At 60.5% G+C, this 57,671-nt stretch carries 47 protein-coding genes and 2 pseudogenes (1 of these 49 cut by a window edge); 30 read left to right on the top strand and 19 right to left on the bottom strand.

All coding sequences use genetic code 11. The features are described 5' to 3' along the window. The coding region annotated (locus tag C8N42_RS22180; protein ID WP_425430528.1) for a sugar phosphate nucleotidyltransferase crosses the window boundary (this coding region is incomplete at its 3' end): on the bottom strand, window positions 1–8 show 8 of its 183 nt. The annotated region extends 175 nt beyond the left edge of the window. Window positions 9–222: 214 nt separating this feature from the next. On the opposite strand from C8N42_RS22180, the gene C8N42_RS14875 reads away from it, so the two are divergent. The 8 genes from C8N42_RS14875 (at window position 223) to C8N42_RS14840 (ending at window position 14,195) form a co-directional block, all read left to right on the top strand. Further along, a complete protein-coding gene (locus tag C8N42_RS14875) occupies window positions 223–888 on the top strand; it encodes an NnrU family protein (RefSeq protein ID WP_107817365.1) in 666 nt (221 codons plus the stop codon). A 266-nt stretch (window positions 889–1,154) separates the two neighbouring features. Then, window positions 1,155–3,545 (top strand): glycogen/starch/alpha-glucan phosphorylase, encoded by a 2,391-nt coding sequence (locus tag C8N42_RS14870; protein WP_107817364.1) that lies wholly within the window; start codon window positions 1,155–1,157, stop codon window positions 3,543–3,545. Between the two features lie 63 nt (window positions 3,546–3,608). Beyond that, window positions 3,609–5,801: a 1,4-alpha-glucan branching protein GlgB gene (gene glgB / locus C8N42_RS14865; protein ID WP_107817363.1), complete on the top strand. Its 2,193-nt coding sequence runs from the start codon at window positions 3,609–3,611 to the stop codon at window positions 5,799–5,801. Window positions 5,802–5,860: 59 nt separating this feature from the next. Further along, the gene (gene glgC / locus C8N42_RS14860) at window positions 5,861–7,123 is read left to right on the top strand and encodes a glucose-1-phosphate adenylyltransferase (RefSeq protein ID WP_107817362.1); all 1,263 of its coding nucleotides are present in this window, start codon (window positions 5,861–5,863) and stop codon (window positions 7,121–7,123) included. Next, a complete protein-coding gene (gene glgA, locus C8N42_RS14855; RefSeq protein ID WP_107817361.1) occupies window positions 7,120–8,604 on the top strand; it encodes a glycogen synthase GlgA in 1,485 nt (494 codons plus the stop codon). Before glgC ends, glgA begins: the two co-directional genes overlap by 4 nt. Beyond that, on the top strand, window positions 8,601–10,691 hold the full coding sequence (gene glgX, locus C8N42_RS14850) for a glycogen debranching protein GlgX (RefSeq protein WP_107817360.1): 2,091 nt from the start codon (window positions 8,601–8,603) through the stop codon (window positions 10,689–10,691). The genes glgA and glgX overlap by 4 nt, the downstream gene beginning before the upstream one ends. Then, window positions 10,684–12,549, top strand: coding sequence for a 4-alpha-glucanotransferase (gene malQ / locus C8N42_RS14845; RefSeq protein WP_107817359.1), 1,866 nt, complete (start codon window positions 10,684–10,686; stop codon window positions 12,547–12,549). Before glgX ends, malQ begins: the two co-directional genes overlap by 8 nt. 14 nt (window positions 12,550–12,563) lie before the next feature. After that, on the top strand, window positions 12,564–14,195 hold the full coding sequence (locus C8N42_RS14840) for an alpha-D-glucose phosphate-specific phosphoglucomutase (RefSeq protein WP_107817372.1): 1,632 nt from the start codon (window positions 12,564–12,566) through the stop codon (window positions 14,193–14,195). A gap of 52 nt (window positions 14,196–14,247) precedes the next feature. Here C8N42_RS14840 and C8N42_RS14835 read toward each other — a convergent pair whose 3' ends face one another. Then, complete coding sequence (locus tag C8N42_RS14835; RefSeq protein WP_107817358.1) at window positions 14,248–15,537, bottom strand: Nramp family divalent metal transporter; 1,290 nt, start codon at window positions 15,535–15,537, stop codon at window positions 14,248–14,250. Between the two features lie 106 nt (window positions 15,538–15,643). Here C8N42_RS14835 and mntR point away from each other — a divergent pair, with 106 nt between their 5' ends. After that, entirely contained in the window at window positions 15,644–16,129 is a 486-nt protein-coding gene (mntR, locus tag C8N42_RS14830; RefSeq protein WP_425430530.1) for a manganese-binding transcriptional regulator MntR, read from the top strand. Between the two features lie 81 nt (window positions 16,130–16,210). Here mntR and C8N42_RS14825 read toward each other — a convergent pair whose 3' ends face one another. Continuing rightward, the gene (locus C8N42_RS14825) at window positions 16,211–19,318 is read right to left on the bottom strand and encodes an efflux RND transporter permease subunit (protein WP_107817356.1); all 3,108 of its coding nucleotides are present in this window, start codon (window positions 19,316–19,318) and stop codon (window positions 16,211–16,213) included. A 20-nt stretch (window positions 19,319–19,338) separates the two neighbouring features. Beyond that, window positions 19,339–20,514: an efflux RND transporter periplasmic adaptor subunit gene (locus tag C8N42_RS14820; RefSeq protein WP_107817355.1), complete on the bottom strand. Its 1,176-nt coding sequence runs from the start codon at window positions 20,512–20,514 to the stop codon at window positions 19,339–19,341. A gap of 215 nt (window positions 20,515–20,729) precedes the next feature. On the opposite strand from C8N42_RS14820, the gene C8N42_RS14815 reads away from it, so the two are divergent. From C8N42_RS14815 to eutC, 3 genes are all read left to right on the top strand, one after another. Then, window positions 20,730–21,404, top strand: a complete 675-nt coding sequence (locus tag C8N42_RS14815; RefSeq protein ID WP_170109319.1) for a TetR/AcrR family transcriptional regulator — start codon at window positions 20,730–20,732, stop codon at window positions 21,402–21,404. Window positions 21,405–21,509: 105 nt separating this feature from the next. Then, a complete protein-coding gene (locus C8N42_RS14810; RefSeq protein ID WP_107817353.1) occupies window positions 21,510–22,892 on the top strand; it encodes an ethanolamine ammonia-lyase subunit EutB in 1,383 nt (460 codons plus the stop codon). Beyond that, window positions 22,889–23,620: an ethanolamine ammonia-lyase subunit EutC gene (gene eutC, locus C8N42_RS14805; protein ID WP_107817352.1), complete on the top strand. Its 732-nt coding sequence runs from the start codon at window positions 22,889–22,891 to the stop codon at window positions 23,618–23,620. Before C8N42_RS14810 ends, eutC begins: the two co-directional genes overlap by 4 nt. A gap of 61 nt (window positions 23,621–23,681) precedes the next feature. Here eutC and C8N42_RS14800 read toward each other — a convergent pair whose 3' ends face one another. Then, window positions 23,682–25,055 carry an aminotransferase family protein gene (locus C8N42_RS14800; RefSeq protein ID WP_107817351.1) on the bottom strand — a complete coding sequence of 458 codons (1,374 nt, stop codon included), beginning with the start codon at window positions 25,053–25,055 and terminating at the stop codon, window positions 23,682–23,684. 193 nt (window positions 25,056–25,248) lie between these two features. Here C8N42_RS14800 and C8N42_RS14795 point away from each other — a divergent pair, with 193 nt between their 5' ends. From C8N42_RS14795 to C8N42_RS14750, 10 genes and pseudogenes are all read left to right on the top strand, one after another. After that, window positions 25,249–26,739 (top strand): aldehyde dehydrogenase family protein, encoded by a 1,491-nt coding sequence (locus C8N42_RS14795; protein WP_107817350.1) that lies wholly within the window; start codon window positions 25,249–25,251, stop codon window positions 26,737–26,739. Between the two features lie 790 nt (window positions 26,740–27,529). Next, window positions 27,530–28,049 (top strand): annotated as a pseudogene (locus C8N42_RS14790) (IS5 family transposase); the annotation flags it as partial. An 88-nt stretch (window positions 28,050–28,137) separates the two neighbouring features. Then, window positions 28,138–29,166, top strand: a complete 1,029-nt coding sequence (locus tag C8N42_RS14785) for an IS110 family RNA-guided transposase (RefSeq protein WP_107817349.1) — start codon at window positions 28,138–28,140, stop codon at window positions 29,164–29,166. A 271-nt stretch (window positions 29,167–29,437) separates the two neighbouring features. Beyond that, a pseudogene (locus C8N42_RS14780) lies at window positions 29,438–29,752 on the top strand (transposase); the annotation flags it as partial. Next, complete coding sequence (locus C8N42_RS14775) at window positions 29,692–30,126, top strand: hypothetical protein (RefSeq protein WP_170109311.1); 435 nt, start codon at window positions 29,692–29,694, stop codon at window positions 30,124–30,126. The pseudogene C8N42_RS14780 and the gene C8N42_RS14775, both read left to right, overlap by 61 nt. Window positions 30,127–30,221: 95 nt before the next feature. Continuing rightward, on the top strand, window positions 30,222–31,673 hold the full coding sequence (gene stsB / locus C8N42_RS14770) for a StsB family radical SAM/SPASM domain sactipeptide maturase (protein WP_107817347.1): 1,452 nt from the start codon (window positions 30,222–30,224) through the stop codon (window positions 31,671–31,673). 1 nt (window position 31,674) lies between these two features. Continuing rightward, complete coding sequence (locus C8N42_RS14765) at window positions 31,675–31,953, top strand: PqqD family protein (RefSeq protein WP_107817346.1); 279 nt, start codon at window positions 31,675–31,677, stop codon at window positions 31,951–31,953. Beyond that, window positions 31,950–33,338, top strand: a complete 1,389-nt coding sequence (locus tag C8N42_RS14760) for an NAD(P)/FAD-dependent oxidoreductase (RefSeq protein ID WP_170109318.1) — start codon at window positions 31,950–31,952, stop codon at window positions 33,336–33,338. The genes C8N42_RS14765 and C8N42_RS14760 overlap by 4 nt, the downstream gene beginning before the upstream one ends. A 41-nt stretch (window positions 33,339–33,379) precedes the next feature. Further along, complete coding sequence (locus C8N42_RS14755) at window positions 33,380–34,549, top strand: YcaO-like family protein (protein WP_107817344.1); 1,170 nt, start codon at window positions 33,380–33,382, stop codon at window positions 34,547–34,549. Then, window positions 34,549–35,862 (top strand): TfuA-like protein, encoded by a 1,314-nt coding sequence (locus C8N42_RS14750; protein ID WP_107817343.1) that lies wholly within the window; start codon window positions 34,549–34,551, stop codon window positions 35,860–35,862. The genes C8N42_RS14755 and C8N42_RS14750 overlap by 1 nt, the downstream gene beginning before the upstream one ends. Window positions 35,863–36,310: 448 nt before the next feature. Here the strand turns inward: C8N42_RS14750 and C8N42_RS14745 are convergent, their stop codons facing one another. Beyond that, on the bottom strand, window positions 36,311–37,795 hold the full coding sequence (locus tag C8N42_RS14745) for an aminotransferase-like domain-containing protein (protein WP_107817342.1): 1,485 nt from the start codon (window positions 37,793–37,795) through the stop codon (window positions 36,311–36,313). A gap of 262 nt (window positions 37,796–38,057) precedes the next feature. Here C8N42_RS14745 and C8N42_RS14740 point away from each other — a divergent pair, with 262 nt between their 5' ends. The 4 genes from C8N42_RS14740 to C8N42_RS14725 all read left to right on the top strand — a co-directional run bounded on the left by C8N42_RS14740 (window position 38,058) and on the right by C8N42_RS14725 (window position 42,474). Beyond that, window positions 38,058–39,203, top strand: a complete 1,146-nt coding sequence (locus C8N42_RS14740) for an extracellular solute-binding protein (RefSeq protein ID WP_245890163.1) — start codon at window positions 38,058–38,060, stop codon at window positions 39,201–39,203. A gap of 63 nt (window positions 39,204–39,266) precedes the next feature. Next, a complete protein-coding gene (locus tag C8N42_RS14735) occupies window positions 39,267–40,370 on the top strand; it encodes an ABC transporter ATP-binding protein (RefSeq protein ID WP_107817341.1) in 1,104 nt (367 codons plus the stop codon). Further along, a complete protein-coding gene (locus tag C8N42_RS14730; protein ID WP_245890161.1) occupies window positions 40,367–41,290 on the top strand; it encodes an ABC transporter permease in 924 nt (307 codons plus the stop codon). The genes C8N42_RS14735 and C8N42_RS14730 overlap by 4 nt, the downstream gene beginning before the upstream one ends. After that, on the top strand, window positions 41,287–42,474 hold the full coding sequence (locus C8N42_RS14725; RefSeq protein WP_107817340.1) for an ABC transporter permease: 1,188 nt from the start codon (window positions 41,287–41,289) through the stop codon (window positions 42,472–42,474). Before C8N42_RS14730 ends, C8N42_RS14725 begins: the two co-directional genes overlap by 4 nt. A 55-nt stretch (window positions 42,475–42,529) precedes the next feature. Here the strand turns inward: C8N42_RS14725 and C8N42_RS14720 are convergent, their stop codons facing one another. The 9 genes from C8N42_RS14720 to C8N42_RS14680 all read right to left on the bottom strand — a co-directional run bounded on the left by C8N42_RS14720 (window position 42,530) and on the right by C8N42_RS14680 (window position 50,906). Continuing rightward, entirely contained in the window at window positions 42,530–43,318 is a 789-nt protein-coding gene (locus C8N42_RS14720) for a creatininase family protein (RefSeq protein WP_107817339.1), read from the bottom strand. Continuing rightward, on the bottom strand, window positions 43,315–44,241 hold the full coding sequence (locus tag C8N42_RS14715) for an isopenicillin N synthase family dioxygenase (protein WP_107817338.1): 927 nt from the start codon (window positions 44,239–44,241) through the stop codon (window positions 43,315–43,317). The genes C8N42_RS14720 and C8N42_RS14715 overlap by 4 nt, the downstream gene beginning before the upstream one ends. After that, window positions 44,242–44,862, bottom strand: coding sequence for an NAD(P)H-dependent oxidoreductase (locus tag C8N42_RS14710; RefSeq protein WP_107817337.1), 621 nt, complete (start codon window positions 44,860–44,862; stop codon window positions 44,242–44,244). 28 nt (window positions 44,863–44,890) lie between these two features. Continuing rightward, window positions 44,891–45,478: an NAD(P)H-dependent oxidoreductase gene (locus tag C8N42_RS14705; protein ID WP_107817336.1), complete on the bottom strand. Its 588-nt coding sequence runs from the start codon at window positions 45,476–45,478 to the stop codon at window positions 44,891–44,893. Next, window positions 45,475–46,881, bottom strand: a complete 1,407-nt coding sequence (locus tag C8N42_RS14700; RefSeq protein ID WP_107817335.1) for an FAD-binding oxidoreductase — start codon at window positions 46,879–46,881, stop codon at window positions 45,475–45,477. The genes C8N42_RS14705 and C8N42_RS14700 overlap by 4 nt, the downstream gene beginning before the upstream one ends. Beyond that, window positions 46,878–48,176, bottom strand: a complete 1,299-nt coding sequence (locus C8N42_RS14695; RefSeq protein ID WP_107817334.1) for a cytosine deaminase — start codon at window positions 48,174–48,176, stop codon at window positions 46,878–46,880. The genes C8N42_RS14700 and C8N42_RS14695 overlap by 4 nt, the downstream gene beginning before the upstream one ends. A gap of 8 nt (window positions 48,177–48,184) precedes the next feature. Continuing rightward, the gene (locus C8N42_RS14690) at window positions 48,185–49,039 is read right to left on the bottom strand and encodes an ABC transporter permease (protein WP_107817333.1); all 855 of its coding nucleotides are present in this window, start codon (window positions 49,037–49,039) and stop codon (window positions 48,185–48,187) included. Next, a complete protein-coding gene (locus tag C8N42_RS14685; RefSeq protein ID WP_170109317.1) occupies window positions 49,036–49,842 on the bottom strand; it encodes an ABC transporter ATP-binding protein in 807 nt (268 codons plus the stop codon). The genes C8N42_RS14690 and C8N42_RS14685 overlap by 4 nt, the downstream gene beginning before the upstream one ends. Window positions 49,843–49,910: 68 nt before the next feature. After that, window positions 49,911–50,906 (bottom strand): ABC transporter substrate-binding protein, encoded by a 996-nt coding sequence (locus C8N42_RS14680; RefSeq protein WP_107817331.1) that lies wholly within the window; start codon window positions 50,904–50,906, stop codon window positions 49,911–49,913. A 255-nt stretch (window positions 50,907–51,161) separates the two neighbouring features. On the opposite strand from C8N42_RS14680, the gene C8N42_RS14675 reads away from it, so the two are divergent. After that, on the top strand, window positions 51,162–51,557 hold the full coding sequence (locus tag C8N42_RS14675) for a RidA family protein (RefSeq protein ID WP_107817330.1): 396 nt from the start codon (window positions 51,162–51,164) through the stop codon (window positions 51,555–51,557). A gap of 42 nt (window positions 51,558–51,599) precedes the next feature. Here the strand turns inward: C8N42_RS14675 and C8N42_RS14670 are convergent, their stop codons facing one another. The 4 genes from C8N42_RS14670 to C8N42_RS14660 all read right to left on the bottom strand — a co-directional run bounded on the left by C8N42_RS14670 (window position 51,600) and on the right by C8N42_RS14660 (window position 54,191). Beyond that, the gene (locus C8N42_RS14670) at window positions 51,600–52,535 is read right to left on the bottom strand and encodes a PHP domain-containing protein (RefSeq protein ID WP_107817329.1); all 936 of its coding nucleotides are present in this window, start codon (window positions 52,533–52,535) and stop codon (window positions 51,600–51,602) included. 125 nt (window positions 52,536–52,660) lie between these two features. Next, window positions 52,661–53,290 (bottom strand): ParA family protein, encoded by a 630-nt coding sequence (locus C8N42_RS14665; protein ID WP_107817328.1) that lies wholly within the window; start codon window positions 53,288–53,290, stop codon window positions 52,661–52,663. 3 nt (window positions 53,291–53,293) lie between these two features. Next, entirely contained in the window at window positions 53,294–53,458 is a 165-nt protein-coding gene (locus C8N42_RS21645; protein ID WP_170109316.1) for a hypothetical protein, read from the bottom strand. Window positions 53,459–53,561: 103 nt separating this feature from the next. Then, window positions 53,562–54,191 carry a TetR/AcrR family transcriptional regulator gene (locus C8N42_RS14660; RefSeq protein WP_170109315.1) on the bottom strand — a complete coding sequence of 210 codons (630 nt, stop codon included), beginning with the start codon at window positions 54,189–54,191 and terminating at the stop codon, window positions 53,562–53,564. Between the two features lie 551 nt (window positions 54,192–54,742). Between C8N42_RS14660 and C8N42_RS14655 the strand changes: the two genes are divergently transcribed. From C8N42_RS14655 to C8N42_RS14645, 3 genes are read left to right on the top strand one after another with little or no spacing between them, the layout of a single operon-like run. Next, a complete protein-coding gene (locus C8N42_RS14655) occupies window positions 54,743–55,465 on the top strand; it encodes an ABC transporter ATP-binding protein (RefSeq protein ID WP_107817369.1) in 723 nt (240 codons plus the stop codon). A gap of 38 nt (window positions 55,466–55,503) precedes the next feature. Next, on the top strand, window positions 55,504–56,802 hold the full coding sequence (locus C8N42_RS14650; RefSeq protein WP_107817326.1) for an ABC transporter substrate-binding protein: 1,299 nt from the start codon (window positions 55,504–55,506) through the stop codon (window positions 56,800–56,802). After that, window positions 56,799–57,620 (top strand): ABC transporter permease, encoded by an 822-nt coding sequence (locus tag C8N42_RS14645; RefSeq protein ID WP_107817325.1) that lies wholly within the window; start codon window positions 56,799–56,801, stop codon window positions 57,618–57,620. The genes C8N42_RS14650 and C8N42_RS14645 overlap by 4 nt, the downstream gene beginning before the upstream one ends. Window positions 57,621–57,671: the final 51 nt, after the last annotated feature.

Below are 57,671 nucleotides of genomic sequence, written 5' to 3'. Positions count from 1 at the left end.
GGCCTCATCGGAGTGACGTTATTGTCGCTGATCTGCCCGTCGTGGTCCGTGGCGACTAGGATTTGCGCGCTGCTTTGTTAAAAAGGGCGGACAGGCAAGGGACGCGGGCTGATTTCCGATCCGGTTCAGGTCCGGGCTTTTCTCCCCCGGTCGCGGATGAAGGGGGCTTGTGGGCGGCGAGATGCGGTAATGGTGCACATCGCGTGGAAGGGGCTTTGAACGATGCATGGTTGGGGCGGTTTCATCATTGCATGTTTTGTCTTCTTCCTGTCGCACGCGCTGCCGGTGCGCCCGCCAGTGAAGCCTTGGTTGGTGGCCCGGTTCGGGGCGCGCGGGTTTGCATGGGGCTACTCGGCGCTCTCGGTGGCGGTGCTCGCATGGTTGATCGTGGCCGCCGGACGTGCGCCTGTCGTGCTGCTCTGGAGCGGACCCGATTGGCTGCGCCATGTCACGCTCACGGTGATGTTTGCGGTCTGTGTGATCCTTGCCTTTACGCTGGGGCGGCCCAATCCGTTTTCCTTCGGCGGTACGCACAATGAGCGTTTCGACCCGTCGCAACCGGGGATCGTGCGGCTGACACGCCATCCTGTGTTGCTGGCGCTGACGCTTTGGGCGGGGGCGCATCTGCTGGTTAATGGCGATCTGGCGCATGCGATCCTGTTCGGCGCTTTCGCGGGGTTTGCGCTTTTGGGCGGGGGGATGATCACCCGGCGCAAACGGCGCGAAATGGGGGCGGACTATGAGCGTCTTTGGGGCGCAACGCGGGCCGTGCCGCTGCGGCTGTCACCCACGGTTGGGACCGGGCTGCGTCTCGGGGTGGCGGTCATCCTTTACGGCGTGCTGATTGCACTGCACGGGCCGGTGATCGGGATCAGCCCTTTGCCCTGAAGGAGGGCAGGCGGGAAACCGCTTGGCTCCACAAAACTGTCATGCTTGGGTTTTAGGAAGGGCTGAGTGTGCGGCCATCACACTCATGAGAGGGAATTGCGTAAAACTCTGGCATGTTTGGCGCGTTTCGCGATACGAATGCTGCGGTGCAGCCACAAAACGGGGGCTGTGCCTTGTCACAGGAATTAATAGAGTTTTAGCTGAATATAAACGATTGGTCCTGTGTCTGACGTTCGAAACCCTCTTCTCTTTGCATAAGGTGAAACATGCCGCGAAAAGCCCGCACATCCTCCGAGTTCCGCGATGCCCTCCTCAAGCATCTCACCTATACAATGGGGAAAGACCCGGAGCATGCGCAGTTTTTCGACTGGCGTATGGCGCTGTCCCACGCGATCCGCGACCGGATGGTGGATCATTGGGTGGCCTCTACGCGCAAGACCTATGAACAGGACGGCAAGCGTGTCTATTACCTGTCGATGGAATTCCTGATCGGACGCCTGCTCGAAGACGGTATCTTCAATCTCGATATGGTCGAAGAGGTGAAGGAAGCGCTCGACCATTTCGGCATGGACATGCGCACCATTCTGAACGATGAACCGGATGCGGCACTGGGCAATGGCGGGCTTGGGCGTCTCGCGGCCTGTTTCCTCGACAGTCTCTCGACCATCGGTTGTCCGGCCATGGGCTACGGTATCCGTTACGAGAACGGGCTGTTCAAACAGAGCTTCGTCGACGGTCGCCAGGTGGAAAGCCCGGAGACCTGGTTGCAGGAGCCGCACCCTTGGGAATTCGAGCGCCCGGAAGTGCGCTTTACCCTCGGCTTCGGCGGCGATGTGATCTATGAGAACGGCAAGACGCTCTGGCGTCCGGCGGAGCTTATTCAGGCGGAGGCGTTCGACACGCCGATCATCGGTTGGCAGGGCAAATGGGCCAACACGCTCAGGCTCTGGGCGGGGCGTGCGGTGGACCCGTTCGATCTCGGCCTGTTCAATGCCGGTGATTTCGCCGCCGCCGCCGAGCATGAGGCGCTGGCGCGCACCATTTCTCGCGTGCTCTATCCGGAGGACAGTAACGAGGCTGGCAAGGAGCTGCGCCTCAAGCAGGAGTTCTTCTTCTCCGCCGCCTCGATCCGCGACATCCTGCGCCGCTTCGACAGCCAGCATGACGACATTCGCATGCTGCCGAAAAAGGTTGCCATTCAGCTCAACGACACCCACCCGGCGATTGCGGGCCCGGAGATGTTGCGTATTCTGCATGACGAGCGCGGTCTGTCCTTTGAGGACGCGCTGGAGATCGTGCATGGTTGTATGAACTACACCAACCACACGCTTCTGCCCGAAGCGCTGGAGCGTTGGGACGAACGTCTGTTCGGACGTCTGCTGCCGCGGCATCTCCAGATCATCGACCGGATTGATGACGCGCATTACAAGGCGCACCCGCACCGCACGCTTTCGGCCCGCTCCGACGGGCAGGTGAAAATGGGCGAGCTGTCGTTCATCGTTGCCAACCGGGTGAACGGTGTCTCTGCGCTGCACACGGATCTGATGAAGAAGACCGTATTCAGGGAATTGCATGAGCTGCACCCGGATCGCATCGTCAACGAGACAAACGGGGTGACGCCGCGCCGCTGGCTGCACAGTTGCAACCCGGGGTTGTCGCGCCTGATCACCGACACCATTGGCGAGGGCTGGGTGGACGATCTCGAACAACTCGAAAGGCTGGAGCCCTTGATCGGGGACAAGGCTTGGATCGAACGGTTCGAAACGGTCAAATCGGACAACAAGCAGGCGCTTGCGAGCTATGTGGCCCAGACCCATGGGGTGAAGCTCAACACCGAGGCGATGTTCGATGTGCAGATCAAGCGCATGCACGAATACAAGCGTCAGCACCTCAACATCCTCGAAGCCATCGCGCACTGGCAGGAGATCAAGGACAACCCGAACGGTGACTGGACGCCACGGGTCAAGATTTTCGCGGGCAAGGCGGCGCAGGGTTATCATTTCGCGAAAGACATCATCCGGCTGATCAATGATGTTGCCAAACTGGTGAACGCGGATGCGGCGACGCGCGATTATCTTCAGGTCATTTTCCTGCCGAACTACAACGTCACGCTCGCTGAGCGGCTGATCCCGGCGGCGGACCTGTCGGAGCAGATATCGACGGCGGGCAAGGAGGCCTCCGGCACCGGCAACATGAAATTCGCCCTCAACGGTGCGCTCACCGTCGGCACGCTCGACGGGGCCAATGTGGAAATTCGCGAACGCGTGGGCCCGGAGAACTTCTTCCTTTTCGGCATGCTTGCCGACGAGGTGATGCAGCGCCGGATGATTCACGATCACGCGCAACAGGCGATCAACGCCGATCCGCGCCTCGCACGGGCTCTGAACGCCCTGCGCGACGGCACGTTCAGCCCCGAAGATCCGGGTCGCTATACGCATATCGCTGACAATTTGACCTGGTCTGATTATTTCCTGGTCTGTTCGGATTTCTCCGACTACTGGCGCGCCCAACGCGAGGTGGACGAGGCCTATCGGAACCCGGAGAAATGGGCCGAGATGGCGGCTTTGAACGTGGCGCGGTCGGGGTGGTTCTCCTCTGATCGCACAATTCGCGGTTACATGTGCGATATTTGGGGAGCTGAGAGTCTTCTTGCCTAAAAATCAAAGAGTTGATCAGGCCTGAGAATCTCCTAAGCTCGCCCTAACCAAAGGAAATCGCATATGTCCCCGCTGATTGAGAACGACTTCGCAGACCCCAAGGTGCTGACCCAGATCTGCGAGGGGCGCTATGACGATCCTTTCGCCATTCTGGGGCCGCACAAGATCGGTCGGGTGCGTCATGTCACCGTGTTCGATCCCGGTGCGGAGACGATGACGGCGCTCTCCGGCGGCAAGCGCTATCCGCTCGGTCGGGTCGAAGGCTTCAAGGGGCTGTTCCACGGCAAGGTCGCGGGAACTAAACCCTATCTGCTCGAAGGCAAGCAGGGCCAAGAGGTCTGGAAGGTCGATGACGCTTATCGGTTCGGGCCGGTGCTGGGCGAGATCGACGAATACCTCTTGGGTGAGGGCACGCATCACCACATCTGGAAAGCGCTCGGTGCGCATGTGATGGAGCACGAGGGCACCCAGGGCACGCATTTCGCGGTCTGGGCCCCGAACGCGCGGCGCGTGTCTCTGGTGGGCGATTTCAATGCTTGGGACGGGCGGCGTCATGTCATGCGCCGTCGTGGCGCGACAGGCGTCTGGGAAATTTTCATGCCGCAGCTCGGCGAGGGCACGGCCTATAAATTCGAGGTGATGGGTGCCTATGGCGACATCCGGCTCAAGGCCGACCCGGTCGGCTTTGGCTCTCAACACCCGCCGGAAACCGCCTCCGTGGTGCGCGACATTTCGGGCTATGGCTGGTCCGACAAGGCGTGGATCGAGACCCGCCAGAAATTGCAGGGCCGCGATCAGCCGATCTCGATCTACGAGGTGCAACTCGGCTCTTGGCGCCATAAGGAAGGCGGGCGTCCCATCTCCTACAAGGAAGCTGCCGTCGAACTGGTGGATTACGTCAAGCAGATGGGCTTTACCCATATCGAACTGATGCCGATTTCGGAATATCCGTTCGACGGCTCCTGGGGCTATCAGCCGGTCGGTCTCTTCGCGCCGACCATCCGTTTCGGGCCGCCGCATGAGTTCCGCGATCTGGTGAATGCGGCGCACAAGGCGGGGCTTGGCGTACTGGTCGACTGGGTGCCGGGGCATTTCCCGACCGACAGTCATGGGCTTGCGCATTTCGACGGTACGGCGCTTTACGAACATGCCGACCCGCGCGAAGGCTTCCATCAGGACTGGAACACGCTGATCTACAATTACGGTCGCACCGAGGTCGCCAATTTCCTGACTTCCAACGCGCTCTACTGGCTTGAGGAATATCACGTCGACGGGCTGCGCGTGGATGCGGTGGCCTCCATGATCTATCGCGATTATTCGCGCGAGGAAGGTCAGTGGATTCCGAACGTCATGGGCGGGCGCGAAAATCTCGAAGCGATTTCGATGCTTCAGGCCATGAACACGCTGGCCTATGGCGAGGTGCCGGGCGTGATGACCGTGGCCGAGGAAAGCACGGCCTATGCCGGGGTTTCCGCACCGGTCGACGCGGGCGGGCTCGGTTTCGGTTTCAAGTGGAACATGGGCTGGATGAACGACACGCTGGACTACATGTCCCGCGAGCCGATCCACCGCAAATACCACCATCACCAGATGACTTTCGGCATCCACTACGCCTTCTCGGAAAATTTCATCCTGCCGATCAGCCATGACGAAGTGGTGCACGGCAAACGCTCGATGTTGTCGAAAATGCCGGGCAACGAATGGGAGAAATTTGCCAATCTGCGGGCCTATTACGGTTTCATGTGGGGGCACCCCGGCAAGAAACTGCTGTTCATGGGGCAGGAATTCGCTCAATGGCAGGAATGGAACCATGAAAAGGAGATCGACTGGTCCTGTCTCGTGTATCACATGCATGAAGGCGTTCAGCACCTCGTGCGCGATCTCAACATGCTCTATCGCGAGACCCCGGCGCTTTACGCCAAGGATTGCGAGGGCGACGGGTTCCAGTGGATCGAGGCCAACGATGCCGAGGATTCGGTCTATGCCTGGGTACGCCGCGGCCAGCCGGGCGACCCGGAGGTGGTTGTAGTCTGCAACTTCACCCCGGTGGAGCGCATGAGCTACAAACTTGGTTTCCCCTCGGAAGGCCGGTGGATCGAAGCGTTGAACAGTGATGCGGAATGTTATGGTGGCGGTGGCCGCGGCAACATGGGCAGCGCTCTCGCCAAGGCGGATGCCTGGCAGGGGCAACCCGCGGCAGCCGTGATCACCCTGCCGCCGCTTTCGACCATGATTTTTATTAAAGACGACGCGTGATCGGAGGAACGGCTTGTCGCATAGCAGGGCCGTCAGGAAACGCAGGAGAGAGGATAGACATGCCACATACGAGGAACAGGCTGGCACCGCGCACTATGGCCTTCGTTCTGGCTGGCGGGCGCGGCTCGCGGCTCAAGGAATTGACCAATGATCGGGTGAAACCGGCCGTCTATTTCGGTGGCAAGAACCGGATCGTCGATTTCGCCCTCTCGAACGCGCTGAACTCCGGCATCCGCAAGATGGCGATCGCGACGCAGTACAAGGCGCACTCCCTGATCCGCCATATTCAGCGTGGCTGGACCTTCTTTCGGGCCGAGCGCAACGAGTTTCTCGATATCCTTCCTGCGTCTCAGCGCTATGAGGAAAGCACCTGGTATCGCGGTACCGCCGACGCCGTGGCGCAGAACATCGACATCATCGACAGCTACGACGTGGATTACATTCTGATCCTTGCGGGCGATCACATCTACAAGATGGATTACGAGGTGATGATCCGCCAGCATGTCGACACCCATGCGGATGTCACCATCGGCTGTCTGACCGTGGACCGCAAGGAGGCGACGGCCTTTGGCGTGATGGGGGTCGATGCGACCGACCGCATCACCTCTTTCCTCGAAAAGCCCTCAGATCCGCCCGCCATCCCCGGCGAGCCGACCAAATCGCTGGCCTCCATGGGTATTTATGTCTTCAACTGGAAGTTCCTGCGCGAGCGCCTGCTCGAAGATATGGAAGACCCGAACTCGTCTCACGATTTCGGCAACGATCTGATCCCGGAGCTTGTGAAACTGGGCAAGGCCCAGGCGCATCGTTTCACCGACAGTTGCGTGCGCCACCCAGACGCCGAGGCCTATTGGCGCGATGTGGGCACCATTGACGCGTATTGGAAGGCCAATATCGACCTGACGGATTTCACACCGGAGCTTGATCTCTGGGACCGCGAGTGGCCGATCTGGACCTATTCGGAACTGACGCCGCCCGCGAAATTCATTCACGATAGACCCGACCGGCGCGGCTCCGCAGTGAGTTCCATGGTGTCGGGCGGCTGCATCATTTCGGGGACGGAAATTCGTGAGAGCCTGCTGTTCACCCATGTGATGACCAATTCCTATTCCTCGCTCGAACGCGCGGTGGTACTGCCAAAGGCCAATATCGCCCGGCACTGCCGGTTGAAAAATGTGGTGATCGACCGCGGCGTGCAGGTGCCCGAGGGGCTTGTCGTCGGCGAGGACCCGGAGGTCGATGCCAAATGGTTCCGTGTCTCTGCGGGCGGTGTGACGCTGATCACCCAGGAAATGCTCGACCGGAGGGCGCAGGGATTATGAGTGCTGCGGCTGTGAAGGCCGAGGCGCCGATCAAGGTTCTGTCGGTCACCTCGGAATGTGTGCCTTTGATCAAGACCGGGGGGCTTGCCGATGTGGCAGGCTCTCTTCCGTCCGCTCTGATCCCGCACGGGGTCGAGATGCGCACCCTTCTGCCCGGCTACCGTCAGGTGCTCGCGGCGCAACCCGAGGCCGAAACCGTGTTCGAGGTCTGGGACCTGTTCGGGGGTTTCGCCCGCATCCGGCGCGGGACGCTGGGCGAGGGCAAACAGGCGACACCGCTCTATATCCTCGACGCGCCGCATCTTTTCGACCGTGATGGCAAGCCCTATAACGGTCCCGACGGGCATGACTGGTGGGACAACCCGCAGCGCTTTGCGGCGCTGTCTCTGGCCGCTGCGATGATCGCCGCGCATGGCATCGAACAGTGGTTCCCCGACGCGCTGCACCTGCATGACTGGCAGGCGGGGCTGACGCCCGTGTACCTGCGCGAACTGGGGGCGGCGGAGCGGGTCAAGACCCTGATGACCATCCACAATATCGCGTTTCAGGGCTGTTACGGTCCCGATATGGTGCAGACCCTCGGCCTGCCGCCGCAGGGCTTTACACAGAGCGGGTTCGAATACTGGGGGCAGGTCTCGACGCTCAAGGCGGGGATCATGGCCTCGACCAAGGTCTCGACCGTCTCTCCCACCTATGCGCGCGAACTGATGGACGGGGCGTTCGGCATGGGGATGGAGGGCGTTCTTGCCGCGCGTGGTGCGGATTTTACCGGCATCCTCAACGGCATCGACCTCGATCTCTGGAAACCGTCGTACAAATCGCCCAAGGGCAAAGAGAAATTCAAGGCGGCACTGCGCGAGGAACTGCACCTGCCGGACAGTGACGGGCCTTTGTGTGTCGTGATTTCGCGTCTGACCGGGCAGAAGGGCTTCGATCTGCTGCTCGAAGCGCTGCCGACGCTGATCCGACGCGGCGGGCAACTGGCGCTTTTAGGCTCGGGGGAGGGCTATTTCGAGAGTGCCTTCCGCGATGCCGCGCTGAAATACGCAGATGTTGCCGTGCGGATCGGTTACGACGAGGCCTTTGCCCGCCGTCTGATCGAAGGCGGCGATGCGATCCTTGTGCCTTCGCGCTTCGAGCCCTGCGGTCTGACCCAGCTTTACGGGCTGCGCTTCGGCACGATCCCGCTGGTGTCGCTCACAGGCGGTCTTGCCGATACGGTGATCCAGGCCAATCCGGCGGCGCTCTCTGCTGGAGTGGCGACGGGGTTGCAGTTTACTCCGATCACCACGGCGGCGCTGGAAGTTGCGATCCATCGGATGTGCGATCTCTATGCCAAGCCGAAGATCTGGCATCAGATGATGAAGAACGCCATGGCGCAGCCGGTGGGCTGGGACACGTCTGCGGCGGCTTATGCCGATCTGTTCAAGGAGATGGTCGGCGCAAAACCCGGGCAGAGTGAGACGGACGCGCAAGCATGAGTTCCATGACGATCCTTGGCGGTCACGCCGCGCCCCTCGGGGCCACGTTTGATGGCGAAGGCGTCAATTTCGCGGTGTTTTCCGAACATGCCCGCCGGATCACGCTCTGTCTCTTTTCTCCGGACGGGCGCACGGAGACGCATCGCATCGACCTGCCGGAGCGCGACGGCGATGTCTGGCACGGTTATGTGCCGGGATTGCGGCCCGGTCAGATGTACGGTCTGCGCGCCGATGGTCCCTATGCGCCGCATGAGGGGCATCGGTTCAATTACAACAAGCTTCTGCTCGACCCCTATGCCAAGCGCCTGACGCGCCATCCGGAATGGCACGATGCGCTGATGGGCTACCGGGTCGGTCATGCGGATGTGGACCTGTCTTTCGACCGGCGCGACTCTGCGCGCTACATGCCGCGCTGTGTGGTCGAGGATGTGCTTTTCGCCTGGGGCCGGGACAAGCCGCCGCGCCGTCCGACCTCGCAGACGGTGATCTATGAGGCCCATGTGAAGGGTATGACCCAACTGCACCCCGATGTGCAGCACAAGGGAAAATTCCTCGGCCTCGCCTCCGACGCGATCCTCGATCACCTCGTGAAACTCGGCATCACCGCGATCGAACTTCTGCCCGTGCAAGCCTTTCTCAATGACCGGTTTCTGGTCGAGAAGGGGCTGGTGAACTATTGGGGGTATCAGACGCTCGGGTTCTTCGCGCCCGATCCGCGTTACCTCGCCCATGATCAGATCGCCGAGTTCCAGCATATGGTCGCGCGTCTGCATTCCGCCGGGATCGAGGTCATCATGGATGTGGTCTACAACCACTCCTGCGAGGGCAACGAACTTGGCCCGACCTTGTCGTTCCGGGGGCTCGATAACCGCAGTTATTACCGTCTGGCGGAAGACCCGCGCTATTACATCAACGACACCGGCACTGGCAACACGCTCAACATCGACCATCCGATGGTGCTGCGCATGGTGCTCGACAGTTTGCGGTACTGGGTCGAGGAGATGCATGTCGACGGCTTCCGCTTTGACCTTTGCACCACTTTGGGGCGTACACCCACGGGGTTCGACCGGGGTGCAAGTTTCTTTGACGCGATCCGTCAGGACCCGGTGCTGACCCGCGTGAAACTCATCGCCGAGCCTTGGGACATCGGCCCCGGTGGCTACCGCGTCGGAGGCTTCCCGCCGCCCTTCCTTGAGTGGAACGACAAGTTCCGGGACGGCATCCGGCGCTTCTGGCGTGGCGATGCGGGACACGTCGCGGTGCTTGCCGACCGGATCACCGGCTCGGCACTGCAATTCGACCATTCCGGGCGTCCGGCGACGACCTCGGTCAATTTCGTCACGGCCCATGATGGCTTCACCCTTATGGATGTTGTGAGCTACACCCAGAAACACAACGAGGCCAATGGCGAGGGCAACCGCGATGGCCATAATGACAACGCCTCCGACAACATGGGGGTCGAAGGGCCGACCGAGGATCCGAAAATCCTTGCCGCGCGCACGAAACGTCGGCGCAACCTTCTGGCTACGGTGTTGTTTTCGCAGGGCACGCCGATGCTTTTGGCCGGGGACGAGATCGGCAACACGCAATGGGGCAATAACAACGCCTATTGTCAGGACAATGAAATCGGTTGGCTCGACTGGTCGGACTATGACGAGGATTTCCTCGATTTCGTACGCCGCCTGATCGCCTTCCGGCGCGAGCACCCGATCCTGCGGCAGAAACGCTTTTTGCATGCCCGTGAACGCATCGTCGACGGGCTTGAGGACCTGTTCTGGTGGCGCGCCGACGGGCGGCCGATGCGGGACGAGGACTGGGGCGCGCCGGATCTCAAGACGCTTTGCGTCGAGATGCGGATCGCCTCCGGCACGCCGGTCTATGCGCAGCGTGAGGAGGCATTGTTCCTGATTTTCAACCGGGGGCATGATGTGGAGGTCAAGCTGCCGGAATGCGCCGAAGGGCGGCGCTGGCGGCTCTGGATCGACACCGGGCGGCCGGAGATCGACGGCAAGGTGATCACCTTGCCGACCGTTTTCGCCGGATGTGAGACGACGCTGATGCTGGAGCTGGAGGCCTATAATGACTGACCTGAGGCTCGAACTGGCCTATGCGCGCGGCATCTACGCCGAATATTACGACCAGATGGGTGTGCATCATGCGACCTCGGTCGAAACCGCCGTGGCGCTTCTGGCCGCGATGGGGATCGAAGCGGCGACCGAAGAGGCCGCGCGTTTGCATCTCGAAGAGGGCGACGGCGTGTTGCCTTGGGATGTGGTCTGCGAGGCCGGAAAGGCACCGTTCGTCGATATTGGCGAGGCGCGCTGGGAGCTGATCCTTGAGGACGGGGAAGAGACCCGCGGGCAGGGTGTCTCCGATCTGCCGGAGCTGCCCCTGGGCATTCACAGCCTGATCGCGGAATTGCCGGGCGGACCGCAGCGCATCACGCTTCTGGCCGCGCCTGCGACGATCCCGTTGCCGGAGCGGGGCTGGGGCATGACCGTGCCGCTCTATGCGCTCTCGGAAAAGGGCATCGGGTCCTATGACGACCTTCTGCCTTTGGTGCAAAGCCTTGGGGCGAAGGGCGCGGGGTTTGTCGGGATGAATCCGGTCCATGCCGGCTTTCCCACCGATCCGGGGCTGTTCTCGCCCTACACGCCTTCGCACCGTCGCCGCCTCAACGCGCTCTATCTTGCGACTGACACAGGGCGCGGCGGCAAGCTCATTGATTACGTCAAGGCCGGACCGACCCGGCTCAAACATCTGCGCAAGAGCTTCGATAGAACGACTCCGTCGCCAGCCTTCCTTGCCTATGTCGCCTCTGAGGGCCCGGCGCTCGAAACCTTCGCGCTGCATCAGGCACTTTCCGAAGTTCACGGCCCCTTCTGGTGCCATTGGCCGACCGAATATCAGGACCCTGAAAGCGAAGCCTGCGTTGCCGCGCGTTCGGAGCTGAAGGAAGAAATCCTGTTCTGGTCCTGGCTGCAATGGAAGGCCGAGGTGGCGTTGAGCGAGCTTCAGGACGAGGCGAAAGCCTCCGGTATGGCGCATGGCATCTATCTCGATCTCGCGGTAGGCACCCATCCGCACGGGGCCGAAACCTGGGAAGATCGCGAGGTCTTCGCCTTTGGCGCTTCACTCGGTGCGCCGCCCGATGCCTTCTCTGCCGAAGGACAGAACTGGGGTCTTGCACCCTTCAATCCTATCACCTTGCGCGACCGCGCCTATGCGCCGCTGGCGGAAACCTTTGCGCGCCAGCTTCGGGTTTCGGGCATGCTCCGGATCGACCACATTCTCGGCTTTGAGCGCACTTTCTGGGTGCCGCAGGATGCCCCCGGTTCCTATGTCGCCATGCCGCGCGATGCCATGCTGGCCGTCGCCCGGATCGAGGCGGCGCGCGCGGGTGGCATCATCGTCGGCGAAGACCTCGGCAATATTCCGGATGGGTTGCGCGAGGCTCTGAGTGCTTCGGGCGTGCTGGGATGCCGCGTTGCGATGTTCGAGCGCTGGAACTGGGACGACCCGGAATTCAAACCCTCGGAGGCCTATGACGAGGCGGCGGTGGCGTCGTTCTCGACCCATGATCTGCCGACATGGCTCGGCTGGCGGCAAGGTGCCGATATCACCGCGCGGTGCAAGGCGGGGGGCATCGACGGCGCGCAGGCTGTCGAAAATATGGCGCACCGCACCCGCGAGGTCGCGGCCATCGACCGGGTTCTGCCGGGTGCGGATCAGGACGCTCTGCACGACTTCCTCGCACGCACGCCGTCGCGTCTTGTCGCGGTGCAAGCGGAAGTGATTCTTGATATGATAGATCAGCAGAACCTGCCGGGCACCACGAGTGAATACCCCAACTGGCGCATCCGTTTGCCGGGCGGGGCCGGGGCATTGGCCTCCCATGAGAAACTTGAGCGCGTGGCCGAGATCATGCGCCGGAACGACCGATGAAAGAGGAAGACACCATGACCCGCACTGTGGTTGCCACGACCCCGATCGAAGGCCAGAAGCCCGGCACCTCCGGCCTGCGCAAGAAAACCCCGGTTTTCATGCAACCGCATTATCTGGAGAACTTCGTTCAGGCGATTTTCAATGCCACCGGCGGGGCCAAGGGCAAGACCTATGTGCTGGGCGGCGACGGGCGCTATTTCAATGACCGCGCCGCGCAGGTGATCCTGCGCATGGCGGCGGCCAACGGGGCGAAAAAGGTCATCGTCGGTCAGAATGCCTTGCTTTCGACGCCAGCCGCCTCAAACCTCATTCGCAAGCGCAAGACCGATGGCGGCATCATCATGTCCGCCTCGCACAATCCGGGCGGTCCGACCGAGGATTTCGGCGTCAAGTTCAACAGCGAAAATGGCGGTCCGGCCCCCGAAGGCATCACCGACCGGATTTTCGCAGAGACCCTTGAAATCAGCGAGTATTACATCTGCGAGAGCCATGATCTGGACCTCTCCATGCCCGGCATGACGACGATCTACGGCATGGAGGTCGAGGTCGTCGATCCGGTCGCCGATTACCATCTGATGATGGAGGAGATTTTCGATTTCGAGGCGATCCGTGCACTGTTCGCTTCCGGCTTCACCTTGCGGTTCGATGCCATGCACGCGGTCACCGGCCCCTACGCCAAGGCGATCCTCGAAGGCTCTCTGGGGGCGCCCGAGGGCTCCGTCGTCAACGCTGTGCCCTCTCCGGATTTCGGCGGGGGTCACCCGGACCCGAACCCGATCTGGGCCAAATCCCTTATGGATCTGATGTTCTCTGGCGAGGCCCCGGATTTCGGTGCGGCTTCCGATGGCGACGGCGACCGCAATATGATCGTCGGTCGCAACGCCTATGTGACGCCGTCCGACAGCCTTGCCGTGCTTGCGGCCAACGCCACTCTGGTGCCGGGCTATAAGGATGGGCTCAAGGGGGTGGCGCGGTCCATGCCGACCTCGCGCGCGCTCGACCGGGTGGCCGAGGCATTCGGGATTGCCTGTTACGAGACGCCCACGGGGTGGAAATTCTTCGGCAACCTGTTGGATGCGGGGCGGGCGACGCTTTGTGGCGAGGAAAGTGCGGGCACCGGCTCCGATCACGTCCGCGAGAAAGACGGGCTCTGGGCGGTGCTGTTCTGGCTCAATGTGTTGGCCGTGCGCGGTCAGAGCGTGGCAGAGATCATGGCCGATCACTGGGCCAAATACGGTCGCAACTACTATTCGCGTCACGATTTCGAAGCGGTGGACAGCGATGCCGCGCATGGATTGATGCAGGCGCTGCGCACGCGCCTGCCGAACCTGCCGGGTCGTGAGGTCGAGGGCATGGTGATCGAGGCGGCGGACGAGTTCGCCTATGACGATCCGGTCGACGGCTCGCGCTCCGAGGGGCAGGGCATTCGCATCCTCTTCAAATGCGGCGGGCGGATCGTGTTCCGGCTCTCTGGCACGGGGACCGAGGGTGCGACTCTGCGGGTCTATCTCGAAAAGGTCGAGACCAACGCGGCGGCGCTTCAGGACAACCCGCAGAACGCGCTTTCGGGCATCGCGGCGGCGGCCGACAGTCTTGCGGAAATCCGCAACCGCACCGGGCGGAATACGCCCGACGTGATTACCTGAGATTGTTGGGATGTCATAAAAAAGGCCGGGGTTTGTCCCGGCCTTTTGTGTTTCAGCCGTCAAGGAAAGGGATCGGCACACCGAAGGCCCCGGCCAGAAGGATGAAATTGAGGCTCAGAACCGCGATGGCGTCCAGGATCGCGAGCAGGCGGATCGGCGGCGAGACGGTGAACGCCCCCATGATGTCGCGCCGTGCCACGAAAACGATCAACGCAATCATTGGCACAGGCAGGGCGATGGAGAGGATCACCTGCGATACCACCAGCGCCTGTGTGGCATTCACCCCCATGGCGACCACGACAAAGGCCGGGACCATGGTGATCAGACGTCGGAGCCAGATCGGGATGCGGATGTGCAGGAAGCCCTGCATGATCATCTGACCGGCCATGGTGCCGACCACGGAAGATGAGACGCCCGAGGCGATGAGCGATGTGAGAAAGATCGCCGCCGCAGCGCCCCCGAGCAGGGGTGTGAGCGTGTGATAGGCGGTTTCGATCTCGGAGACCTCGGAATGCCCCTGATGAAAGGCGCTGGCGGCCATCATCACCATGGCCATGTTGACCATGCCCGCGACGGCCAGGGCCAGAACCACTTCGGTGTTGGAAAAGCGCACCAGTTTGCGCCGGTCATTGTCGTCACGCGGCGTAGCGCGGGACTGGGTGAGGCCGGAGTGCAGATAGATCGCATGCGGCATCACGGTCGCGCCGATGATCCCCACGGCGATGGTAAGCGCGGCATGATCGGGCAGGGCGGGGCTGACGAGGCCAAGCCCGGTGGCCTGCCAGTCAATCGGCGCGATCAGAATCTCGGCGAGGTAACACAGGCCGATGACGCCCACCAAGGCCCCGATGATCAGTTCCATCGGACGAAACCCGCGCCCCTCGAACAAGAGGATGCCATAGGTCACGATGGCGGTGATCGCCATGCCGACGATCAGCGGCAGGTTGAACAGAAGCGAGAGACCAATGGCTCCGCCAAGGAATTCGGCGAGGTCGGTCGCCATGGCGGCCACCTCGCTCACGGCCCACATCACGAGTACCACAGGTTTCGAGAAATGATCACGCGACAACTCCGCAAGGTTCTTGCCGGTGACGATGCCAAGCCGGGCGGAGAGCGCCTGAAACAGCATGGCGATCAGGTTGGCGAGCAGCACGACCCACAAAAGCGTATAGCCATATCCCGCGCCCGCCTGAATATTGGTCGCGTAATTGCCGGGGTCCATATAGGCGACGGAAGCGATGATCGCAGGGCCCGCGAACAACAGCCGCGCGCGTAGCCCGTGGCGTTCGCCTCTGAGGACGGCGTCAATGCCTGTGCGGGTGTTGCGGGTGAGATCGAGCATGAATGGCTGGTCCGGCTTTGGCCGCTCGTGGCGACTCAGTGAACTTGCTTTGGTTGATTTATAGCCATTGCTATATTTCTTGCAAAACACAAATCTTTGTGCGGGTATCTTTTCGGGCGAGACTGGTGCATGGTCATGGTGTCGATTATATCTTCGGCAAAAAGAGGAGGCGCGGATGACGGAGATGGACGGACAGGTTCCCGAACGCTTTGCCCGCGCACGCGAGGCGCAATCGGTGGCGCTTCTGGAAGATTACGTGGAAATGATCGGCGATCTGATCGCGGAGTTGGGCGAGGCGCGGGTGGCGGACATCGCCGAACGCATGGGCGTCGCGCAACCTACGGCGACCAAGGCAATCTCGCGGCTCAAACGCGAAGGGCTGGCCACCGCACGGCCCTATCGCGGCGTGTTCCTGACCGAAGAGGGGGCCGATCTCGCCGACAGGGTACGGGCGCGCCATCGCACGGTGGTGGAGCTTCTGGTGGCGGTAGGTGTGCCCGAAGGGGTCGCGGAACTCGATGCCGAGGGGATCGAGCACCATGTCTCCGACGAGACGCTTGCGGCGTTTGAGGGATTTCTCAAAAGCAGGTGAAACCCGGGTGACACATTAAAAAGGCCGGGCAGAGCGCCCGGCCTTTCGCGTTTGAAGTGAGGTTCGTTCCCGTCAGCCCCGTCAGGCGGGTTTCTTCTTGCCACCGAAAATCTTGCGCACGAGGACGAAGAACAGCGGTACGAAGAGGATACCGAGCACGGTGCCGGTGATGGTCCCGCCCAGAACGGCTGCCCCCACGGCACGGCGGCCACCGGCCCCGGCCCCGGAGGACAGCACCAGAGGCACGACGCCGAGAGAGAAGGCCATGGAGGTCATGATGATCGGACGGAAGCGTTGCTTCGCCGCAGTCAGCACGGCCTCGAAGACATCCTTGCCGGCATCCACCTGTTCACGGGCGAATTCGACGATCAGGATGGCGTTCTTGCCGGTCAGGCCGATCACGGTCAACAGGCCCACCTGGAAGAACACGCCGTTCTGAAAGCCGAAATGCCAGGCAGTGAAGAGCGTGCCCAAAATCCCCACCGGCATGGCGAGCATGACGGAGAAGGGGATCGCCCAGCTTTCATAGAGGGCTGCGAGACAGAAGAAGATCGCGGCCAGGGAGAGCAGGTACAGCATCGGAGCCTGCGAGCCGGAATCCTTTTCCTCAAGCGACAGACCGGTCCAAGCGACGGAATAGCCGCCGGGGATCTGGCTGACCAGTTTTTCGATCTCCGCCATCGCTTCACCGGTGGAGACACCCGGCCCGGGCGAGCCCTGGATCTGCATTGAGGGTGTGCCGTTGTAGCGGTTGAGCCCCTGCGGACCGTAGATCCAGCGTTCGGTGGTGAAGTTCGAGAACGGCACCAGCTCGCCCGAGGAGTTGCGCACCCGCCATTTCTGTAGGTCCGCAGGCGTGGCGCGGCTGTCAGAATCGCCCTGAACATAGACGCGCTTGGTGCGGCCATTGTCGTTGAAGTCGTTCACATAGGACCCGGCCATGGCGATCGACAGCGTGTTGCCCACATCGTCCGGGTCGATGCCCATGGCCCCCGCGGCGCGCCAGTCGATGTCGAGCTTGAACTGGGTCGCATCTTCGAGACCCGAGGGGCGCACGGAGGCGATCAGCGGGCTTTGCGTTGCCATGCCCAGAAGCATGTTGCGCGCTTCCAGAAGCTGTTCGTGGGTCTGACCGCCCTGCGCCTGCAGGTAGAAGTCAAAGCCCGAGACGTTGCCCAGCTCGATCACCGCAGGCGGTACGATCGGGAAAGCCATGGCTTCCTTGATCCCCATGAAGGCCGGGAAGGCGCGGCCCGCAATGGCCTGCACGGATTGCGCGGGCGAGGGGCGTTCCTCCCAGTCCTTCATCCGGATGAAGGCCAGACCGTTGTTCTGCCCGGCCCCGGAGAAGGAGAAGCCCGCGATGCTGAACACCGCATCGACATTGTCGCTTTCAGCGGCAAGGAAATAGTCCTTGATCTGCTGGTTGGCCTTGAGCGTGTTCTCGGCGGTGGAGCCTGAGGGGCCCTGCACCAGCGCCATCATGATGCCCTGATCCTCATCGGGCAAAAAGCCCGTGGGGGTCTGCATGAAGAGCCAGGCGATGCCCGCACCCATCGCGCCGTAGATCACCAGCATACGCAGCGGGCGACGGATGATATACCCCACGGTCGAGCCATAGCCGCCGGAGATTTTATCAAAGGCCCGGTTGAACCAGCCGAACGGCCCGCGACGTGTATGATGGGCATCCTTGCCGCGCAGGATGGTGGCGCAGAGCGCCGGTGTCAGCGTCAGCGCCACCACCACGGAGAGCAGCATGGCCGAGACGATGGTGATCGAGAACTGGCGATAGATCACGCCCGTGGAGCCACCGAAGAAGGCCATGGGAATGAACACGGCAGAAAGCACGAGGGCGATACCGACCAGCGCACCGGTGATCTGATCCATCGACTTGCGGGTCGCCTCGCGCGGGCTGAGGCCCTCTTCCTCCATGATCCGTTCGACGTTCTCGACCACGACGATGGCGTCATCGACGAGAAGGCCGATCGCCAGCACCATGGCGAGCATGGTCAGCACGTTGATCGTGAACCCGAAGGCGGCGAGGATCGCGAATGTGCCGAGGATGACCACGGGCACGGCGAGCGTCGGGATGAGCGTCGCGCGGATGTTTTGCAAAAACAGCAGCATCACGAAGAACACCAGAACGATGGCCTCCATCAGCGTCTTCTGCACCTCGTGGATCGAGATTTCGATGAAGGGTGTGGTGTCATAGGGGATGACGTAGGTCATGCCCTCGGGGAAGAACTGGGAATACTCGTCGATCATTGCGCGCACGCGTTTCGAGGTGTCGAGCGCATTGGCGCCCGGCGCGAGCTGGATTGCCATGCCCGAAGCGGGCTGGCCGTTGTATTGCGAGATCGTGGAGTAATTTTCCGCTCCGACTTCGACACGCGCCACATCGTCCAGAAGCACGAGGCCGCCGTCGGATTCCGAGCGCAGGATAATGTTGCGGAAATCGTCCGGTGTCTGCAGTAGCGATTGCGCAGAGATTGTGGCGGTAAAGGCCTGACCCTCCGGGGAGGGCAGCGATCCGAAGGAACCCGCCGAGATCTGTGCGTTATAGCCTGAAACGGCCCCGACCACATCCGACGGTGTCATGTCGAACGCCGCCAGTTTCGATGGGTCGAGCCAGATGCGCATCGCGTATTTTGCGCCAAAAACCTGCGTGCCGCCGACGCCTTCGATCCGGCTGAAGGCGTCCACCATATTGGTGTTGAGGTAATCGGCAAGGTCGGCCTGATCCATGCTGCCGTCTTCGGAGATCACCCCGATCACCATCAGGAAGCCAGCGGAGCTTTTCTGCACCGTCACGCCCTGACGCTGTACCGCATCGGGCAAGAGCGCCGTGGCTTGCGACAGCTTGTTCTGCACCTGCACCTGCGCGATGTCCGGGTCGGTGCCCGTCGCGAAGGTCAGCGTGATCGAGGCTGAGCCCGCCGAGGTCGAGGAAGACGACATGTAGCGCATGCCGTCGAGCCCGGTCATCTGCTGTTCGATGATCTGGGTCACGGTGTTGGCCACCGTTTCGGCCGATGCGCCGGGATAGTTGGTGCGGATCGACACCGAGGGCGGTGCGATCTGTGGATATTGTGCCACCGGGAGCGTGAAGATCGACAACAGGCCAATCCCCATGATCAGGATGGAAATCACCCAGGCAAAGACCGGGCGGTCAATGAAGAAACGAGCCATTTATCTGGTCCTTATGCCGGTCATTCACTGGGCTGGGCGGCTTGCGGGGAGGTCTGGCCAGCGGCCTCGGCCCCTTGTTCCTGCGGTGTGACGGTCGCCCCCGCCGCAGTCTTTTGCAGACCGGCGACGATCACCCGTTCGCCCGCCGTGACACCGCCAGTGACGATCCAGTCGGTGCCCTGATCGCTCACCACGTCGAGCACGCGTTGTTCGACCACGCTCTCGGCATTCACCACAAGTACCATCGGGCGCCCGCGACGATCCCGTGTCACCGCTTCCTGCGGTACGCGCACGGCATTCGGCACCACGCCCTGCGGCATCTCGACCTGAACATACATGCCCGGCAGCAGGAAATGATCCGGGTTCGGGAAGGACAGCCGCAGCACGATCGTGCCGGTGTCCTCGTTGACATAGGGCTCGGCGGCGGAAAGCTCGCCCTTGTACTCATAGGAACTGCCATCGGCGAGGGTGAGAGAGACGGTCTGGCCGAGGGTTTCGGAAAATTCCGTGCCGCTGCCCATGCGGCGCCAGCGCAGCATGTCGGAGGCGGCCTGGGTCACGTCGACATAGACCGGGTCGAGCGCCCGGATCGTGGTCAGCGCGGTCGATTGCCCGGAGGTCACAAGCGCCCCCTGGCTCACCGCACTCAGCCCTACAGCCCCGGAAATCGGCGCGCGGATTTGGGTGCGCTCAAGGTCGATCTCCGCCGAAAGAAGGTTCGCTTCGGCGACTTTCACCGCTGCGGCGGCGCTGTCACGCTCGGCAATGGCGCTGTCGAGGTTCTGCTGCGCCACGACGTTGCGGGTTTTCAGCTCCTGCTGGCGCTCATATTCGATCTCCGCCGATTTCAATGCCGCTTTCGCCTGCGCGAGGCTCGCCTCGGCCACGGCTTTCGCAGCCTCGTAGGTCGCCGCGTCGATCTGGTAGAGCGGGTCGCCCTCGCTCACCGTACTTCCTTCCTGGAACAGGCGTTTCTGGATGATGCCGCCGACCTGCGGGCGTACCTCGGCCTCGGCGGAGGCGGCGACCCGGCCCGGCAGCGGGCTGCTGAGCGTCACGTCGCCCGCGCTCAGTGTAACCACGGTCACGGGCGTCGGCGGCGGGGCATTCTGGGCCAGAACGGGCTGGCTGGCCATCAGGGCGAGGGCAAGCAGAGCGGCGGTCCGGCGGGGCAGGACAGGACGTGGGCTGGGCATGGAGGTCTCCGGCAAAACAGGCCCCGGATCGCGTTGGTCGGGGCGAGGGGTTTTGATGGGCGCAGAGCGCGGTGGTCGGGGCGGGTTCCGGTTGTGCGTTGGAACGTGGCTTGAAATTCGATTAAAGAAACCCGATAGTTTTGTAAAGTGCGTCGAATGTGCGCATCCGATCAGGGAGTTGTGGGCTGTCGCAGATGTCCAAAAATAAGGCAGATATGTCAGAAGGCGCCCCGGACGCGTGCGCGCCGCGCAAGCGTGGGCGTCCGGTTCAGATGGATTTCGAGGCGCGCGAGGCGATGATCCTGGATGCGACCCATGGGTTGATGATGGAGCGCGGCTTCGATCAGGTCACCATGTCTGCAATCGCCCGGCGCGCCGGCATGTCGAAACGCACGCTCTATGCGCATTTCGACAGTCAGGAAGTGCTTCTCGGCCGTGTCATGGCCCGTGTCAGCGCCAATATATTCCAACCCTTGCCGGAAGAAGATCAGGACAAGCCTTTCGCCGAACGTCTGCGATTGCTTCTGACCTTCAACAAACCGCCGGGATCGGACCGGCAAAAGCTCGAATTCCTGCGCACCATCGTGGCGCGGGCGCAGACCTATCCCGCGCTGGCGCGCGGGCTGGTGCACAACGGGCGCGGACGTCTGACCGGTTATGTGCGTGACGAGATCGTGCGCGAGATCACGGCAGGGCGGTTGTCGCTCGCGCCGGAGCAGGCGGAGCTCTCTGCCGATCTTCTGGTGATTATGGCCTTCGGCGATCCGCTGGCCCGGTTGCTCGATCCGGATTTTCCGGAACCGACACCCGTGCTTCTGGCAGCGCGGCGCGATCTGGCAATCGGCCTCTTTCTCGACGGATGTGCCGCAAAAACGAGCGACAGCGCCTGATTTGCGGGCAAGTCCCACGCGCCGCCGCGCGACCTGACGAAAATACGGGCCTTCGCCGACTGGGAGGTTAGTGTCGCGAGACGAAGACTGCAACGGGACGAGAAAATGTCGGTCTATCATTGCACCCTTGGAGGGGAAGTGTTTCGCTTTTCGGGTCTCGCGGAGGTCATGGCCAAAGCCACGCCTGCGCGCTCTGGTGATGCGCTCGCGGGACTGATTGCGCAAAGCGATGTGGAGAGGGTAGCGGCGCAGATGGTTTTGGCCGATCTGCCTTTGAAAGCCTTCCTTGAAGAACTCCTGATCCCCTATGACGAGGATGAGGTGACGCGGCTGATCGTCGACAGCCATGATGCGGCGGCTTTTGCGCCCGTCTCGCATATGACCGTCGGTCAGTTCCGCGACTGGCTTTTGTCGGACGCCGCCACGCCCAAGGCGCTCAAAGCGCTTGCCCCCGGCCTCATGCCGGAAATGGCGGCGGCGGTGTCCAAGATCATGCGCAACCGCGATCTCATCGCTGTCGCCCGCAAGATCACTGTCGTGACGGCCTTTCGCTCCACGCTCGGGCTGGAAGGCCGGATCGGTTCGCGGCTTCAGCCCAACCATCCGGCGGATGACCTGAAGGGGATCGTCGCCTCAACGCTCGATGGTCTCTCCTACGCGGTAGGCGATGCCGTGATCGGCATCAACCCGGCGACCGACAACATCCCGACCGCCATGACGCTGATTTCCATGCTCGATGATCTGCGCGCGCGCTATGACATTCCGACCCAAAGCTGCGTTCTGACCCATGTCACCAATTCAATCGAGATCATCAATCGCGGCGCGCCTTTGGACATCGTGTTCCAATCCGTCGCGGGGACCGAGGCTGCGAACGAGGGATTCGGCGTCAATCTCTCGATCCTCAAGGAATCCCATGACGCCGCGCTCTCGCTGAAACGCGGCACGGTGGGTCAGAACGTGATGTATTTCGAAACCGGCCAGGGATCGGCGCTTTCCGCCAATGCTCATCACGGTATCGACCAGCAGACTGTGGAGGCCCGCGCCTATGCCGTGTGCCGCGCTTTCGATCCGCTGATCGTCAACACGGTGGTGGGGTTCATCGGGCCGGAATATCTCTATGACGGCAAGGAGATCATCCGCGCCGGTCTTGAGGATGTGTTCTGTGGCAAACTCCTTGGCCTGCCGATGGGCTGTGACGTCTGTTATACGAACCACGCCGAGGCGGATCAGAATGACATGGACGTGCTGATGACGCTTCTCGCCAACGCCCGCGCGCAATTCCTGATCGGGGTGCCCGGCGCTGATGACATCATGCTGAATTACCAAAGCCTCTCGTTCCACGACATCGCCTACCTGCGCAACTCGCTGGGTCTCAAGGCCGCGCCCGAGTTCGAGAGCTGGCTCGAAGCGATGGGCCTTGTGTCGGAGACCGGCCATCTGTTGCAAAGCGATCTTGGCGCGGCACGGCTTTTGGAGGCGGCACAATGAGCAATGTGGTGAACGACAAATGGGCCAAGCTGCGTGCGGCAACCCCCGCCCGCATCGGCCTTGGCCGCAACGGGGCGGGTCTGCCGACCGGGGCGAATCTCGAATTTCAGTTCGCCCATGCGCGCGCCCGCGACGCTGTGCATTCCGGGCTCGATCTCGACGCGCTCGAAATCGAACTTGCCCCTTTCGAAGTGATCCGTGTCACTTCTGCTGCGCCCGATCGCGCGAGCTATCTGCGCCGCCCGGACCTTGGCCGGAAACTCGGAGAGGGCGAGATGGACAAGCTCAACGCTCGCCCACCCTGCGACGTGGCTTTTGTCATCGCCGACGGGTTATCCTCCGCTGCTGTCCAATCCCATGCCGCCGCCGTGGTCCATGCCGCCGCCGCCAAACTCGAAGGCCTCACCCTCGGTCCCGTCGTCGTCGCCACACAGGCCCGTGTCGCCATCGGCGACGAGATCGGCGCAGCGCTCGGTGCGCGTTTGGTCGTGCTCCTGGTCGGAGAACGCCCTGGTCTGACCGTCGCCGACAGTCTCGGCGCATACCTGACCTATGGACCGAAGCCGGGGCTCAAGGACAGCGCCCGTAACTGCCTGTCGAACATCCACGGCAAGGGTGGCATGTCTTACGATCAGGCCGCCGACAAGATCGCATGGCTCACCCGCGAGGCGCTTAGGCGTGGGATCACGGGGACGGGGCTCAAGGAAGAAAGCAACACTCTTGAATAAGAAAACGCCCCGCATATCGGCGAGGCGTAATCTTTAAATCTCAATGAGATACTGTGCGATCTTACATCGCCGCCGCAACCGTGGTCAGCGCATTGTCCACGGCGGTCAGAATTTCGTCGATGTCGTCCGGGGTGGAGATCAGCGCGGGCGAGAAGCACAGCGTGTTGTTGAACCCCGGCAGCGAGCGCATGGTCGCGCCGATGATCACGCCCTGCTTGTCGCACTCGGCCACGACGGCCTGCACCAGTTTCTCGGCGAGCGGTTCCCTGGTCTCCCGATCCGCCACCAACTCCGCACCGCAGAACAGGCCAAGCCCCCGCGTGTTGCCGATCAGCGCGTGCTTGTCTTCAAGCATCGCCAGACCGTCCATCAAGCGTTTGCCCATCGCCTTGGTGTTGTCCAGAAGCCCCTCTTCCTCGATGATCGCCACGTTCTCCAGAGCCGCTGCCGGACCGGCCGTGCAGCCGCCGAAGGTGGAGATGTCGCGGAAGTGGTTGAGCGGGTCTTCGGGCTTGTCCTTGAACATGTCGAACACCCGGTCCGAGGTCAGCATGACCGCGATGGCGGCATAGCCCGACGCCACACCCTTGGCGGTGGTCACGAAATCCGGCTCGATGCCGTAGTTCTGATAGCCGAACCATTCGCCCGTGCGGCCCATGCCGCAGACGACCTCGTCGATATGCAGCAGGATGTCATACTTGCGACAAATCTCCTGCACCTTTTCCCAGTACCCTTTCGGCGGCGTGATCACACCACCGCCCGCCGTCACCGGCTCAAGGCAGAGCGCGCCCACGGTGTCCGGCCCTTCGCGCAGGATCACCTCTTCGATGGCTTCGGCAGCACGCTCACCGTAATTCTCCACGTCCCACTGTTTGCGGTACTCAAGGCAATGCGGCACCTCGACGAAATCCGGCACAAACGGGCCGTAATGCGTAGCGCGTTGTTGCTGGCCGCAGGCCGACAGTGTGGCAATCGTTGTGCCATGGTAATCGCGGTCGCGGTAGAGGATTTTCGACTTCTTGCCGCCATAGCGTTGCGCCGAGATTTGACGCACCATTTTGAAAGCCTTTTCATTGGCTTCCGATCCGGAATTGCAGTAATACATGCGGCTTAGACCCGGCGTTTTCGCGGTCAGGACCTCGGCAAATTTCGCCGCCGGGATCGACCCCGCGGAGCCCGCAAAATAGTTCATCTTGATGAGCTGGTCACGCACCGCATTGGCAATCCGTTCGCGGCCATAACCGACGTTTACCGTCCAGACGCCGCCCGACACCGCGTCGAGAAACTCGCGCCCGTTCTGGTCCCAGACCCGCATGCCCTTGCCCTCGACGATGATGCGGGGATCGCGGCTCTCCAAAAGCTGGTGCTGGAACATGTGGTGCCAGACATGGGCGCGGTCGGCCTCGATGATGGCGGAAAGATCATTGTCGTGCATGGCGGGACTCCGTGTTTCTTGGGCCAAGTAAATCACCGCTTGCGGGCCGGGCCTATAGAGCCAGAGCTTTAGATTTATTGGGCCAGTGGAATTTTGTATCAATTGGTCAAAATATGGACGCACATGCACTGGACTCATTGTTTTGAAATGCTGGTGCCTTTGCCGGGATAAATTTTCGGGCAATGCAAGGGGCATGAGCCAGATCGCATCCCAATTCCCCGACCCGCAGGCCGTCATCGCGGCCTATCAGACCCTCAACCTCGTGGGCGGTGCGCGCGTGCCCGTCGCCTCCGGCCTCGACGTGCTGAACCCGGCTACGGGCGCGGTGCTCGGGCAGGCTGCCGCTTCTGGCCCTGCCGAGACGGATGCGGCCGTGAAGGCGGCGAAAGCGGCGGCGGCGGCATGGGCTTTGACCCCGGCGCGCGAGCGTGGCAAGTGCGTCGCCGCCGCCGGGCGGGCTCTGGCCGAAAATTTCGAACTGGTGGCGCAGGTTCTGGCGCGCGAGACCGGCAAGGCCATTCGCACCGAATGCCGGGGCGAGGTGAAGACTTCCGCCGATATCCTTGAATTCTATGGCGGATTGGGTTCCGAACTCAAAGGCGAGACGATCCCGTTCAGCCCGCGCATGTTGACCATGACCACCCGCGAACCTCTGGGGGTTGTCGCCGCCATCGTGCCGTGGAATGTGCCGCTGGTGCTCATGATGCTCAAGATCGCCCCTGCTCTGGTGGCGGGCAACACGGTGGTGGTGAAGGCCTCCGAAGAAGCGCCGTTCGCGACCTATCTCGCCGCCGAAATCCTGATGGAACACCTGCCTGCGGGCGTGCTCAACGTGATCAACGGCACGGGGACCGCCTGTGGCGCGGCGCTGACCGCGCATCCGGATGTGGCGAAGATCACTTTCACCGGGTCGGAGGCCGTGGGGGAAACCGTTTACAAAGCCGGTGCCGCGCGCATCGTGCCGGTGTCTCTGGAACTGGGTGGCAAAAGCCCGATGATCGTCTGCGCCGACGCCAGGCTCGACAAGGCCGTGCCGGGCGCCATCGCCGGAATGCGTTTCACCCGTCAGGGCCAAAGCTGCACCGCCTCTTCGCGGATTTATGTCCACGAAAGCCTCTATGACGATTTTATTGCCGCCCTCATGACCGAATTGAATGCGCTCAAGATCGGCGATCCGCTCGATGAGGCCACGGACATCGGCACGATCATCAATGCCAAACAGGCCAAGGTGGTCTCCGATTACGTGGCCAAGGCCGAAGCAACCGCAGAGGCCAAGGTGATCCGCTGCGGCCAGATGCCGGAGGACAGCGCGCTCTCGCCCGATCTCTTCGCCATGCCGACCCTGCTTCTCGACCTGCCGGAAGATCATCCCTGCCTGCGCGACGAGATTTTCGGCCCGGTGGCAGCGATTCAGAAATGGTCCGACTATGAGGATGTGATTGAAAAGGCCAATGACAGCCGTTATGGGCTCGCGGCGTCCGTGTGGACCGAAGACCTCTCCACCGCGCTCGACGCCACCTCGCGTCTCAACGCGGGCTATGTGCAGGTGAACCAGAACCTGACGATCCAGCCCAACGTCTCCTATGGCGGGTTCGGGCGCTCGGGGCTTGGCAAGGAGGCCTCTCTGGAATCGATGCTCGCCCATTTCACCCGGTCTAAGACGATTGTGATCGCGATGGATTAAGGGGGGAGTTCTGTTTTGTTCGCGGGGCAGATCGTCAACCGATGCGGGATAAGCCGCCGTTCATGAACGCCATGGCGAAGGGTGGTTTGGAGCTCAAATCCTCTGATTCTGCATTTCACATAGATGTCCGCTTTTCGTTTTCTGGCGAGGCTGTGTTTCAGCTTCAGAGATTTTCCATTAGAATCTTGACGCGGTTAAGCTACTCGTCCTCATGCCAGAGATTTGGTGTATCAATAGCTTCTGTCTTGCCGAGCTTTGGCCAACGTCCACCATTTGATCTGCTGACTTCGCTGTCCCGTCCTTGATAGTTCCCATATCAATCGTAGTGTTAATATCTGTGACGAGTGTATTTCATGGACCACCTAGGGTAGGTGGGCTGGCAGTTGGCGGATCGGGGCGATTTCGCGGTCTCGCCAGCATTTCTCTTGCCAAACTGCGGGTCAATTGGGGAGTGTAGATTTAGTCTTCGAGTATCTGGCTGTGCCCATGGATGTGAACCGCATCGGTTTTTCGGCGTCATCAGTTGCTGAGTAGATTGAAGTGCTTCCAGCAAGAAACCAAAACCTTCCCCACATTGGACACGCGCAATGTCCGAATGGCTTTGGCCAGTGCAGGGCAACATGAGAGCAGTTGGTCTGCGATCTTTGCGCTGACCTCGAACATCAGGCGGCAACAAACCGAATTACCCGTGAGCAACATTATTTGAAGAGAAGCGCTGTCCCCCTAGGGTCAGGGCCCATTGATTTTCTGCAAGCGACGTGATTCACGGTTCGAAAACCGAGCGGTGGACATGTCTGATCTTTACTGGCTGTCCGACGAGCAGATGGCGCGTCTTGAGCCTTTCTTCCCCAAGTCCCACGGCAGACTCCGCGTCGATGATCGTCGCGTGTTGAGCGGGATTATCTTCATCAATCGCAATGGATTACGATGGCGCGATGCCCCTGCTGCCTATGGGCCTCATAAGACACTCTACAACCGTTGAAAGCGCTGGAGCGAGATGGGCGTGTTCGCCCGGATATTCGAAGGGTTGGCCGCCGAAGCGGCGGAGCCGACGACCATCATGATCCCCTCTCGGGACATCGCGTTGCGATGCCCTGCCGGGCAATGGACGCGACCTATCTCAAAGCGCACCGCACGGCCTTGAGCCTGCGGTCGAAAAAGGGGGATGAGCCATTGTGCGCCATTGGTTCAAGCACAATGGCGAATGGCGCCTGATCGGTCGCACCAAAGGCGGTATGAACACCAAGCTCCATGCGGTGACTGACACGAATGGCCGCCCGATCAGGTTCTTTGTGTCTGCCGGACAGGTCAGATGGAGTGGTTGCTGCCCTCCTTAGACGGCATCGCAATGTGCCAAGGTCGTGGTGTTCAACGCCACGCGCAAAGGAGGACGGCGAGATGAAGAATATGATGATTGGGGTCGATCTGGCAAAGGCAGTTTTTCAAGTTCATGGTGCCCTTCGAACGGGGGAGGTCCAGTTCTGCAAGAAGCTGACGCGGAAGCAATTCCCCGCGTTCATGGCGCAGCAAGAGCCCAGCATGGTGATTTTCGAGGCGTGCGGCAGCGCACATTTTTGGGCCCGTGAGATGGAAGCTCTTGGGCACGAGGTAAAGCTGATCGCCCCGCAATATGTGCGCCCTTTTGTGAAGCGGCAGAAAAATGATGCGGCCGATGCTGAGGCGCTTGTCATTGCGGCACGCCAGCCTGAGATGCGTTTCGTGGAGCCCAAAACAGTCGAGCAGCAGTCTTGCGCGGCGGTCTTCCGCGGCCGGGAACGCTTGGTGCATCAGCGGACCGCTGATGTGAACGCCTTACGGGCTCTGCTGTATGAGCACGGCTATGTGTTTCCGGTCGGCATGTCCCACCTCAATCGCATGACGGCGCTTGTGCAGGATGAGACCGTCGACTTGCACGCGCTGATCCGGGAAGAGTGCCTGGACCTGCTCGGGCAGATCGCGGAGAAAACCGCGCGCATCATTGAGCGCACCAAGAAGCTCAAGACGCTGGCCACCCAGTCAGACAGAGCACGCCGGCTGCAGACGATGCCGGGTGTTGGACCGCTGACGGCCGTTGCAGTCGAAGCGTTTGGTCCCGACATGGTGGAATTCAAAACCGGGCGCAACTTTGCGGCATGGTTGGGCCTTGTTCCTCGGCAACATTCCTCCGGAGGCAAAAAGCGCCTTGGTCGCATGACGAAGGCTGGTCAAGCCGATATCCGACGCCTGTTGATCATCGGCGCAATGTCGCGACTGAACTGGCTCGGACAGCGCACAATTACGGAGGGCAGCTGGTTGTCACGCATGCTGGCGCGCAAACCCAGGATGCTGGTCGCGATCGCGCTCGCCAATAAGATGGCCCGCCAGATCTGGGCGATGCTGACAAAGAATAAAGATTACAGAGATCCGGCGATGGCGATCGTGGCATGATGCTCATGTCGAACCGCTAGGGCCGGTGCCGAGGGAGTGTGAGAAGACGACGACCTGAATGGGCAAAATGATCGAACAGATCTGGATTGGGAAAACCAGTTAGTCGCTACGAGCATTGAGCTCGAAAGTCAGATTTGGACCCAATCTGCTGATCACCATCCCGGCCCGCGGCTTCTGGAAACGCCGTATCATGAAGGCCTCACAGAAGTTCGCACTCGATCACACGCTAATATGGTCAAAAGCTTCTTGCACTACGGGCGGCAACCACAGAAGTGACTACATCGGGGCACGGGCTTTGCTGAGCAGCCTGCCGGACGTCGACTGGCTGCTTGGAGACCGTGGCTATGACGCCGACTGGTTCAGAGAAGCATTGAAAGACAAAGGGATACGTGCCTGCATCCCGGGCTAAAAGCAGCGCAAGAAAACCGACAAGTACGACAAGCGCCGATACAAACGTCGTAATCGGATTGAGATCATGTTCGGCAGGCTCAAGGATTGACGGCGCGTGGCGACCCGCTGCGACAGATGCCCCAAGGTCTTCCTCTCTGCCATCGCATTGGCCGCCACCGTGCTGTTCTGGTTATGAGTTCTGGCCTTTGGCGTCAGATCAACCTAAGCGAGAATTTTATTGACAATTACATCTTAGGGCTTCTAGCCTCGAAGATGCTGAAGAAATCTTTCAAAAGGGAATTAGTCGTGTCGTATGATCCCGTCCAGGCGCTATTGGCCGCCGGTGTTTTTCAAGAGCCGATTCCAGAAACCCTAGCGCTGGCTCTGAAGAAAATGAACCAAGATGAAGTGGATATGATTATTTCGGCGCATTCCGAAACATCCAAAAACGCCGGTGTAGCGCCATGGGCGCTGCCAGCCGCGTCGGCGATGCAGGGCGAAGTGGCTCTGCGCTGCATGTGTGGTGTCTGGTCTGGGTCTGGATCGGGTGCAGAACAAGTCCAACGCTGAGGCAATTGGAACTTTACAGGTTCCCTGTTAGAGCTTGGACTACGCAGCCCGCAGTGTGGTGCAGTTAATTCTCCTGCGTTTTTTTGGGACCCTGAATGGAGAGTGTACCTGTGCTAACTGTTGATCGGCTTCAGGTTCCTGCTGACCTAACCTACTTCAAGCACAACGGATGTTTTCTCGTCATCAATCCCCTGGTGGGGGGGAGATGCGTGTTGACCGAGGAGGAGTTCGGCACGCTAAGAACGTTAAGCGACCCGCTCAAGAGCGGACAGTTGGACCTGAAGGATGGGGTCCGTCGCTTGCTGTCAAAACTTGTGCTGAATTGGATCGTGTACATCGACGGAAATCGGCCCAACCTCGATTTCGATGAAGTGCAGCTCTCTCAGGTTTATTACGCTATTACAGATGGTTGCAATCTGCGCTGCCCTTACTGTTATGCGTCATCGCTCAAGCGTCGGCCAGGCGAGTTGTCAACGGCCGAGTCGTTGGAGGTGATCGATCAAATCGCGATGATGGGTGCCAAACAGGTGATATTCACCGGCGGTGAGCCAACGTTGAGAAAGGACCTGTTCGCGATCGTCGAACATGCGCTGGACCTGGGCCTGACGGCAAACATCATAACAAATGGTACACTGATCAAGAATGCGGCCACGGCGCAGAAATTCGCGAGCTTGTTCAACATGGTCACGATCAGCGTGGATGGCGCCGCTGCCGCGTCTCATGACAAGACCCGTGGAGCGGGGTCGTTTGCCTCGACCTGCCGCGCTCTCAGGCTGTTGAATGCGCAGGGCGTTGTTCCGCAAATCAATCACCTTGTGACGTCTGACAATGTGGAGGCAGTCGAAGAATTTGCCACCTTCATGGATGATTTCGAGATTGGCGCTATCCGCCTGATGTCACACAACGATATTGGGCGCGGCGCCGAAGACGACTCGAGCTTTGGCTGGAAGGACCATCTTAGGCTGCAAGACATTTCATGGACTTCGTCCGTTGCGAACAAGATCAATCCCGACGTGCCAAAACCTTACAATCCTTGCACAGTTCGCGGAAATTGCGGGATGGGCGGCAATGAAATCTACATCGACTCGACCGGGAATGTGTATCCATGCAAGCTTGTGACTGAGAAGTCGCATCATGCGGGGAATGTCCGTGAACAATCGCTGAAAGAGATATTTGATCACCCGCTGCTGCGTGGAATGCGCAAAAGCACTGTGTTCGAGGGTGAATTTCATTCGGATTGCCGCAAGTGTTATATCAGGTCGTCCTGCGGCGGTGGGTGCCGTGCAACGCATATGTCCGAAACATTCAATATCGAGCGCAACAGCCGGAATTATTGCAGGATACTTCGTCACGGGATTATCGCGCGGATGTGGCAAGAGGTTGGGGTAGAACGAAAAGAGCTTGCAGCCGGAAACCTGGAGATGACCAAGCCGTATCTAGTCAGAACCGGGGAAGTTCACTCCGTCTTCTTTGATTGGAAATCTCAAGCGGCAGCGCCGGAAAGGACCGTGCATGATGCCGCTCCCCTGTCAAGTGTCGTAGGTTAACATGAAGCTTCGGATCAGCGAGTCCATGATGTGGAATGAGGTGGAGGGCAGCGTCTCTTTTTACCACCTTGAAACGGGCGACTTTCAAACTCTGAACGAAACAGGGTCGTACCTTTGGATGCTGGTTTCGGACGGCATGACGCGTCGGGATGTCTTGTCGGCCACTGTGGGGCACTTTGCTGCGGGCAATGCAGAATTGGCCGTGACCGTTTTGTCGGACACAAAGGGCTTTCTTGACACGGCACTTGCGAATGGATGGGTGGTGGAAACCGTACAATGAGCAGAGCAGTCGTCCTGGGCGGTGGTTATGCCGGATTGCTTGCGGCTGTTGCTTTGCGTGATCATGTCGACGAGGTCATGGTCATCGAGCGCGATCGGTACCCCGATCTGCCCGAACAACGGCTTGGTGTTCCACAATCGAGACATTGCCACCTGATGGTCGAAAGCTGCATGCGGGCGCTCGAGGCGCTGATGCCGGGAACAATCGAGTGCCTTTTGTCCGCCGGAGCGCGGAGGATCGATCTGACAAACAACGCCTTGATAAGCGCGCCAATGGGATGGTTCGAACGCTTCGACTTGGGCACATCCGTGATTTCCTGCAGTCGCGCGCTTGTGGATCACGTCATGCGCGAAAACGCAGGGATCGAGATTCGTCAGGAAACCACAGCGGATCGCCTGTTCGGGGACAAACAGCGGGTGGGTGGCGTCGTGCTCAATCGTGGTGATGGCACGACCGAAAAACTCGACGCCGCGCTTGTCGTTGACGCAACCGGTCGCAATTCCAAGGCGCCGGACTGGTTGTCCACTCTTGGTGTTCCAGCCGCGCGCGCGTCTGTGGTTTCGTCCGGCATGGCATCTTCTTCGCGGCGCTATGCGGCATCAAACGGTTTGTACGATGTACTTCCTGCCATTTTGCTGCAACCACAGGACAGCGCGTCCGCCAATGGCCGTGGTGCGACCGTGTACCCGATCGAAAATGAAGAATTCATCGTAACGCTGACCGGCCCGAAATCTGACCCTCCTCCCGTGACCGAGGACGGCTTTTTGCAATATGCACGCAGCGTGGGGCCCGAAATCGTCGCCGATCTAATGGCCGCATCTCCGCCGGTTGGGCTAGTCAACGGATACCGCAATCTTAGCAACATTTGGCGCCACTATGACGAGGCAACTTTTCCCCGAGGATTCCTGGCGCTCGGCGACGCGTTTGTTGCGGTAGAGCCCACCCATTCGCTTGGCATGGCGAGCGCCGCCTTGGGAGCACGTTGGCTTTCGGAAAACCTCCCAAGTGTCGGGCTCGACGGCAACCTGCAGGCCGGCATTGCCGAGGCTGCGACCGCCTTTTGGGATGTCACGAGAATGCAGCAGACGGCGCAGGATAAGAAACCAGAGAAACCCTCTTCTTCTTTGTCGTCGCTGGAACGCCGAATTTCACAACAGATCGCATTGGCCACATTGCGCAGCAAAGAATTGGCCAAAGACTTTTTCCAAACCCGGGCTCATCCGGGGGAGGGCTCGGCCTTGACAACTCAAGAGCGGCTGAAACTTGCGATGAAGGTTCGAAAGCCACCGCTTTCGACATTGGAGGCGATGGCGCAATTTCCGGAACTTGAAAAATGGGTGGCCGAATTCGGGGTGTTCGAGTGTAAAATCGAAAGCACCTCGTGAAACCGTCGCAGGATCACGCCAGGACTGGAGCAAGCAGCGTCATGCAGGACGTACTGAAGAATACCGCGTCGATCGATAGTTTTGCTTGGCGCCGCGACGCCTCGAAAGTGTGTTTGCCCGGGACGGACCGGGCATGCTCGGTCGCCAAAACCTTGGACATGGCGCGTGCGGCTGCCAGCAAGGTCGGGATCACCCGGGTCGCAGACATTACACGGCTGGATTCAGTTGGGATCCCGACGTTTCAGGCGGTACGCCCCAATTCCTTGATCGTTGTAGTATCGCAGGGCAAAGGGGTGACGCCGGATCTCGCACGGGTTTCTGCGATGATGGAGTCCATCGAGCATTGGCATGCCGAGCAGCCAATGGCTGGAGGCATCTTGGCCCCCATCCGTCAAATGAAGCCCCGGCTTGGCTATGATGTTTATGATCTACCACGGGCTGAACCGTCGGTATTGCACGACGGGCTGCCAATTTACTGGGTGCCGGCGGTGTCGCTCGTCGATGGATCAGCCACTTGGCTCCCGCACGAGTTGGTCTGTTTTTCTCTGGGGGGTGGTGTCGAATGGACACCACCTGCCTTTTTCGCGTCGACAAATGGACTGGCAAGCGGAAACTCGGTGCTCGAGGCGGTGTTGCACGGCTTGTATGAAGTGATTGAGCGAGATGCGATTACCCGGATGCTAAAGAGCGGAGGGCAAAACAGACAAAAGGTCGATCTTTTGTCGATCTCCTCCAGCGTCGTCGCGGGGTTATTGGAGAAATTCCGCAACGCGCAGGTCACGCTGGAGGTCTGTTCTCTTGAATCACCAACCGGGCTGCCATGTTTCATGGCGCAGGTTTACAGCCGTGATTACCCTGCTGAGTTCACAGGTTTTGGCTGCCATTCCAGCACGGAAATTGCTCTTACACGTGCAATCACCGAGGCCGCCCAGGCGCGCCTGGGCTATGTTTCCGGCGCCCGGGATGATCTAGATAGATCGCTCTCCACATCTCATCAGCAGCAGGTCAGTGCCGCGCAGGATGATGCCGTGGCCCTTGTCCCGAAATCCGCACGGATGAGCCTGTCTGAAGATCTGGATGAGGTTGTCGGGCGGGTGGTTCAGGCTTTTGACGCCCCACCTTTGTTCTCAGACCTGACGCACCCTCACATTGATGTGCCGGTGGTGCGTGTCGTTGTTCCAAACGCTCTTGTGACGCCGGAGGTCTTTTGATGCATCCGAACAAGACTGTCATCTTTGCTGGACCAACGATTTCACGCTCTGACATCACGGCGCATTTACCGTGGGCGGAGCTGCGGCCTCCAGCTGGTCGCGGCGATATCTTTGCTGAAAGTTGGAGCACGGGCGACAAGGCAATCATTGTCGATGGGTATTTCCGCGACCAGTTGTCGGTGGGCCACAAGGAAATCCTTTGGTTGATCGAACAGGGGGTCGAAACGATTGGATGCGCGAGCATCGGCGCACTTCGCGCCTGCGAACTGTCTGAGTTTGGCATGATTGGCGTCGGGTCGGTTTTCGAAATGTACGCCAATCAAGAAATAGACGGTGACGACGAAGTGGCCATTCTGCACGGTCCGGAAGAGCTCGATTTCTGCGCCTTGTCGGTCGCGATGGTGAACCTTCGCTATGGGTGCGAAAGAGCGATCTCGGCTGGCTTGATGTCACCGAGCGCTGCGGAGGGCATTACGACGATCGTAAAGGAAATGCCCTTTTTCGAAAGAACTTGGGAGCGCCTGTGCCAGGATGGTGATCTGGTGAAATACCATGACGAGCTTCAACTCCTCGAAGAGAACATTGGCTTGGGGCGCTGGAACCTCAAACTGCTCGATGCGGTGAGCGCTTTGACAGCCGCGGCTGAGGAAGGAGAGGCGCTGGAAGGGATCGGGACAAATGAAATACAGCTCACTAGGCTAACGCGGCACGAAGAGGTTTTCTGGCGCTCGCGCCGCAAGAACCCCTCGGGGCGTTGGGAAACTGATTTCGACGTATTGGATGCAGCCCGCCTTTTTGACCCCGACTACCCGGCGTTACACCACAAAGCCCTTGCGGCAATGCTCAGAGAGGCGGCTGGCAAAGGTCAGGAAACGTCCAACCTGCTTGGCGTCAAGAGCACAAAAGACCTCCCGGCCGAGTTGCACGACTGGTTCACGGAAAAAGAACTGGGTTCCTTGTCGCACGAAGACCTGTGTCTTCTTATCCTGGTGCGCGCCTGGCCAATCTGGCACCGCTGTGATTGGCGGTCCGAAATGGTAAACCAGATGCGCGGAACGGACCGTTGGTCTGATTGGCAGAACATCCTGAGCAAGGCAGATGAGGCGACCAACTCCGATCCGATCAAGGTTCCCCCGCCGCAAATTTGCGCAAGTCTCTTTTTGCGACATTGGAGGAATTTGGATAGCACACCGAAGATAGAGCACGCGCGACGGGGCTTTCACAGCTTGGAGGAACTGGGGCGAGCCGCGCAGCGCTTCTTCGCTCTGGATGTGAAAAGTGGCAAGAACCCGCGCGGAGACGGGCAAATCTGAAGCACGCTGATCGAGTTAGACTGTGGGGGAGGCGGAGCCTACTCCTTTTCATAAGCTGATGTCAGGATCACGCTTGCTTCGTCTATGATCCCCTCTAAAGCCTTTATCGCATTCCTCAGATTTGCTTTCATACTTCCGAAACGAGCATGCAAAAAGCATCTTTTGCGCTGCGGCGTCGTGGAGGCTATACGTTGATGCTTATCCACTCTTCAGTTTTTCCTCTGTCTGCAGGAAGCCGACATTTGCGCATAGGCAGCGAAATGGTGCTTTGTCCCACACAGCCAACCATCATGCACCCTGCGCCCAAGGTCCGTTTGATCTGAGATGTGTGACGGATAAAGAGTCCGGCCTTCTGTTTGAGGCAGGGATGAGATGCGATATTCCGGATTGGGGGCGCAGGGCGGAGAAACGCCCGCCGCAAGTCCGACGCTTTGCCGACAGTCCAATTTCAGTTTTTGGAGCTGTCTCGCACAGCTTCGATTGCCGCGCGCAATTCCGCGATTCCCGGCGCAATCTTGGCCAGATCAATCGCCCCGAACCCGAGCCGCAGCCGATTGAGTGGCGCATTCTCGCGCAGGTAATGGGGCGTGCCGTCCTCGACCAGCACGCCGCGCGCCTCGGCCTGTGTCTTGACCGCGCCCGCATCCATGCCTTCGGGCAAAGCGAGCCAGACGCCGGAGCCGCCCGTGGTCATGGTCACTTCGCAGCCGGGCAATTGCCGGTCGATCTCCCGCAGCATCACCCGCCATTTCTCCGCCATGCCACGCCGGTGACGGCGGATATGGGCGTCGTAATGTCCCTCGGACAGAAACAGGGCCATGGCCCGTTGCGCCAACGCCGAAGGGTGGCGATACATCAGCCGCCGCAGCACGCGCATCTCGCGGATCACTTCCGGGTCGGCGGCGATGAAGCCAAGGCGGATGCCGGGAAACAGCGGCTTGGTCAGCGATCCGACATGGATCACGCGCCCCGTGCCGTCGAGCGCCTTGAGCGTCGGATGCTGCGCGCCGACGAAGTTCAGTTCATGTTCGTAATCGTCTTCGAGAATGAGGAAATCATGGGTGGAGGCCGCTTCCAGAAGCGCCAGACGCCGCTCCATCGGCATGGTGATATTGGTTGGGCTCTGATGCCCCGGTGTGACATAAACTAGGTCTGCGCCTGCAAGATTCTCGCCTGCTTTCAAACCGTTGCGATCCACCGGAGAGGGGATGACCTCGGCACCTTGAGCGGCGAAGATATTGCGGGCATCGACATAGCCAGGGTCCTCGACATGGATCACCCGGCCCGGCGCCAGAAACAGATTGGCGACCATCCAGATCGCATTCTGCGCCCCCACCGTGATCAGAAGCTCATCGGGACCGGCGCGAAACCCGCGCTGTGGCAGGACGCGGCGGGAGATCTGTTCGAGCAAAAGCGGGTCGTCGCTGTCGAAGAGATCGTCCGCCCAGGTGCCGACATGGCGCGACGTGCCCGCCCGGCGCAGGCAATCGCGCCAGCGCGCCACGGAAATCTCATCGCGCCCGACCTGACCGTAAATGAACGGGTATGGAAAGCGCCGCCAGTCGGCGCGTTTGGCGATATTGAGCTGGTCGGTGAAGCGGCGCGGCAGGAAACGGTCGAAATCGGCGCGCGTACCCGTGCCCGTCCGATGCCGGGGCGGCGCGACATTGAGTTTCTCGCGCACGAAATTCTCGTCGATGAAATAACCGCGCCTTGGCTTGGCGGTGATGAACCCGTCCTGATGCAGCCGCTCGTAGACGATGGAGATCGTGTTGCGCGAGACCTTGAGGGTCTTGGAAAACTCCCGCGAGGAGGGCAACGGATCGACCGGCGAGAGCGCACCGTCGAGAATGGCCTGAATGAGCCGCTCCTGAATCTGGTGCTGCAAAGAGGCGCTCTGATCGAAAGGCTGTTCGAAATAACGGTCCAGCATGGGTTTTCTCATGGTTCTTCGGTGACGGCCCGCGTGGTTTCGGCGCGGTCCCGATCCTGCCCCGATACGGGCAAACCGGCGGGTCAAACGCCACTCTATTGTGCAGCACGAAAGGTGACAGAAGGAAAGCCCCTCTGGCTCCATATTTTGCACCTTCTGGCTCTAAATTGAGCAAAAGCCCGACCTCTAGGCTTTTGCATGAGCGGTATCGGGCCAGACGCCCAGCCGCCGCATAACAACACACAGGTTCACGGGGAGTGACATGACGACAATCAATTCGACCACCGGACAGCGCAATGGCCTCAAGCGCCGCTCGTTCCTGAAAGGCACCGCGACGGTTCTCGGCGGTCTGGCCGCACCGGCCATCGTGAGCCGGTCCGCGCTTGCCTCATCGGGCGAGATCAACGTGATGATGTGGTCCGACTATCTGCCGGAAAGCTTCGTTACCGCCTTCGAAGGCTCCACGGGCATCAAGTTGAACTTCACCGGCATCGGTTCCAACGAAGAGATCATCAACAAGCTGAAAGCCACGGGCGGCGAGGGTTTCGACATCGTGTCGCCGACCGTCAACCGCAACCTTCTCTGGGCCGAACTCGGCCTGCTGCAGCCCTTCGACATGACGAAGATCGCCATCGAGAAGGTGAACCCCGCCATGGCTCTGGGCGAGAAGCACTGGAACTTTGACGGCACTTGCTGGGTGCCGCATATCTGGGGCACCGAAGGCGTGGCGTGGCGCACCGACCTGTTTACCCCTGCGGGCGAGTTCCCGTCCTATTATGACATCTGGGATGACGCCAACGCCGGTAAGACCATGGGGCGTGGCCATTCCATGTTGCTGGGCCTTGGCCTCGGCATGGAACGTCTTGGCATGATGGAACCCGGTTCCATGTGGGCGGCGTATGAGAGCCCGGAGAAAATGACCGAGGTCTGGACCAAGGTCATCGAGCACGCGATCGAGAAGAAAGGCAATATCAAGCTGATCTGGAACGACGCCGACACTCAGAAAAACGGCCTTCTCAACGAGGGCGTTATCGTGGGTCAGACTTGGGACGGTCCGCCGATCGCTCTGAAGAATGAAGGCGAGCCGGTGATGTACCGTGCCCCTGTCGAAGGCGCGATGGCCTGGGTCGACGGCATGTCGATGCCCACGGGCGCCAAGAACATCGAGCAGGTCTATGCCTTTATTGATGCCTGCTACAATCCCGAGTGGGCCGGTGAGGCGATCAAGACCCATGGCTACAACTCGCCGGTTCTGGGCGCGGATGCCTATGGTGGCGAGATTTACGCCAAGAACTTTGCCGATGCCTATCCGGGCGACGCTCTGGCGAACCTCAATGCATGGCCGGCTGAGGCGCCGTGGTACTCGGAAATGCGCACCGAGTTCACCAACAAGTTTCTCTCGGCCTAATCCCGATCAGGCCCCGCCATTTTGGACGGGGCCTTTTCATACTCAATTCATAAGAGAGGCATCATGCCCGACACGATCCCAGACCGTTCTGTCCTGCTCGACCATGTCACGATCCGATTCGGCACTTACACCGCCGTCGACAACGCCAATCTCAAGATCAATTCCGGCGAATTCTTTTCCTTCCTCGGTCCGTCGGGGTGCGGCAAAACCACCATGCTGCGCTGTATTTCCGGTTTTTCCGAACCGACCGAGGGCAGGGTCCTGATCGGTGGCAAGGATATGGCCGGGGTTGGTCCGAACAAACGCCCGACCGCGCTGATTTTCCAGCATCTCGCATTGTTTCCGCTGATGACCGTGGCCGAGAACATCGCCTTTCCGCTCGAAGTGCGGGGCGTTTCCAAGAAAGAGCGCCGCAAAAAAGCCGACGAACTGCTGGAGATGATCGCGCTGCCGGGGATCGGCGACAAGAAACCGGGCGAGCTTTCGGGCGGTCAGAAACAGCGCGTGGCGATTGCCCGCGCTCTGGCCGTCGAGCCGGATATTCTGTTGCTCGACGAGCCTCTCTCCGCGCTCGATCTCAAGCTGCGTCAGCACATGCGCACGGAACTGCGCGCCATTCAGAAACAGGTCGGCGTGACCTTCATCTACATCACCCACGATCAGGGCGAAGCACTGACCATGTCCGACCGTGTGGCGGTGATGAGCCGGGGTGTGATCGAACAGGTCGGCGAGCCGGATCGCATCTACAACCGCCCGCGCTCGGCCTTTGTGGCGTCTTTCGTGGGCGAAAACAACGCGTTGCAGGGCGTTATCAAGGGCCAGTCCGGCGAGACAGCCGCGCTTGAGACCCCGATGGGCACGTTCGAGGCCCGCGTGGGCGGCGGGCGCAAATATAAGGCAGGCGACGAAGCATTGCTCTTTGTGCGCCCCGAACAGCTCATTCCCGGCGCGACCGAGAACGCCTTTCAGGCCACGCTCGCGCGGCAAGAATTCGAAGGCGCGACCAACCATGTCTTTGCGAAAGCCGGTGAGAACGAATTGCGTATTTCCATGGTCAACGCGGGGTTGGCGGGCAGCCTTCCGGGGCAGGGCGAGAGCCTGTCTCTGGGCTTCGCGCCGATGAACGGCACCATCCTTCCGGTCGGGCATATGGCGAGCGAAACATGAAACAGTTGAAACTCGCCTATGATGCCCTGCTCGCCAAACACGGGATGGGGGCGGCGCTCTTTGTCGCCATTTCCGTCACGCTCTGGGTTGTGGTGTTCATCACCCTGCCGCAGCTTTCGATGCTCGATTATTCCTTCCGTTTCAATCTGCCGGTGGATCAGCTCGGCACGGATGCGGATCACTACACGCTGGAACAGTATCGTAGCTTTTTCTTCAACAACGATGGCTCGGTGAACCGGCTCGATATCCTGATCCTCGTGCGCACGCTGATCGCGGCGCTGATCGTGACGGGCATCGACGTGATCATCTGCTACCCCATCGCTTATATCCTTGCGCACGGTGCCAAGGGTGTGGCCGCCCGGCTCATGGTGATCGGGCTGATCATTCCCTATTGGATCAACGAGATCCTGCGCGCCTTTGCCTTCCGCGTGCTCTTCGGTTCGACGGGTGTGGTGAACACATGGGGGATGCAGCTTGGGCTTTGGGACGCGCCGGTGGATTTCATCCGTGCCGATGTGGCGCTCTATTGCGGGCTTGCCTATGCCTATATCCTTCTGATGATCTTCCCGATCTACAATGCCGTCGAGGCGCTCGATCATACTCAGGTCGAAGCCGCCCGCGACATGGGCGCGCCTCTGTGGCGGGTGCATTGGCGGGTGGTTTTGCCGATGGCGAAACCCGGCATCGCTTCGGGCGCGACCATGGTTTTCATGCTCACCGCCGGTGCACTGGCCGCGCCGCAGATTTTGGGCGGACCGTCGTCCTTGTGGTTCACGCAAGTCATCTATCAGTGGTTCAATGAAAGTTCGAACTGGCCCAGAGGCTCGGCCTATGCCGTCGTCCTGCTCGTGACCTGTATCAGCTTCGTGTTGCTGATGATGCGTGTCTTCAAGGTCTCCGTCGGGGAGATCGGCAAATGAACAGGAATACAATTTTCGGCGGCGCCTATGCGCTTGCGTTCTTCTCCTTCCTCTTCGGTCCGCTGATCATCATGGCGCTGACCGCGTTCAATTCGTCGAGATTTCCACGGGTGGCCCCGTGGGAATGTTTCACCACCAACTGGTTTGGCGAATTGTTCGGCAATGCGCGCCTGATGGAAGGTCTGATGAACTCCGTAATCATCGGCCTTGGCGTCGTGGCTTTGGCTGTGCCGATCGGGCTTGCGGGGGCTCTGGCGCTTTCCGAGTTGCCCTCGAAGCTGCGCTCAACGCTTTACACGGTCCTGATCCTGCCGATCCTGATCCCTGGCGTGGTTTTGGGTATCTCGACCATCGTTCTGTGGGGGCAAATCTCGCGGGGCATCGGAGCGGGGTTTCTCTACAACGGCTATTTCCTGACCATCGTCGGCCAGATCACCTTTGTCTCGGCCTATGCCATGCTGGTGTTCATTGCGCGGTTGCAGCGGTTCGATGCGACCCAGACGGAGGCAGCTCTGGACCTTGGCGCAACCCCCGGTCAGGCGTTTCGCAAGATCCTTCTGCCTTTCATGGCGCCCGCCATCGGTTCGGCGGCGTTTATCACGCTTCTGGCCTCTTTCGAGAACTACAACACCACGGTGTTTACGGTTCTATCAGAAAGCACCTTTACCACCGCCCTTGCGTCCAAGGTGCGGCACGGCACCGATCCGTCCTTGTCCGCGCTGGCGGTGATCATCATCACCCTGACGCTAATCGGGGCGCTGACCAACGAGGCCTTCCAGCGCCGCAAGGAGGCGGAGGCCGGAGGGCGCGCCTCGCGTTCACCGCTTTATGCCAATCCGATAACACGGGCGCTGACCCATCCGGGGGTTGTGTTCGCGATCCTCGTGGCCGTGATCGGCGGGATCACCTACGCGGGTTCGCAATACGACAGCAGCCAGTGCGAGGCGGCGATCCTTCAGGAAAAACTCGACCGTCAGGAGGCGCTTCGTGCTGAGCAACGGGCCAGAATCGAGGCGCAGGAGGCGGAGCAGGGCGTCACCGTACCGAAACCCGACAGTGCCTTTGGCGGTGCTTTCGGAGGTGTGGGCACATCGGCCCCTGCGGCTCCTGCGCCGAAAGTCGAGAACAACTCGGCCTTTGGCGGGGCGTTTGGCGGGATTGCACCACCGCAGACAGAGGAATGAGAAAGGGGGCCGTAAGGCCCCCTTTTTTGTTTGTATTGCCTTCTCGCGCGGCTCCTCACTCCGGGATCGTGCGGGCATAGCCTTCGGTCGAAAGATCACGGAATTCCTTGAGCATTTCGATGAACCCGGCCACTTGATGTTCGCAGGTCGCCTTGCCCTTCTCAGCCGTCGCCAGATGCGCTTCGCCCACGGTGCCTTTCGGGTTCAGATCCTTCGACACCCAGGCCAGATTGACCGGCCCGATGGGCGAAATCGGCGCGGTCTCGGCGGTGGAGCGGAAATCCTCGGCCTTGGTCATATCCACCAGATGCGGTTTGAAATGCAGCATCAGAGAGGTCTCAAGGTCACCGCCATGGATGCCGTAAGTGCTCTCCTGCGCGCTATACATGCCCTCCGGTTTGCCGAAATTGCCCCATTGGCATTTCACGACCATCATCCCCGCCTGCACCCGAAGCTCTCGCCCCAGAATGGAGATCAGGTCGAGGTTGCCGCCATGGGAATTGACGATCACCATTTTCTTGAGACCCGCGCGCGCCACCGACAGCCCGATCTCGGTCCAAGCGTCGAGCGCGGTTTTCGCCGTATAGGTCAGCGTGCCATTGGCGTGGATATGCTCGTTCGATTTTCCGACCGCCTGTACCGGCAGGATGAGGATATCGAGATCGTCGGGGCAGGTGGCGCGGAGCTGGGCCAGCATGCCTTCGTTGATGTAAGTGTCCACGCCGACAGGCAGATGCGGCCCGTGCTGTTCCACGGCGGCGGTGGGCAGGATGACGATGGTTTTCTCGGGATTGAAATCGGCGAATTCCGTGGTGCGGTACTCGGCCCAGTCAAAGCGTCTCATTTGATGTCCTTTGGGGTATAGGTCGCGTCCAGCCGCGACCGCAGGTAATCCGCGCCGGTGACGGCGGGGTATTTCGCTTCCCCCGTGCCGGGCAGGGCGGCGATCACGCTGTCGGGGTTCGGGTCGAGGAAAAAGGCGATGGAGCGCCGGGCGGTTTTGGGTGGCAGAACCCGGTGCGGGGTCGAGACATAGATGTCGTTCGACCAGCGCATCAGGCAATCGCCTATGTTGACGACATAAGAGCCGGGCACATGCGGGACAGAGGTCCAGTCGCCCCCGCGTGGTTTGACCTGCAACCCACCAACCCCGTCGGTCATCAGCATGGTGACGGAGCCATAATCGGTATGCGCCCCCGCGCCGATGCCTTCTCCGTCCGGCGCCGCCGGGTAGGAGAGCACGCGCAGCGTCGCCATGGGCTCGGTGAAATGCGGCGGGAAATACCCCTCCGGCAGGTTCAGATCCATTTCAAACGCCTGATGCAGCCCGACCGCGAGCGCCAGAACCGCGTCGTAATAGGCCAACATGGTTTCGCGGAAGCCATCCACCTCGGGCCAGACATTGACGCCGCGAAACGGCTCGCCCGCCAACACGCGCGGATCGTCGGGCGGCAGGTCGAAACCGACGTTGAAAGCCTCCTTGCGATCCATCAGTCCGGAATTTTCGTCCAATGCCTCGGAACCCTGACAGGCCCAGCCGCGGTTGTGCGGGTTGTTGCGGATGTCGATCTTCGTCTTTTCTGCCATGGGAAGGGCAAAGAATTCATCTCCTTTGGCAAAAACATCTGCAATCAGGTCCTCGGGAATGCCGTGGCCTTTCACGAGGAAGAAACCGGTGTCGCGGCAGGCCGTGCCGAGATCCTTGACGAAGCCCTCGACATCGGAACCGGAGGCAAAGCGTTGCCAGTCAAGTACGGGAATGTCCATTCAACCCTCCTTGGGCGTTGGGACCGCAATCAGCCGGTCGAGCCGTTTCTGCACGCGTGCGAGGTGTTTAGCGCGGCTCTCGGGCGTTGAACTGTCCATCAGAAAATGCGCGGCAAAGGCGGTTTTGCAGCGCTTGGCAAGGATCACCCGCAGCCCGCGCATCAGAGTGCGTTTACCCGGAGCGCCGACGAAAAGCGTGAGCCAGCGCGACGCGCCGCAAGTGGTGAAGACGCCCAGCTTGGTGATATGGGTGAGACCCGGTTTGATGTCATCACCGTCTTGTTGCGGCATGATGAAGGCCACGCCCGCGACCATGGTGCGGTCGAGCCAGCCCTTGAGCATCGCGGGCAAGCCGTACCACCAGGTCGGATAGACGAAGATCAGGCTGTCGCACCACTCCAGATCGGCGCAGTCGCGATCCACCATAACGCGATTTTCCGGGACGTTCTCATAGATTTCGTGTTCGTGCGCGGAGAGGACCGGGTCGAACCCTTCGGCATAGAGATCGCGCAGGCGATATTCGACGCCGGCCTTCTCAAGGCGTTCGATTACGAGGTCTTTGATCCCGTGGTTGAAGGACGTCTCGCGCGGGTGGCAGTAGAGGACGAGGGCGCGTTTCATGCGCGCCTCCACATGAGAAGATGCGCCATCACATCGCCTCCATCTCGCGCCGCACCTTTTCAAGATGCGCCTTGAGCTTCGGAGCCTCGTTGCGGTTCATGTCGTAACACGCGATGTATTTCTTCTTCGGCATGCCGCAGGCGTACCAGACCGCCCGCGTGACGCATTTGCGCGGCGGATCGGCGTTCATCATCGCGCGCCAGCGTGTGCCGCCATAGGTGGTGCAGGCGTAGAGCTTCTTGATGTTGGTAAGACCCGGTCGGACCTTGCCGTCCACCAGTTTGAAGCTGACGCCCGGAAGGAAAATCCGGTCGAGAAAGCCCTTGAGGATCGCCGGATAGCCAAAGTTCCACACCGGGAAGACCATGACGAGCGCATCGGCGGCCTGAAGCCGCTCGACATAGTCGCGCACCGGTTCAATGTTTTCCGGCTCGTCGTGATAGCCCCGGCGGCCCTCGGTGGTGAGGACCGGCTGGAAGCCTTCGGCGTTCAGATCGCAATCGTCGACCTCCCAGCCGGATTTCCTGAGCGTCTCCACGACCACCTCATGCACCGCCGCATTGAAGCTTTCGGGGCAGGGGTGGGCGTAGAGGACAAGGACGCGGCCTTTGCTCATTCGGCGGCCTCCGGTTTCGGCGTGATCTTTGCGTAGGAATACATATCCGCGTAATCGAAATCCGGTTCGTCCCAAGCGATCATCTTGCCGGGGTTCAACAGGCCTTTCGGGTCCGCCTCGCGTTTGAAGTCGAGCTGACGCTGGTCGGTCGATTGCCGCCCGCCTTCTTCCAAAGTGTAGCGGTGCGGGTTGAAGATCATGCAGCCCATCGCCTCGTGTTTGGCGATCAGATCGTCGAGCTGCGCCTTGTCTTTTGGGAAGACGATCGGCAGGCCCGCGAAAGACAGCCCCGCGCCCTCGCGCATCACTTCGAGGTGCATGTAGAGATCGTCCTTGAACGTCTCATAGGCTTTCATGATCTTCTCGATGTCATCGCCATAGCGGACTTGGAGATAGGTCAGGTCCTTCTCGAACTTGAGCGCGCGCAGCGTGGTGTGGTTCCAGCCATATTCGAAGACCGGGCCGGGATGGCGATCCCATTTTACATCGTCGGACCGGTAAATGACCTCGCCACCTTCATAACGGCTCAAAAGGGTCTGGAAACCCGCCATGGACTGCGGTGCGACCATGACGCCGCAAAGGTGATCGTTCTCGGTCACATGGGCCTTCACGCGCTGGAAATATTTATGCGCGATGGGCGCGGCGTAGACCGAGGCGAGCTTGATCAGGATGCCCGGTTCGGCGGCCAGTTGTCCGGCGAATTCGGTTGCGGTGCGGAAGCTGTCAAAACGCACGAACATATCGACCCACTCATAGGCGGGTGCGAGCGGCATTTCGATTTCGGTGATGATGCCGTTGGTGCCATAGGCGTGGGAGACGCGGTGCAGTTCCTCGCCGGTGAACTCAAGCGCGCGTGGTTCGGCCTCCATGGTGATGACGCGCAGACGGTCGATATTGCCCAGATCGCGCAGCGCGCCCCAGTTCGCGGAGCCGACCCCGCCGGAGCCGCCCGCGATGAAGCCGCCCAGAGAGGCCTGCGAGGCCGTCGAGGGGATCATGCGCATTTCCTGACCGGAGGCTTTTTTCAGCTCTTCGTCCAGTTCCTTGATGATGATCCCCGGCTCGGCCACGACATAGCCCGCGCCGATTTCCTTGATCTTGTTCATGCCGGTCAGGTGCATGACACAGCCACCGGCAAGTGGCATGGCCTGACCGTAATTGCCCGTGCCGCCCCCGCGACAGGTGACGGGCACGTCATGTTTGTAACAGGTCTTGAGGACTTCGATCACTTCTTCCTCGGTCTTGGGATTGACCACGAAATCGGCTTCGAGATGATCCATTTCGGCCTTCAGGACCGGGGAGTACCAGAAGAAGTCCCGCGATTTGTTGCGGATGGTGGCGGGGTTTTCGTCAATCTCCAGATGGGAGAGTTCGGCCATTGCGGCTGCGACATTCGGTTTCATGATTTCACACTCACGATTTCATCAAGCTCAGAGTAGGAGGGCAGGGTACGGTCAATGGGATCTCCGTCCCTCAGCACCACCCTGTCGGATTGCGGTCGGGCGAAAAGCTCGGTCCAGCCGCGTGCGTTGCAGATGACCAGATCGGCGGGAGCGCCTGCGGTCAAAGTCGGTGTGTCGAACCCACAGGCCCTGGCCGGGTTGGCGAGAAACGCCTGCACCCAGGGCTGATCGGTGTGGTCGAGATGGCAAATCCGCGTCGCCTCGCGCATGACCTCGATCATGTCGAGATCGCCATAGGCATAGAACGGATCGCGGGTGTTGTCAGAGGCGAAGGAGACATTGACGCCCGCCGCGTTCAGCTCATGTGCCATGGTCACACCGCGCCAGCGCGGCGTGCGGCCTTTGTAGCGGTCTTGCAGATACATGTTGCACATCGGCAGTGAGACGACGTTGAGACCGGCCTTTGCGACCAGCGCGATGATCTCGTCGGCGGTCTCTTCCGGCATGACCGATATGGAACAGCAATGGCCGACCGTTACCGTGTTCTTGAAGCGAAGCTCTAGAACGGTCTCCGCGATGGTGCGCAGCGTGTCGGAGGTTGGGTCGTCCGTCTCATCCACATGGAAATCGACGTCGAGATCGTAGAGCATCGCATAGTGGAAGAAATCCAATAGCCGCTCTTTCAGATCGGGCACCGGATAGGTGACAGAACCGAGGATTTGACCGGCATCCGCGACGATTCTGGCAATCGCCGGAAAGTCGCCCTGATCCTTGAAAATCTTGTCGATGGCGACGAGACAGGAGGCTTGCAGATCAATCTTGCCCGCCCATTTCTCCTGCATCCGTTTGACCACGCCAAAGGAGGACGAGGCGAGATCGTCGAGGCTGTCGATATGGGTGCGGATCGCTTTCGTCCCATGCGCATAGGCGCAGCGCAGGGCGAAATCCATCCGCGCTTCAACATCCGTCGCCGTCCAGTTCGCGTGATCCGCGCGCACGGTCTCCAAAGCCCCCATGAAAGAGCCATCGGGGTTTGCGGCGCGGGGCCATGTGTGGCCCTTGTCGAGATGCGTGTGCATATCGACGAAGGCCGGGAAGACCATGGCGCCCTTCATGTCGATATGCGGGATGTCGATTGTAGTTTCGGCCGGTTGCCCAGCGTCCGTTTTTACAATCTTGCCGTCTTTGATCGTCAGATCGGTGGTGATGAGGTCGCCGGGTTGACCGAGTAGGCTGGCCGGAACCGTGACATTTAAAAGTGTCTTCGCGCCGCTGGGCAGAACGCAAAAGCTCATATAGGTCCTTATGACTCCCGTTTGATCGCACTTTCGTGCCATTTGTGCAGCAATGCATGGGATAGCAGAGAGGCTGCGGTGAAGATCACGACACCTGTGGCCGCGATCAGAAGAAGCGCCGCGAACATGCGCGGAATGTTGAGACGATATCCAGCTTCAAGGATGCGGAAAGCGAGCCCCGATCCGATGCCGCCAGTGCCCGCGACATATTCCGCGACCACGGCCCCGATCAGCGACAGACCACCGGCGATGCGCAGACCGCCGAGGAAATAGGGCAGAGCGGTGGGCAGTTGCAGGTAACGCAGCCGCTGCCAGCGCGTGGCGCCGTAGATTTTATAGAGATCGCGCAGGTTGTGATCGGTCGAATTGAGGCCCAGCGTGGTGTTCGACAGGATCGGGAAGAAGGCCACGATCCAGGCGCACAAGAGAAGTGCGGCCAGCCGGTTGTCCACATAGATGAAGATCAGCGGCGCGATGGACACGACCGGCGTCACCTGAAGGATCACCGCAAAAGGGTAGAACGACATCTCGAAATAGCGCGACTGGGTGAAGAGGATCGCAAGCCCCACGCCGCCGATCACTGCGACGGCCAAAGCGGCCAAAGTGATCTTGAGCGTCACCATGAGGGCCGAGGACAGCATCCCCCAGTCCTTGATCAGGGTTTCAAGAACCACGCCCGGCCCCGGAAGAATATAGTGCGGGATGTTGTTCCACACCACGATGCGGTCCCAGAGAAAAATCGCCAGAGCGATCACCACCACGGGCAACACCCATTTGGCGACCTTCTCGCGTTTTTGCGCGCGGGCGTAGCGGAGTTCTTCTTCATCGACCACGGGGGCCATATTCATATCTGTCGTGCTCATGCCGAGGCCCTCGCGCCATGTTCATTCATTGCCGCATGCAGCGCGTCGGACGCCTTGCGGCACAGCTCCGCATAGTCTGCGGAGGTGCGGAATTCCTCGGTGCGCGGGTAGGGCGCATCGACGGTGACCTCGGAGGAGACCCGACCGGGGCGCGCCGCCATGACGACGATGCGATCCGACAGGAATACGCTCTCGAACACCGAATGGGTCACGAAAATCACCGTGCATTTGAGCTTTTCGCGCAACTCCAGAAGGTCGTTGTTCAGCTTGTGACGGGTGATCTCGTCGAGCGCGGCGAAAGGTTCGTCCATCAGGATCAGCCGCGGTTCGGTCACCAGCGCGCGGGCAATCGACACCCGCATTTTCATTCCGCCGGAAAGCTCGCGCGGGTAGCTTTTCTGGAATTTCTCCAGGCCAACCATATTGAGTGCCCACATGATCTCGTCCTGCACCTGCACCAGAGATTTACCGCGTAGCCGGAAGGGCAGCCAGACGTTCTGTTCCACCGTCGCCCATGGCATCAGGGTGGGTTCCTGAAACACCACGCCCAGATCGCCGCTCTTCATCCCGCCATCCCAGGTGATATGGCCGGAGGTCGGGCGCATCAGCCCGGAAATCAACCGCAGCGCCGTGGATTTGCCACAGCCGGAAGGGCCCAGAAGCGAAATGAAGTCGCCTTGGTTGACGGTCAGGTTCATATCCTTGAGCGCCACGACATTGCCGTTGAAAACCTTGTCCACGTTGGACATGTCCAAAAGCTTTGCGCGCTGGCCCATGGGAGGGATGGAGGTGGGAGGGGTCATGTGCGTCTTTCGCGTCCTGATCGGCGGGGCCGGAAAATGCCGCCCCCGCGTGTCGTGTCCGGTGGACCTTATTTCAGGTCCATGCCGACTTTCTGGTTGGTGAATTCGAGCGTATAGGCGGAGGAATAATCCAGCCCCGCTTCGATGACACCGGCGTCGACCATCTTGTCGTAGAAGTCCTTGATTTTCTCGTCGGTCATCGCGCCGATGCCAAGCTCAAGCGCGTCGCCGCTGTCGACGATACCCTCGGATTTCATCTTCTCGATGGCGAAGTCGATCTTGTCCTGCGTCATGTCGGGGTTATCCGCCATGATCATCTCGTTCGCCGCCGAGTTGTCGTTATAGAGGTAGTTGTACCAGCCGATCGCAGAGCCATCGACGAAACATTTTACTGCCTCAGGGGTTTCGTCGATCGTCTTCTGCATGGTTTCGATCGTGGTGGCGTAGGTCGAATAGCCTGCATCGGCGATCAGGAAGACGTCGGGGGTGAAGCCGCCCTCTTTCTCGATCACATAGGGCTCGGAGGACAGGTAACCCTGCATCGCCATGTTCTCATCGGCGAGGAAGGGCGCCGGGTTGAACGTGTAGGGCTGACGCTGCTCGGCGGTGAAACCATAGGCCGCGATCATCCACTGATAGTAGGAGGCAAAGCCGTTGTCGCCAATCAGCAGCGTCAGGTTTTTCAGATCCTCAAAGGTCTTCGCCTTGCCCGGATGCGCGATGATCACCTGCGGGTGCTTCTGGAAGGTGGCAGCCACGGCGACGACCGGGATGCCTTCCTTGGCGGCGTTGAATGCCTGAAGAAGATCACCGCCCATGTGGAACTGGATCTTGTCGGCCATCATCAGCGCGCGGTTGTTGACCTGCGGGCCGCCCGGCTGGATCGTCACGTCGAGTCCGCAGGCGGCATAGGTGCCGTCGGCGACGGCCTGATAGTAACCGCCGTGCTCGGCCTGAGCCAGCCAGTTGGTGCCGAAGGACACCGGCGTGAGGTCCGCAGCGAAGGCTGCGGTGGAAGTGGTCGCGGCAAGGGCAAGCCCCGCGAGAACGCGTGTCATGGTCATGTAAATTCTCCGTGGGTGAAATTCCGCAGACCACGTTAGCGAAACCATCGGGGGGGAGGCACAGGGGGGAGTTGCGGGAAATTGCATACAATCTCCAAATGCCCAATTTGGGGGCAGAAATCTGGCTGTGTGGTCAATATTCATGCGCATAGCAGCAAAATCGGATGCGACATTGTACACAATGAGGACCGTTCCCGTCGCAAAATGGCATGAGGAAAGGGCGACAAACGAATCTCGAACCAAAGGCCCCAGATCATGAAGACCCCCCTGACCCCCGCCGCTATCGCCGCTCCTTTCGGGGCCTATAATCACGGCGTCATGGGGCCGTCCGGGGGGCGGGTCATCGTGACCTCGGGGCAGTTGGGACTCGCCCCTGACGGTAGTTGTCCGGAAGGCGTTAAAGCACAGGCAGAACAGTGTTTCGCCAATATCGACGCCATTCTCGCCGAGGCGGGCGCGGGGCGTGACGACGTGATCCGCATCAGCGCTTTCGTGACGCAACGCGAGGATTTTCCGATCTATATGGCGGTGCGGGATGCCTGGCTCGCCGAAGTGACGGTCAAACCCGCTTCGACCCTGATCATCGTCACCGGATTTACCCGTGAAGAATTCAGGGTCGAGGTCGAGGTGACCGCCGTCGCTCCGGTCTGACGCAGAACGCAAGTTGCCTGTTTTTTCAGCGCTATTTCGGGGTCAGCCGACGAAACCGGGGTTCGGGATCGGATTGGACCATGCCCGTTTGCCGGATCGGTCGATCACCGTGACGCGCAGCCAGGGGCTGTTGTACAGCCGGGGCAGGGGCACTTCGGTACGGGTCAGGCTTTGGCCATGAATGGCCGTCGCCGCCGTGCCATGACCCTGCACGATGACCGAGGAGACGGCGCTGCAATCCACCACAACACGGCCTGCCGTGGCCTCGACATGGCGCAGTTCTGGCCCTTGCGAACTGTAGAAATCGCCACGCTTGAGGGCGTCGAGCAGGGCGTCAGGCGTCAGTTCTTTGGATTTGACCATGACCCAGCCGCCGAAATGATCGGGTTCGGTGAAATGCGCATCATCTGTGGCGATCAGCGTCAGATCGCGCCCTTCGGAGAGCAGAAGATCGGCATAGAACGCCCCGTCCGCACGGTCACAGCCCATGGCGCAGCCATGGTTGTAAATCTCCACCGCATGAGCGGCGTCGAGGGAGCGGGCATCCGCAAGGCTCATCCCCGACCATTGCGGGTGGGCGACGGCAACAAACGCTCCGGCCTCACGCGCACGCCGGGCAATCTCCGGCCCGCTTTCCTGATCCTCGACGGGCAGGAAGCCCGGAGAATTAGATGGGGCGAAATCGGCGGGCAGACCGACCGCCAGAATATGCCACAGCTCGCCATTCTCCATCGCCCCGGAATGCAGTTCGGCCCCCAGAAGCGTGGTGAAGCCTTCCTCGCGAAACGGCAGCGTGTCGGCCAGCGGGTAACCATACATACCGATGAAATGATCGGTCAGGGCGATGAAGTCATAGCCCTCCGCCTTGTAGCGGCGGCAGACTTCGGCGGGCTCAAGACAGCCATCGGAGAGGGCCGAATGGGTGTGCAGGTTGCCGCGCCAGAAACGGCCGGGGGCGGTGAAGGCGGTGGGGATCATGGCAGGCTCCAAAGTCTAGGGTTCTCTTTAGAGCCCCGATGTGACCTATCCGTGACAGATTGCCGAGCGCCTGTCAGGTCCGTTTTTTAGAGCCAGCCCAAGAAATCATAGAGGCAGGGCGCGCGTCAGAGTTTGACGCCTATGCGTTTGAGTACCGGTTGCCACTGTGCCTTCATGGGGGTGTATTTCGCTTGCGACTGGTCGAAAATCGACAGACCTTCGCGGGCGAGGTCGATATAGGCGGCGCGTTCGGAAATCATTGTCACAAGCTCCTGCCCGTTGGCTTCGAGAAACTCCTTGAGCAGCCGCGCGTCCTTGCGCCGCGGGTCGATGCGTGAACCGATGGGCATGATGTCGACCTTGTCCTTGCGGATGCGTTTCAGATCGCGCAGGGATTTGAGGAAGGCCTTGATGGCCAACTCATCGAACATCGAGGCCATGACCGGGGTAATCATCACATCGGCGTCCTTCAAAAGCGCTTTCGCCGCTGTGCTTTCAAGTCCCGCACCGCTGTCGATCACCAGCCAGTCGGTCTTTCCCGGCACCGAAGGGCGCGCCTCCCCGGACCAGTTCAACACCGGAATATGCGCGGCATAGGCCGAGCGCCGTTTGCCCCACATCCGCGCGGATTGCTGCGGGTCGGCATCGGCGATGGCGACCCGTTTGCCGTTCGCACGCAGAGCCGCGGCAAGTGTGATGGCTGTCATCGTCTTGCCGGATCCACCCTTGCTGTTGGCAACGAGAAGTGTCTTCACGGCTTACGATCCTTTCTTGGAATTCTTCTTCAAAAACTTGCGGATATGGTCGCGCAGCTCGCGGGAGGCGGAGGTGTCCATCTCTTCGCAAAGCGCCACAAAGGCGTCGCGGTCCTCCTTGGGCAGGCGGATGATCAGCGAGCTGTCTTTTTTATTTTTCGGCGCCATGCCTACCCCTTGGCCACGCCATGGCCATCGTCATTGTCTGCCTATACGGTGTATATACAGGCAGGGGGGGGGTCAAGGCAGGTTTCGGAAATTTCCAAGGGGCTTACGCCTTTTGGACGGCATCCAGATGATGTTCGGCCATGTGTTTGGCGGTGCGTGCAAAGCTCGGATCGCGGGTGTGCTGGGCGGCGACGATGGCGCCATCGAGCAACACGGCGAAAGAGCGCGCGGTTTCGGTCACATCGGGCACTTTAAGCTCGATCGCCTGCGCCTTGAGCCATGTCAGGATGTGTTCCTTGTGTTTTTCGGCGGCTTTGCGCACCGCATCATTGCCCGTGTCGAATTCCGCCACCGCATTGATGAACGGGCAGCCGTAAAAGCCCGGATCTGAGAACCAGTCTTCGAGCACATCGAACACCGCCAGCATCCGGGTGCGTGCCGGGCCCTCGACGGCGGCGAGGCGGCCAAAGAACCAGTTGCGCCATGTGTTGCCCTCGGCTTCCAGCACGGCGGCGATCAAATCCTCTTTCGATTTGAAATGATGATAAAGCGTCGCTTTTGCGGTCCCGGCGCGGGTCAGGATCGTGTCGATCCCGGTGGCGGCGAAGCCATGGTTGCAAAACAGATGCGAGGCCGCTGTCATGATTTTGTCGCGCGCGGTTTTCGGCTCCATCGCGGCAAAGCTCCAATCGGAAGTTTGCAGGGAGCAGAAGTCCTGTGGGCTGTCTTCCATCTCGGGTCTCCGGCAATCTGAACGCAATATGTGCGCGCCGGATGGGGGAATCGCCCTCCGGCACATGTCTTAAATCTCCCTCTCATATATATCGCAAAAAAACAAGACAGCTCTGTCTATTGTTGCGGGTGGGATTCTCAGGTGCGACAATCTTGCAGGTGCGGGGGTTTTGAGCGGGTTTTGAGGGCGACATTCGATCAATATTGCCCAGATGCGAGCAGTCTACCTCAATTTTTGCTGAATATTTGAGCAGGAAAATAAGAGTCACCTTTTCCGACATTCGGGTGTTGACGGCTGGCTCATCTTTGCATCTCGATAAGACAGAACGGTTTGTGCAGTTTGTGCAAACAGCCCGGAGTGAGAAGAGATGGCCGTGACCAAAATGAAAGATCAGACCCCTTCCCAGCCGTCCGAAAGATCAGACCCCTTCCCAGCCGTCCGATGGACAGGCGCAGGAGCCGGCGCACCCGCGTGTTATTATCGGTGCGCATGTGGCGGTCAAAGGGCTGAGCCACAGCTATCGCAGGGCTGATGGTCATGTGCTTGAGGACATGGATTTCGAAATTCATCAGGGTGAGGTCGTGGCCCTTCTTGGCCGCTCCGGCTGTGGTAAATCTACCTTGTTGCACATGCTCGCGGGCCTCACGCATCCGTCCGAGGGGCAGGTGGTGATCAATGGCAATGTGGTTGAACATCCTTCCCCGAAATGGGTGATGATGTTTCAGGCGCCGTCGCTTTACCCATGGATGACCGTGGCGCAGAACGCAGGGCTTGGCCTTAAGTTCACCCGTCGCAGCTACGAGATCGCCAAACGCGTGCCGGAGGTCCTTGACCTTGTCGATCTGGGCGCCTTTGCGGATCGCAACGCGCAGGAATTGTCCGGCGGTCAGCAACAGCGTGTCGCCTTGGCCCGCTCTCTGGCGCCGCGCCCGGAGATGCTTTTGCTCGACGAGCCCTTCTCTGCGCTTGATGCCTTCACCCGCCGCTCGCTTCAGCAGGACGTGCGCAAGATCGCCAAGGACCTTGGCCTGACGCTCGTGATCGTGACCCATGACGTGGGTGAGGCGGTGCGCATGGCGGATCGGGTGCTGGTGCTCAAGGCCAATCCGGGCCGCATCGCCGAAGACACGCAGATCGAGCTGTCCGAAGAGGAACGCGGCGGCGGCTCCGATGCCTTTGGCCGCGAACACGCCCGCCTCATGAGCATTTACGCCGAGGTCGCCGAGATGGGAGACGCACCTGTCGAGAACGATTTCACCCGCCTTTCCGAATAATCCGAACAAGACCAACCGAACACCAACAGGGACCTGACATGACTGACGACCACAAGAAAACTTGCGGCCACGGCCATCATCACCACGACCTCCACAATGACCTTCATGGCGCTTGCTGTGGCGGCAACACCGAGTTCGATCCGGGCCGTCGCTCGGCGCTCGACCTGCTCGCAAAGGGCGGTTTGGCGGCCCTTTTGGGCGGCATGCCCGCGATGTTGCCGCGTATGGCGCAGGCGCAGGACGACGACGTTTTGCGCATCGGCTACCTGCCGATCACCGACGCCACGCCGCTTCTGCTGGCGCACGCCAAGGGCTATTTCGAGGAGGAGGGCATTAAGGCCGAACAGCCGACCCTGATCCGGGGCTGGTCGCCGCTGATCGAGGGCTTTGCCTCCGGCAAGTTCAACCTCGTGCACTTCCTCAAACCGATCCCGGTCTGGATGCGCTACAACAACAATTTCCCGGTCAAAATCATGTCCTGGGCGCACACCAACGGCTCCGCTCTGGTGGTCGGCAAGCACACGGACATCGAAGATTTCGCTGGTCTTGGCGGCAAACAGGTCGCTGTGCCGTTCTGGTATTCGATGCACAACATCGTGCTGCAATACGCGCTCCGCGCCAACGGCATCAAAGCCGTGATCAAGCCGCAGGGCGAGCCGATCGCAGCCGATGAATGCAACCTTCAGGTCCTGCCGCCGCCCGAAATGCCGCCCGCGCTCGCCGCCAAGAAGATCGACGCTTACATCGTGGCCGAGCCGTTCAACGCCTTGGGCGAGTTGAAAGCAGGCGCGCGGATGCTGCGCTTTACCGGCGACATCTGGAAAAACCACCCGTGCTGCGTTGTCTGTATGCATGAAGAGGCGACGACCGCGAAGCCGGAATGGACCCAGGGCGTGATGAACGCCGTGGTGCGCGCCTCGATCTATGCCTCTCAGAACAAAGAGGAAGTGGCGGAGTTGCTGTCGAAAGACGGGGCAGGGTATCTGCCGGCACCTGCGCCCGTGGTGAAACGCGCCATGACGCTTTACGAGAACAACCACGATTACATCGCCTCGGGCGCGATCAAGCATCAGGCCGAGTTCCACAACGGCCGGATCGACTTCCAGCCCTGGCCGTACCCGTCGGCAACCAAGCTCATCGTCGAGGCGATGAACGAGACGGTCGTGTCCGGGGAGACCACCTTCCTTGAAGGGCTCGATCCGCAATTCGTGGCCGACGATCTGGTCAACTACGATTACGTCAAAGCCGCGCTTGAGAAATACCCGGAGTGGAAGAACGATCCCTCGGTCGCCACCGGTGGCGATCCTTACACCCGTGAGGAGATCTTCAAGCTATGAGCGACGTGACCCAGCTTCCTGCGACAGGTTTCTCCCTGCCGAAGCTGGGCCGCTTCCGCGGCCTTGCGAACGGGATACTCGGCATTGGCATACTGCTGGTGCTGTGGTGGCTCGGCGGATGGATCGTTCAAAACAGCGACGATCTTTTCGCCTTCGCGGATTTCGCTCCGGCACCGACGCTGTCGCGGCTCTGGGAGATGCTCATGGACGGCGAGGTTGTGGAGATGTCCGGGCCGTCGCTGATGCGGGTGGGGCTGGGCCTCTTTTACGCCATCGTCATTGGTGTGCCGGTGGGGATCATGATCGGGCGGATGAAGCGCCTCAACGAGGTCGCCAACGTGCCCTTCCAGTTCCTGCGGATGATTTCGCCGCTCTCGTGGATGCCGATTGCAGTCATGGCGTTTTCCACATGGGACGGGGCGATCATTTTCCTGATCGGTATGGCCGCGGTCTGGCCGATCCTGTTCTCCACCGCCGGCGGTGTGCGCCGGATTGATCCCGCGTGGCTCAAGGTGGCGCGAAATCTGGGTGCCAACCCACTGCATATGCTGTTCTCGGTGATCCTTCCGGCCATCGCCGTGGATATCCTCTCGGGCATTCGCCTCGCGCTGGGTGTCGCCTGGGTGGTTTTGGTGCCCGCCGAATATCTCGGCGTCACCTCTGGGCTCGGTTACGCGATCAACGATGCGCGCGATACGCTCGAATACGACCGGCTGGCCGCCACGGTGGTGGTGATCGGGGTGATCGGTTTCGCCCTCGATGCCCTCGCGGGCCAGCTCATCAGGAAATTCAACTGGGTGCGCTCAGACGGGCACTGAAGCCCTGCGCTCCCTGACTTTTAACCCACCAGACGCAACGGAGGAATTCCC

The sequence above is a fragment of the Celeribacter persicus genome, assembly GCF_003050785.1.
GTDB lineage: Bacteria > Pseudomonadota > Alphaproteobacteria > Rhodobacterales > Rhodobacteraceae > Celeribacter > Celeribacter persicus.
This window is presented reverse-complemented; position numbering and strand designations above follow the sequence as displayed.

Coding starts and splice junctions, on each gene's coding strand:
- C8N42_RS14875 (WP_107817365.1), top strand. CDS start 223: ATGCATGGTTGGGGCGGTTTCATCATTGCATGTTTTGTCTTCTTCCTG.
- C8N42_RS14870 (WP_107817364.1), top strand. CDS start 1,155: ATGCCGCGAAAAGCCCGCACATCCTCCGAGTTCCGCGATGCCCTCCTC.
- glgB (WP_107817363.1), top strand. CDS start 3,609: ATGTCCCCGCTGATTGAGAACGACTTCGCAGACCCCAAGGTGCTGACC.
- glgC (WP_107817362.1), top strand. CDS start 5,861: ATGCCACATACGAGGAACAGGCTGGCACCGCGCACTATGGCCTTCGTT.
- glgA (WP_107817361.1), top strand. CDS start 7,120: ATGAGTGCTGCGGCTGTGAAGGCCGAGGCGCCGATCAAGGTTCTGTCG.
- glgX (WP_107817360.1), top strand. CDS start 8,601: ATGAGTTCCATGACGATCCTTGGCGGTCACGCCGCGCCCCTCGGGGCC.
- malQ (WP_107817359.1), top strand. CDS start 10,684: ATGACTGACCTGAGGCTCGAACTGGCCTATGCGCGCGGCATCTACGCC.
- C8N42_RS14840 (WP_107817372.1), top strand. CDS start 12,564: ATGACCCGCACTGTGGTTGCCACGACCCCGATCGAAGGCCAGAAGCCC.
- C8N42_RS14835 (WP_107817358.1), bottom strand. CDS start 15,537: ATGCTCGATCTCACCCGCAACACCCGCACAGGCATTGACGCCGTCCTC.
- C8N42_RS14825 (WP_107817356.1), bottom strand. CDS start 19,318: ATGGCTCGTTTCTTCATTGACCGCCCGGTCTTTGCCTGGGTGATTTCC.
- C8N42_RS14820 (WP_107817355.1), bottom strand. CDS start 20,514: ATGCCCAGCCCACGTCCTGTCCTGCCCCGCCGGACCGCCGCTCTGCTT.
- C8N42_RS14815 (WP_170109319.1), top strand. CDS start 20,730: ATGTCAGAAGGCGCCCCGGACGCGTGCGCGCCGCGCAAGCGTGGGCGT.
- C8N42_RS14810 (WP_107817353.1), top strand. CDS start 21,510: ATGTCGGTCTATCATTGCACCCTTGGAGGGGAAGTGTTTCGCTTTTCG.
- eutC (WP_107817352.1), top strand. CDS start 22,889: ATGAGCAATGTGGTGAACGACAAATGGGCCAAGCTGCGTGCGGCAACC.
- C8N42_RS14800 (WP_107817351.1), bottom strand. CDS start 25,055: ATGCACGACAATGATCTTTCCGCCATCATCGAGGCCGACCGCGCCCAT.
- C8N42_RS14795 (WP_107817350.1), top strand. CDS start 25,249: ATGAGCCAGATCGCATCCCAATTCCCCGACCCGCAGGCCGTCATCGCG.
- C8N42_RS14785 (WP_107817349.1), top strand. CDS start 28,138: ATGAAGAATATGATGATTGGGGTCGATCTGGCAAAGGCAGTTTTTCAA.
- C8N42_RS14775 (WP_170109311.1), top strand. CDS start 29,692: ATGCCCCAAGGTCTTCCTCTCTGCCATCGCATTGGCCGCCACCGTGCT.
- stsB (WP_107817347.1), top strand. CDS start 30,222: ATGGAGAGTGTACCTGTGCTAACTGTTGATCGGCTTCAGGTTCCTGCT.
- C8N42_RS14765 (WP_107817346.1), top strand. CDS start 31,675: ATGAAGCTTCGGATCAGCGAGTCCATGATGTGGAATGAGGTGGAGGGC.
- C8N42_RS14760 (WP_170109318.1), top strand. CDS start 31,950: ATGAGCAGAGCAGTCGTCCTGGGCGGTGGTTATGCCGGATTGCTTGCG.
- C8N42_RS14755 (WP_107817344.1), top strand. CDS start 33,380: ATGCAGGACGTACTGAAGAATACCGCGTCGATCGATAGTTTTGCTTGG.
- C8N42_RS14750 (WP_107817343.1), top strand. CDS start 34,549: ATGCATCCGAACAAGACTGTCATCTTTGCTGGACCAACGATTTCACGC.
- C8N42_RS14745 (WP_107817342.1), bottom strand. CDS start 37,795: ATGCTGGACCGTTATTTCGAACAGCCTTTCGATCAGAGCGCCTCTTTG.
- C8N42_RS14740 (WP_245890163.1), top strand. CDS start 38,058: ATGACGACAATCAATTCGACCACCGGACAGCGCAATGGCCTCAAGCGC.
- C8N42_RS14735 (WP_107817341.1), top strand. CDS start 39,267: ATGCCCGACACGATCCCAGACCGTTCTGTCCTGCTCGACCATGTCACG.
- C8N42_RS14730 (WP_245890161.1), top strand. CDS start 40,367: ATGAAACAGTTGAAACTCGCCTATGATGCCCTGCTCGCCAAACACGGG.
- C8N42_RS14725 (WP_107817340.1), top strand. CDS start 41,287: ATGAACAGGAATACAATTTTCGGCGGCGCCTATGCGCTTGCGTTCTTC.
- C8N42_RS14720 (WP_107817339.1), bottom strand. CDS start 43,318: ATGAGACGCTTTGACTGGGCCGAGTACCGCACCACGGAATTCGCCGAT.
- C8N42_RS14715 (WP_107817338.1), bottom strand. CDS start 44,241: ATGGACATTCCCGTACTTGACTGGCAACGCTTTGCCTCCGGTTCCGAT.
- C8N42_RS14710 (WP_107817337.1), bottom strand. CDS start 44,862: ATGAAACGCGCCCTCGTCCTCTACTGCCACCCGCGCGAGACGTCCTTC.
- C8N42_RS14705 (WP_107817336.1), bottom strand. CDS start 45,478: ATGAGCAAAGGCCGCGTCCTTGTCCTCTACGCCCACCCCTGCCCCGAA.
- C8N42_RS14700 (WP_107817335.1), bottom strand. CDS start 46,881: ATGAAACCGAATGTCGCAGCCGCAATGGCCGAACTCTCCCATCTGGAG.
- C8N42_RS14695 (WP_107817334.1), bottom strand. CDS start 48,176: ATGAGCTTTTGCGTTCTGCCCAGCGGCGCGAAGACACTTTTAAATGTC.
- C8N42_RS14690 (WP_107817333.1), bottom strand. CDS start 49,039: ATGAGCACGACAGATATGAATATGGCCCCCGTGGTCGATGAAGAAGAA.
- C8N42_RS14685 (WP_170109317.1), bottom strand. CDS start 49,842: ATGACCCCTCCCACCTCCATCCCTCCCATGGGCCAGCGCGCAAAGCTT.
- C8N42_RS14680 (WP_107817331.1), bottom strand. CDS start 50,906: ATGACCATGACACGCGTTCTCGCGGGGCTTGCCCTTGCCGCGACCACT.
- C8N42_RS14675 (WP_107817330.1), top strand. CDS start 51,162: ATGAAGACCCCCCTGACCCCCGCCGCTATCGCCGCTCCTTTCGGGGCC.
- C8N42_RS14670 (WP_107817329.1), bottom strand. CDS start 52,535: ATGATCCCCACCGCCTTCACCGCCCCCGGCCGTTTCTGGCGCGGCAAC.
- C8N42_RS21645 (WP_170109316.1), bottom strand. CDS start 53,458: ATGGCGCCGAAAAATAAAAAAGACAGCTCGCTGATCATCCGCCTGCCC.
- C8N42_RS14660 (WP_170109315.1), bottom strand. CDS start 54,191: ATGGAAGACAGCCCACAGGACTTCTGCTCCCTGCAAACTTCCGATTGG.
- C8N42_RS14655 (WP_107817369.1), top strand. CDS start 54,743: ATGGATTTCGAAATTCATCAGGGTGAGGTCGTGGCCCTTCTTGGCCGC.
- C8N42_RS14650 (WP_107817326.1), top strand. CDS start 55,504: ATGACTGACGACCACAAGAAAACTTGCGGCCACGGCCATCATCACCAC.
- C8N42_RS14645 (WP_107817325.1), top strand. CDS start 56,799: ATGAGCGACGTGACCCAGCTTCCTGCGACAGGTTTCTCCCTGCCGAAG.